The following is a 57,671-nucleotide window of genomic DNA, read 5'->3' as shown; positions in this document are numbered from 1 at the left end:
GGCTACTGGACGAAGCCGGAGCACGGCGCGGACCTAGCGCGCTTCCTCAATGACCACCTCGCCTCCGTGGTGCACGCGCACCCCAAGCGCTTCGTGGGCCTGGGCACGGTGCCGCTCCAGTCCCCGGAGCTGGCGGTGCGCGAGCTGGAGCGCTGCGTGAAGGAGCTGGGGCTGGCGGGTGTGCAGATTGGCTCGCACGTCAACGACTGGAACCTGTCCGACCCGGCGCTGTTCCCCTTCTTCGAGGCCGCCAGCGAGCTGGGCGCGTCCGTCTTCGTCCACCCGTGGGACATGATGGGCGAGGCGAAGATGCAGAAGTACTGGCTGCCGTGGCTGGTGGGCATGCCGGCCGAGGTGTCGCTGGCCATCTGCTCCGTCATCTTCGGCGGCGTGCTGGAGCGGCTGCCCAAGCTGCGCTTCGCCTTCGCGCACGGCGGCGGCGCCTTCCCCCACACGCTCGGCCGGATTCAGCACGGCTTCGATGCCCGGCCAGACCTGGTGGCCGTGGACAACAAGGTGCCGCCCCGGGACTACCTGGGCCGCTTCTGGGTGGACTCGCTGGTCCACGACCCGGAGGCGCTGCGCTACATCGTCCGGCTCTTCGGGCAGGACAAGGTGGCGCTCGGCAGTGACTACCCCTTCCCCCTGGGCGAGGACCGCCCGGGCACGCTCATCGAGTCCCTGACCGAGCTGGAGCCCGCCGCGCGTGAGCGGCTGCTCTGGCGCAACGCCTTCGATTGGCTGGGACGCGCCCCCGAGGACTTCGCACCATGACGACGCCGTCCCCCTTCGAGGACTCCGAGGCCTTCGCGCGGAAGCTGGACGCGGACGACGCGCTGCGCGGCTACCGCGACGCGTTCCACTTCCCGCCCGGCCCGGACGGCAAGCCGGTGGTGTACCTGGCGGGCAACTCGCTGGGCCTCCAGCCGCGCAACGCCGCGCGCTACATCCAGGAGGAGCTGGAGGACTGGGCGCGGCTGGGCGTGGAGGGACACCACCACGGCCGCCACCCGTGGCTGCACTACCACGAGCTCGTCACCGAGCATGCCGCGCGGCTGGTGGGCGCCAAGCCGTTGGAAGTGGTGGTGATGAACACCCTGTCGGTGAACCTGCACCTGATGATGGTGTCGTTCTACCGGCCCACGAAGCAGCGCTTCAAAATCCTGGTGGAGGCCGGCGCCTTCCCGTCGGACCAGTACGCCGTCGCCTCCCAGGTTCGCTTCCACGGCTACGACGCGCGCGAGGCCGTGCTGGAGCTCAAGCCCCGCGCGGGCGAGGAGACGCTGCGCACCGAGGACATCCTCGCCACGCTGGAGCAGCACGGCCACGAGGTGGCGCTGGTGATGCTGGGCAGCGTGAACTACCTCACCGGGCAGGCCTTCGACCTGGCCGCGATTACGAAGGCCGCGCACGCCAAGGGCTGCTTCGTCGGCTTCGACCTGGCGCACGGCGCGGGCAACCTGAAGCTGTCGCTGCACGAAGACGGGCCGGACTTCGCGGTGTGGTGCTCGTACAAGTACCTCAACGCGGGCCCGGGCGCGCTGGGCGGCGTGTTCGTCCACGAGCGGCACGCGAACACCAAGGACCTGCCCCGCTTCGAGGGCTGGTGGGGTCACGACAAGCAGACGCGCTTCCAGATGGGGCCCACCTTCAGCGCGCTGCCGGGCGCGGAGGGTGGCAGCTCTCCAACCCGCCCATCTTCCAGCTCGCGGCGCTGCGCGCGTCCCTGGAGCTGTTCGACCAGGCCGGCATGGCGGCGCTGCGCGCCAAGAGCGAGCGCCTCACCGGCTTCCTGGAGTTCCTGTTGGACAGGCTGCCCGAGGGCTTCGTGCGCATCACCACGCCCCGGGACGTGAAGCAGCGCGGCGCCCAGCTCTCCCTGCGCTTCCGGGGCGAGCCCCAGGGCCTGCTGAAGCGGCTGGGCGACGCGGGCATCATCTGCGACTTTCGCAAGCCGGACATCATCCGCGCCGCACCTGCGCCGCTCTACAACTCCTTCACGGACGTGTACCGCTTCGTGAAGACGCTCGAGGGCCACGCCCGTGAGTGAGGCGCGCAAGGACACCGTCACCGTGGTGGGCGCGGGGCTGGTGGGCTCGCTGCTCTCCATCTACGGCGCGCCGGGGCCATACCGTGGAGCTGCTGGAGCGGCGCCCGGACATGCGGCGCGAGCTGGTCGACGCGGGCCGCTCCATCAACCTGGCCATCTCCACGCGCGGGCTGCACGCGCTGCGGCAGGTGGGCCTGGAAGACGAGGCGCTGAAGCACGCCATCCCTATGCGCGGGCGGATGATTCACCCGCCGCAAGGCGAGCTCGTCTACCAGCCCTACGGCAAGGACGACTCGCAGCACATCAACGCGATGTCGCGCGGGTGGCTGAACGCCTTCCTCATGACGGCGGCGGAGGCCACCGGGAAGGTGCGCATCCGCTTCAAGCAGCGGGTGACGGACGTGGACTTCGGCTCGGGCGCGCTCACGGTGCACGACGACGCCACCGGAGAGGCGCGCCAGGAGCCCGGCCGCGTGGTGTTCGGCACGGACGGCTCCGCCTCCGCCATCCGCCAGGCCTTGGAGAAGCGGCCGGACTTCCAGGGGACGCAGGAGCAGCTCGGCCACGGGTACAAGGAGCTGACGATTCCGGCGGGCCCCGGCGGCGCGTTCCAGATGGAGAAGCACGCGCTCCACATCTGGCCTCGCGGCACGTTCATGTTGATTGCCCTGCCCGACGAGGAAGGCAGCTTCACCTGCACGCTGTTCCTGCCCTGGCAGGGGCCGGTGAGCTTCGCGTCCCTGGACACGCCCGCGAAGCTGGAGGCGTTCTTCGGCGCGCAGTTCCCAGACGCGAAGGCGCTCATCCCGGACCTGGTGGAGACGTTCTTCTCGCGTCCCACGGGCAGCATGGTGACGGTGAAGGGCGCGCCCTGGCACGCGGGTGGGCAGACGCTGCTGCTGGGCGACGCGGCGCACGCCATCGTCCCGTTCTTCGGCCAGGGGATGAACTGCGGCTTCGAGGACTGCGTCGTCCTGGACCAACTGCTGGGACAGGGCGCCGGCTGGGAGCAGGTCTTCACGGACTTCGAACGCCTGCGCAAGGCGAACGCGGACGCCATCGCCGACATGGCGGTGGAGAACTTCGTCGAGATGCGCGACAGCACCGGCGACCCGCGCTTCCAGTTCCGGAAGGCCGTGGAGAAGGTGCTGCTCAACGCCTTCCCGGGCGAGTTCGTCAGCCGCTACTCCCTGGTGAGCTTCAGCCACGTGCCTTACCGGCTGGCCTATCAGCTGGGTGCGCTGACGGACGGCATCGTCTCCGAGCTGAGCGAGGGCCTGCCGCGGGCGGAGGACGTGGACCTGAAGCGCGCGGCGGAGCTCATCCGGAGCCGGCTGACACCATTCATGAAGGAGCACGCTGATGGATTTCGGACTGAAGGGTAGGCGCGCGCTGGTGATGGGCGCGTCCGCGGGGCTGGGCTACGCCATCGCGGAGGCGCTGGTGAAGGAAGGCGCCACGGTGGCCATCTGCTCGCGCGGTGGCGACAAGCTGGAGCAGGCCGCCAAGAAGCTGGGCGCGGCGCTCGCGGTACCGTGTGATTTGACGCAGCCCGGGGCCGCGAAGGCGCTGGTCGAAACCGTCAACGCGAAGCTGGGCGGCGTGGACGTCCTCGTGGTGAACACGGGCGGGCCCCCGGCGGGCGGCTTCGAGTCGCTGACGGCGGAGCAGTGGCAGCTCGGCTTCCAGAGCCTGTGGATGGCCGCGGTGGACGGCATCCAGGCGGTGCTCCCGGGGATGAAGGAGCGCCAGTGGGGCCGCATCGTCCTGGTGACGTCGCTGGCGGCGCGCGAGGCGATGAGCAACCTGACCATCTCCAACGGCCTGCGCGCGGGCCTGCTCGGGCTCGTGAAGACGGTGAGCAACGAGGTGGCGCAGCACGGCGTCACGCTGAACGCGGTGCTACCGGGCTACCACGCCACCGAGCGCATGCAGCAGCTCGGGCTGACGGATGAGAAGGTGGCGCCGCAGATTCCCGCGCGGAGACTGGGCCGCCCGGAGGAGCTGGCCGCGCTCACGGCGTTCCTCTCCTCCGAGCAGGCGTCATACATCACCGGTCAGTCCATCGCGGTGGACGGCGGCGCGCAGCGGGGCTTCTGAGCCAACGGACTCGGAGGCGGGTGCGCCCACCCACACCAGGGAGCGCACGGCCTCCACCACCTTGCCCCACTCCGGAGCCTTGGGGTCGATGACCTCGAAGTGCCCCGCGCCCGGCAACGTGACGCTGCGGACGTCGTCTCCCAGCTCACGGCCGCGCGCGCAGAAGTCCTCGCTCATCAACACGGGCACGGTGTCGTCCTCCGCGCCGTGGACGAGCACCTGGGGCACCCCGAGCGGCTGGAGCGCCGCGGGCGAGGCGGTGCGATAGCGCTCCGGCACCGAGGACGGCGTGCCGCCCAGGAACGTCTCCACGATGCCGTCCCCCAGCCGGTGCGCGAACGCGCGCGGCAGGTCCACGACGCCCGCCAGGGGCACCACGCCATGCAGGGGCAACGGCGCCGCACTGTAAAGCGCATCGCCGGGCCGCAGCCGGTGCCGGGCCCCCAGCCACGCCGCCGGTGCCCTCCCGCCGAGTGGCCGAGCGCCACGACGCGCGAGAGGTCCAGCGCATGGGCCTGTGCGAGCGTGCGCAGGAAGTCCGTGCCGCGCGCCACGTCCTCCAGCGTGCCGGGCCAGCCACCGCCGTCGTGCCCCACGCGCCGGTACTCCAGGCTCCACGTCGCGAAGCCGCGCCGGGTCAGGTCCGCGCACAGGTGCCCGGCATGCTCCAGGTCGTACTTCGCGCGCCAGAAGCCGCCATGGATGACGACCACCACCGGGTGCGGCCCAGGTCCTTCGGGCATTCGCAGGTCCCCGAACTGGTGGGGCTCCCCGCCATACGCCATGCGTGCATCCGCGGTGGGAGCGGGCGTCTCCAGGACCCACATCGAGCTCATGCGGACATCCTACTCCGCGGCATCCGCCCGCCTGCCTGGGGCCAACCGGGAAGCCCGCCCCAGTGCCCACCGGCCATCCAGCCGAGGGCCCCCATGGCAGGCGCGAGTGTCATCCAACGGGCTCCGAAGGTTTCATCGCCAAGATTTTATGCTCCACATCTTCGGATTTGGGCTTGATTTCCACTCGGCAAATGTAAATACCAGGGCCCACGGATTCATCCCGCCGCACCGACGGCGAAGAATCCGGCCTGGGAGGCACAAACAATGGACGCGAAGGGGCTACGGACGTTCCTGGAGATTCCCTACGACGAGCTCGAGGAGCGCAACCTCAAGGTCAAGGAGCAGCGCCTCAAGCACATCGCGCAGGAGAAGCTCCGTGACGAGCGCATCGAGTACCTGACGAAGGAACGCGCCATCAAGGCGGTCACCGTGTGCTTCACCGACCTCGAGGGTCGGCTGCACATGCTGGACTACGACAAGAAGTTCCTCATCAAGAGCGCCGACAACCTCACCTTCGACGGCTCCTCCATCCGGGGCTTCTCCGCGCAGCAGGAGAGCGACCTGCGGCTGAACATCGACTGGAGCGCCTTCTATTGGCTGCCCTCGGACATCTTCGGCCCGGGCAAGGTGCTGGTGTTCAGCGAGGTGCACGAGCGTGACGGCACGCAGTACCAGTCCGACCTGCGTGGCAGGCTGAAGCAGCTCACCGAGTCGATGTACCAGAAAGACGGCACGGTGGTTCACGCGGCGCCTGAAATCGAGGGCTTCCTCTTCAAGGGCCGCGACGCCGAGCACCACTTCCACGAGAAGGGCCACTTCGACTTCATCTCCACCGGCGGCTACTACCACTCGCTGCCCGGTGACGTGCTGCGCACGTTCATCGACAAGGTGGCCGAGGCTCAGCGCGCCATGGGCTTCCAGAACGAGAAGGACCACCCCGAAGTGGCGCCCAGCCAGTTCGAGATAAACTTCTCATACAGCGAGGCCCTCATCGCGGCCGACCAGATTCAGCTCTACAAGCTGCTCAGCCGCCAGGTGGCCGCGCAGCTGGACTGCACCGCCAGCTTCCTCCCGAAGCCGGTGACGGGCGTCAATGGCAACGGCATGCACATGAACCTGTCGCTGTCCAAGGGCGGGAAGAACCTCTTCCACGACCAGAACGGCCCGGACGGCCTCAGCCCCATGGGCTGGGACTTCATCGACCGCATCCTCACCAGCGCGAATGACATCTGCCTCACGCTCAACTCCAGCGTGAACGCGTACCGCCGCCTGGACCCGCACTTCGAGGCCCCCAACCAGATCAAGGCCAGCGCCAACAACCGCGGTGCCATGGTGCGCATCCCCTTCGGCAACGAGCGCAGCGCGCGCATCGAGTGCCGCTCGGTGGCGCCGGACGCCAACCCGTACCTGGTGCTCTACACCCTGCTGCGCACCGGCCTGGAGGGCCCGCAGCCGCAGGAGGACGCGGAGACCAAGCGCAGCCGCACCCGCTTCCTGCCGGACAACATCTTCGACGCCATCCGCATCTTCAAGGGCAGCCAGTTCGTGGCGTCCATCCTGGGTGAGAACGTGCAGAGCAAGTTCGCCGAGCTCAAGACGACCACGGCCGAGCGCAGCCCGAAGCAGCTGGGCACCCGTGTGAAGTACTCAGAGGTCAAGTTCCACCACGAGGTCACCAACCAGTACCTCTGGAACCAGTTCTAGGAACGGACGTCCGCACCGCCGGATTTCAGGAGCCGCCGCCCTCCCGCGACATGGGGAGGCGGCGGCTTCGTCCGTTACAGCGGCTCGCTGCGAAGCGCCGCTGACGGCTCGGGAGCCCGGGGCCGCGACAGCCGCAGCAGCACCACGCCAGCGATGAGGGTGAGGGCCATGGTGACGCCTTCGCGCGGGTTGGCGCCGAAGGCCACCAACGTCAGCCCCAGCCCCAGCGCGGGCACCGCCAGCAAGGCGTGAAGCGGACGCAGCCCCGCTCGCGCCGCCAGGCCAGCGCGGCCAGCGCGGCGGACGTGACGCCGTACTGCATCAGCACCGCGATGCTGGAGAGGGCGAACAGCTCCGACAGGTCGCCCAGGTTGACGAACAGCAGGACCAGCGCCCAGGTGACAGCCAGCGCGCGCACCGGCACGCCTCCGGCGGACATCCCGTCCAGCCCCAGCAGCGTGTGCGCGCCCGACGCCAGCGCGGACAGGTAGCGCGGCGTCGTCACCATCATCCCCAGGCAGATGCCCAGCGCGGACACGCTGGTGCCCGCCTTCACCCACCCTTCGAGCCCGGGTCCGCCCCACACGCCCGCCGCCGCGGCCAACGGCGCGGCCTGTGAGGCCAGCTCCGGCAGCGCGGCCACGCACGCCCACACCAGGCCCACGTACAGCAGCACCGCCACCAGCAGCGAGCCCACCGTGGCCAGCGGCACGGTGCGCGACGACGAGCGCACCTGCCCCGCAATCACCGGGACGATTTCGAAGCCCTGGTAGGCGAACATCACCGTCAACCCCGCCCGCAGCCACGACACGTCCACGGCCGGGCCCGCGGCCACCGCCGCGGCGGGAGGAGGCCCCGACAGCGCCAGGAAGGCCACCAGCAACGCGGCCAGCGGCAGCAGCTTGAAGACGGTGAGCGCCGTCCAGGCCCCCGCCGACACGCGGATGCCGGACGCCACCACGCCCGCCAGCGCCGTGACGAGGACGGAGGCGAGCACCGACTGCCCCAGGGCGCCCTCCAGGCCCAGGGAGGGCGCCACCGCCTGGGAGAGGCCCGCCACCACCGCGGCGGTGCTCAGGAACGCGCTGACGTAGGCCACCCACCCCACCAGGAAGGACGCCCGCTCTCCAAAGGCCGCGCGCGCGAAGAGGACGGGCCCGCCGTCCTCGTCGAAACGCCGGCCCAGCACGGCGAAGGCCAGCGCCACCGGTATCAACGCGAGCCCGGTGAGCGCGAAGGCGGCAATGGCGCTGGCCCCCGGCGCCAGCGCGGCGACCTCCGCCGGCGCGAAGAAGATGCCGACGCCGACGATGCCATTGACGCCGAGCGAGAGGAGCTGGAACGGCCCCACCGGACGCGACGCGGATGCGGAGGAAGGAACCGGCACGGAGTTAGTTCACTACACCTGAGCGCCGGACACCAATGCACCGGGTGGCCCCCCGATATGGTTTTGGGCGCCGAGCGTTTCGGCCCGACATCCAGGCCGTTTGCCTGAAGCACGGCTCTGAGGAGGGTTCGATGCGGCTTCACGGTGCGCTGATGGGACTGACTCTGATGTGCGCTGGCTGCGCGACGCTGAGCCGGGGTTTCGGCGCCACGGCCAACGAGGACACGGGCGAGTACGAAACGCCGGAAGAAGAGCTGGTGTACATCGTCCCCGCCGAGGACGCGATGATGGTGGCGCGCCGCATCCTGGAAGAGCAGCGCTACGACGTCATGGAGAAGGAAGGCGGGCTGGAGATGTTCTCCTCGGCCCATGAGCCCGGAAAGAACATGCCGGGCCTGCGCACCATCGAGCGCTACTACATCAAGGGCGAGCGGCTGGGGCCGCGGCAGACCGTCGTGCGCGTCTTCCGGCTCAGCTACAACGAGATGGATACCCAACTGGAGATTCCGCCACAGGCGGCGGGCAAGCGGGAGGCGGCCATGTTCGCCGCGCTGGATGCCCATCCCTTTGACGCCACGCGGGACGCCTTCACCTACGCGAACGGACCCAGTGGCCCCCGGGCGGTACCCATGGAGGACCCGTTCAAGAACGCGCCGGGCATGGAGCGCATGCGAATGGTGCGCGGCGTGCGCGACCTGGACATCGAGCGGACCTTGCTGCAGCGGCTGGAGATGGTGCCCGCGCTGGAGCTGGTGGGCAGCAACGCGCCCGTGCCCATCCGCTCCGTGACGCCAGAAGGAGGACAGACGGAGCAGGCGCCGCAGGCGCCGGAGTGTGGCACCCCGGTGGACGGCGCCGGCCCGCTGATGGCGCCAGGGCACGTGCTGCTGCTGGCGGACCCCTGGGCACGCGGGAGTTGCCCGCGGCGGCGCTGCGGATGCTCTGTGAAGCCACGGCCCAGGGCCTGCCGGTGACGCTGGCCCTGTCGCTGCCCGCCTCCGAGCAGCCGCTGCTGGAGACCTACCGGCGAGCCCGGGCCAGCACCAGGACCTCCAGACGATGATGAGCGAGAGCCCTTTCTGGCGCCGCACCTATCAGGACGGCCGCAGCAGCAGCGCCATGCTCTGGCTCATCGAACAGGCACGCCGGCTGCGCGCCGCTGGCAAGGACATCTCCGTGGTGGCCTTCGACGCCGCGAAGGCCCAGGGCAACGAGCGCGAGGCGGAGATGGCCCGGCACCTGCTGGCCCACCAGCAGACACGCGCCCAGGCCTGGACGCTGGTGCTCGCGGGTGGCACGCACGTGCGGACGGCGGGCGTGAACTGGGACAGCGACTATGCGCCGCTGGGAGCGCGGTTGGCCCAGGTCCTCCCGTCGGTGCGCGCGCTCGACGTGGGCTTCACGCGAGGCACGCAGTTCTCCTGCCGCTTCAACGTCTGGGACTCGGTGGAATGCAACGTGTTCGCCATCAGTCCCACGAAGGAGGTCCGGCAGAAGCCCGACATCGCCTCCGGGGTGCGGCTCTTCCCGCAGCCGCTCGCGGAGGGCTTTCACGGCCGCCTCTACGTGGGGGCGCTGAGCGCGTCACCTCCGGCGCTCCATCGGCTGGCCCCCACCCCCGCCGCCCAGACACCGCCCGCCACCTCGCCGTAGAAACGGCAAGTCCTGCCGGGGTTGGCAAGCCTTGCCGCACCGGAATGGCGCGGGCGCGGCAACATCTGCTTCACCTGCCATGGATTCCCAGACACGGACGCCATGCAACGGCTGGCATCCGGGTTGCTCTTCCCCTGCTCGCCACGCTCCGCCGGCCCGCATGACGCGGTGCCGCGACGAGGGCGTGCAGCCAGGAAGAGCTCCATGAAGAAGTCGCTTTCGTTCGTGTCGAAGTCCGTTGCCGCGCTCGCGATGCTCAGCACCCTGCCCGCCTTCGCGGGGACCGCGACCTACTCGGGCGCGCTCTGTACGTCGGTCTCGGGCTTCCACAACCCGACCGTCTTCCGCAGTGGCCGCCTCCTCAATTCCAACGCGAACACGCTCGAGGTCGTCTGCCCGATTCAGCGCAACATCGCCGCGCCCTCCTTCTCTGAATCGCTGTCCGTCAGCGTCACCGCGCTGGACCCGCACCTGACGGAGAACGTCTGCTGCACCGCGACGGTGGCCGAGAAGGACGGCTCCTCCCTGGCTTCGTCCTCCGCGTGCTCCAGCTGGGGTGCGGACACGGCCAACCACAACTCCTTCTCCATCAACCTCCCGTCGGTGTTCGCGGGCGTCAACGGCTACGTGAGCCTGCGTTGCGTGCTGCCAGGGCAGTACACCAGCGGCTCCAGCACGTACGCGTCCGTCCTCGCCAGCTTCGTCGTCACGGAGTAGCCACCATGCGACAGGTTCGTTGGGGAATCCTGGGTCTGGCCACGGCCGCCGTTGCCGCCGCCAGTGGGTGGAGCATGTGGGGGGCCACGCCCGAAGCCCCACCGGCGCGCGCGGAAGCCGCCGAGGCCCGGCCCGGGTCCCCAGCGGACCTGACGTCGGAGGTGCGGGCCTTGCGCGCGGAGCTGGAGGCGCTGCGCCGGGGACACGGGCACCTGCTGCAACGCGTGGAGTCCGTGGGGCGCCCCGCGCCGCTGCCCGTGCCCGAGGAGGCGGCAGCGCCCGAATCCCGGGCGGCAGCGCCCACCGCGCAAACCCTGGCCACGCTGGAGGTTGCTCGCGAGGAGCGGCGACAGGAGTTGGAAGCAGAGCTGCAGGCCGCCGCCCATACCGAGCCGCGTGACAGGGAATGGGCGGGACAGACGGAGACGCTCGTCACCCGTGCGTTCAGCGGTCCGGACTTCGCGGGCTCACGTCTGACGCGCGTGGACTGCCGCACCCGGATGTGTGTGCTGGAGGTGGAGCATGACGCGGCCGAGGCACGCGCGGAATTGCTGTCATCCCTGATGAGGGTGAATGGCCTGCAGGGGCAGGCGGTGATGCGGCTCGCGGACGATGGAAGCCGGCTGGCCTCGCGCATCTACCTGTCGCGTGCGGGTGAGTCTCTTCCCATGACGCTGCGGCCATGAGCCAGCCAGCCGTGTGGAATCCGAGCCGGCGCATGCCCGGGCGGGCCCCCGGTTGCCCGGTCCAGTGTGGGCGTGCCAGCATTCCCAGGCCCGACATGGCCCATTCACAGCCCAGTGCCCGCGACACGCGCCCTCTTGGGAGCGCGCCGGAATCATCAGACTCCGGCGCCTCGTATCTCCTGGTGTTGGAGGGAGATTCGACGTCTCGGTTCTCCCTTCCCGCCGAAGGCGTGGTGCTGGTGGGCCGCGACGAACAGGCGGACCTGTGCCTGCGCGACGACAGCGTGTCACGCCGCCATGCGCGTCTGGTGTTGACGGAGGAAGGCGCGCGTCTGGTGGACCTGGGCAGCCACAACGGCACCACCCTCAACGGCCGCCCCGTGGACACCGCGCAGCCCCTGCTGTCCGGTGACGTGGTGTCCTTTGGCGCGGTGGTCGCGGTGGTGCGCACGCGTGCACGCGCCGCTCCCGCGCACGCCCCGCTCCAGGCGGAACGGCTGATGGCGCGGCTGCGAGAGGAAGCTGGACGCGCCTTGCGGTATGGCCGGCCGCTCACCGCGCTGGTGCTCGCGCTGCCGGAGCAGGGCTGCGTGGGACACGAAGCCGCGGAGGCCTTGCTGGCGGCGGAGGCGGGCCCCGCGGAAGCCGCGGGCTGGCTGGACAGCTCTCACCTGCTGTGGATGATGCCCGAGGTCTCCGGAGAGCCGGGCGAGGATGGCCTGGGCGAGCGCGTCGGCGCGCTGCTGGCCGCATGTCCCCAGGGGCGCCTGGGCATCGCGACCTGCCCTTCGGATGGCTGCGACGCGGAGTCCCTGGTGGCGGCGGCGCGCGCAGCGGCCCGGACCGCGGTGTCCGGTGCGTGGGCGCCCGCGGCGGAAGGCATCACCCGCCTGACCTTGGCGGACCGCACCGTGCTGGTCGCGGACCCCGCCATGGCGCAGCTCTACGCGTTGCTGCGCAGGCTGGCGGCCAGCGAGCTGCCCGTGCTGGTGTGCGGTGAAACGGGCGTGGGCAAGGAGAACGCCGCCTTCGCCGTGCACCACTGGTCTCCGCGCTCGGACAAGCCCTTCATCGCCATCAACTGCGCGGCCCTGCCGGAGGGGCTGGTGGAGAGCGAGCTCTTCGGCCATGAGCGCGGCGCCTTCACGGGGGCCAACACCGCCCGCGTGGGCCTGTTGGAGAGCGCCCAGGGCGGCACCGTCTTCCTGGACGAGGTGGGCGAGCTGCCTCCCTCCGCGCAGGCCAAGTTGCTCCGCGCGTTGGAGGTCCGCCGCATCACCCGCGTGGGCGACGCGCGGGAGCGCCCCATCGACCTGCGCGTGGTGGCCGCCACGCACCGGGACCTGGAAGCGGAGGTGGCCGCGGGGCGGTTCCGGGAGGACTTGTACTTCCGGCTCGGCGCGGCGACGGTGCTGCTGCCACCGCTGCGAGAGCGCCCGCGCGAGGTGCCGCTCCTGGCGCGCGACTTCCTGGCCCGGGCGTGCCAGTCGCTGGGCCGTGAGGAGATGGAGCTGTCCGCGGGCACGCTGTATGTCCTGTCCCGCCATGCGTGGCCCGGCAACGTGCGCGAGCTGCGCAACCTGATGGACTACGCGGCGGCCGCCGTGCCGGAGAACGTGGTGGAGCCGCACCACCTTCCCTCGCGCATGCAGCCTCGTGGCGCCAGCGTGCCCGCGCAGGACTTGGGGCCGCCTCCCGCGGTGGCCGAACGGGTGTCGCCCCAGAAGACGCGGGTTCCCCTGGCCCAGGAGATTCGAGACCTGGAGCGCCGCCGCATGCAGGAGGCGCTCGAAGAGGCCGAGGGCGTCCAGACTCGCGCGGCGGCGATGATTGGCATGCCCATCCGGACCTTCTCGTTCAAGCTGAAGCAGCTCGGACTGCAACCTCGCACCTCTCGCAAGGGGTCGCCCATCGGATGAAATCCTCCTCCGGGCGATTGGATCCCCCCGCGGAGTTCGAGGAGTACCGGCTGCTGCGCCCCCTGGGGCACGGCGCCATGGGACAGGTGTTCCTGGCGCAGGACACGCTGTTGGACCGGCAGGTGGCGGTGAAGTTCATCGCCACGGCGCAGGGACGGCTGCCGGACGCGGCGGCGCGCGCGCGCTTCTTCCAGGAGGCGCGCGCCATCGCCCGGCTCCAGCACCCCAACGTGGTGGCCATCCACCGCGTCGGCGAGGTGCGCGGTCAACCCTACCTGGTGTCCGAGCTCATCCGAGGAGAGCCGCTGGACCGGTTGCAGCGGCCGGTGGATGCACAGCGGGCGCTCGCGTTGGGCCTTGGGCTCGCCAGAGGGCTGGCCGCGGCGCACCGGCGCGGCATCCTCCACCGGGACATCAAGCCCGCCAATGCCATCCTGTCCGAGGACGGCGAGGTGAAGCTGCTCGACTTCGGACTCGCGGAGTCCGCGTTCGCGGAGGAGGCGCTTCCTGCCTCGACGGTGGGCGCGGACGTTCCGACTTCGCCGGGGCCGAGCCCCAAAGACACCCGGCCGATGCCTGGGCCACGGCCCGTGGATACCCAGCCCCTGCCCGTGCCGGATGTCACGGATGCTGTGTCCTCGCCGGGCCCTTGTCCCACGGACACCCGGCCGCTCTCCGTCATGCAGGGGCGCGATACCGGCCCGCGTCTCGGCACCGAAGCAAGCGACGCCCCGTCGCCGCACGCCGATGAGGCCCGCCAGGATTTCGTTCCAGGCACGCCGCTCTATCTCGCGCCCGAGCTGTGGCGCGGTGAGCCCGCCAGCCGGGCCAGCGACGTCTATGCGCTGGGCGTCCTCCTCTACGAACTGTGCGCGGGCCACGCCCCCCATGAGGGCATTCCGTTGGAGCAGCTCGGGGCCGCGATACAGGAGCGCCCCCGTCGCCGCTCGCCGAGCGCGCACCCGGAACGTCGCCAGCCTTCGCCGCCATCGTGGACCGATGCGTCGACGCGGACCCGGCCCGGCGCTACGAGTCGGGTGACGCACTTCGGGAAGCACTCGAAGCGCTGAGCACGCCCACGCGCGCCAGTGCCATCCCCGCCGGCAATCCCTACCTGGGACTGCGGGCCTTCGATGCCGCGCACCGGAGCGTCTTCTTCGGCCGCGAACCCGAGCTGCGAGAGGTCCTGGACCGGCTGCGCGGCGACACCTTCGTCCTGCTGGCGGGCGACTCCGGCGTGGGCAAATCCTCGCTGTGCCGGGCAGGCATTCTCCCTGCTGTCAGCCAGAGCGGCCTGGAGGATGGCGGGCCCGCATGGGCAGTCATCTCCGGGACACCCGGGCGCCGTCCGCTGGAGACCTGGGTGGAGCTGCTGGCCCCCGTGGTCGGAGAGAGCGCGGATGCCTTGCGCGCACGCCTCGCCGCCGAGGAGCCCGGCGTCCTGGCCCGAGCCCTGCGCCGCCGGCCCACGAACGCTCTACCCCTGCTCCTCTTCATCGACCAGCTCGAGGAGCTCGTCACCTTCTCGGAGCCCACGCAGGCGGCCCGGCTCGCCGAGGAACTGGCCCTGGTGCTGCGCCGCGCGCCCCGCTTCCGCCTCCTCGCCACCGCTCGCAGCGACTGCCTCACACGGCTGGTGGCGCTCCCGGGTCTGGGTGATGAACTGCCGCGCGCGCTCCACCTGCTGCGCGCCCTCTCCGAACACGGGCTGCGAGAAGCCGTGGCGGGCCCCCTCCGCGTGCTGGGCATGCGCTTCGAAAGCCCCGCCATGGTGGACGCCCTGGTCGCCTCCGCGGCGCGGGCCGAGGGAGGGCTGCCCCTGCTCCAGTTCGCGCTGGAGGCACTCTGGGAGGCACGAGATTCCCAACGCCAGCTCATCCCCGCCGCCGCACTGGAGGCCCTGGGCGGCGTGGAAGGCGCGCTGGCCCGTCACGCGGACGCCGTGGTCGCCCGTCTCCGGCCCGAGCAACGGCCTCGCGCCCGGGCGATGCTCCTGGAGTTGGTGACGCCCGAGGGCACGCGCCTGCGCCGCACCCAGGAGGAGCTGCTGCGGGGCCCCGACGACGACGCCGGACGCGCGGTGCTGGACGGACTGGTGCGCGGCCGGTTGCTCACCGCGGGCGAGGCGGAGGACGGAGACGGCGTGTACACGCTGGCCCACGAGAGCCTCGTCACCGGCTGGGACACCCTGCGCGGGTGGTTGGGGCAGGACGAGCAACGCCGCGCCGTGCGCATGCGCCTGGAGCGCGCCGCCGCGGAGTGGGAGCGGCTGGGCCAGCCGCCCGAGCTGCTCTACGGCGAGCGGCAGCTCATCGAGAGCCGCGCCGCGGGCCTTTCCCATGTCGAGAAACCGCAGGAGCGAGACTTCCTCTCCCGCTCACGAAGGGCCGTGCGTCGACGCCGGGTGACGCGCTGGCTGGCCGTGGCCCTGGTGCCCCTGGTGCTGGGAGGTGTGGTGGGCGTCACTCGCGTGCAGGCCCGGGCGCAACTGGATGCCCGCATCAACCGCCACCTGGACGAGGCCCAGGCGCAGCAGGTCGCGTTGGACATGCACCGCGCCGAGCTGGACCAACTGAGCGCCGAAGCCTTCACCCTGTTCGACACGCCGGGCCCTCAGAACCGCGAAGCGGCCGAAGCCGTGTGGAGCCGCGCCCAACAGACCCGGCAGGCGGTGGAGGAGACCGCGCTGCGCGCCATGTCGGAGCTGGAGGCCGCCTGGGGTCTGGCGCCCGGAAACCCTCGGGTGAGCCCGCTCATGGCCCACTTGTTGGTAACGCGCGTGGAGTTCGCCGAACAGGAACGCCAACCCGAGCAGCGCGCGCAGTGGCTCGCGCGGCTCGGGGCCCATGACCCCATGGGCGAGCTGCGCCGGGGGCTGACGGCACCGGCACGGCTGACGCTCACCAGCGAGCCCGCGGGCGCTCGCGTGCGGCTGCTGGAGCCCACGCCGGAGGGAGCGCCCGTCCCGGGACGCGACCTGGGACAGACGCCCCTGCCTGAGGTGGCACTGCCCGCGGGGTCCCACCTCCTGGTGCTGGAAGCACCGGGCCGGTTTCCGGTGCGCGTCCCCGTGCTCCTCGCATCCGGCGAGCGGCTGGCGCTGGACGTGCCCCTTCCAGCCGCGGAGTCGGTACCCGAGGGCTTCGTGCACATCCCCGCCGGACGCTTCCTCCAGGGCGCGTCGGAGAGCGAATACCTGCGGCGTGCCTTCTTCTTCGCGCCGCCACTGCATCGGGTGGACACGGATGCGTACCTCATCGCGCGGCACGAGGTGACGTTCGCGCAGTACATCGCCTTCCTGGAGACGCTGCCCCCGGAGGAGCGCGCCGCGCGGATGCCGGGCTCGCGCCGCCGTCTCACCGTGGTGGACCGGCCCACGAGCCGGATGGCCGCTGGCGGCTCACCCTGCGCCCCGCGTCCGCCAGCTACAGCGTGAGGGACGGTGAACGACTGCGCTACGGCAAGCGGGACCGCCGACAGGAGCAGGACTGGCTGCGCTTCCCCGTGTCCGCCGTCTCCTTCGACGATGCCCTGGCCTATGTGGCGTGGCTGGACCGCACCGGCCGGTACCGGGCGCGCGCATGTGCACGGAGCGGGAGTGGGAACGGGCCGCGCGAGGCGCGGACGGCCGCCGCTACCCCGCGGGCGACTGGCTGGCGCCGGACGACGCCAACCATGACGCCACCTATGGCCGGGAGCCCTGGGGCTTCGGCCCCGACGAAGTGGGCAGCCACCCGCGCTCGCGGAGCCCCTTCGGCGTGGACGACCTGGTGGGCAACGTGTGGGAGTGGACGCGCTCCGACGTGGACCCGGAGAAGCCGTCCGCCCAGGGCGGCAGCTGGTACCAGAGCGACCTGACGGCCCACACCGCCAACCGGGACCGCGTGGAGCGGACGCAGCGAGAGGCCCTCATCGGCTTTCGCGTCTGCGCCACGCCGCGCCCCTGAACGGGCGTCCCCTGCCGGCAATCCCTGCCAGCCCCCTGGCAATCCTTGCCGTCCATTCCTGCTCGCAACGCATGCCAGGACACGGCTGCCTGCAAGTCCTGCCAGGGACGCCGGCCACCGGGCGGCACGCGCTGAGTGGCATGGCGGATGCTCTGTCACCGCGTACTCCACGATGACCGAGGTGTCTCACGTGACGCTCCGCCTCCGCATGCTCCCGCCCTGTCTCGCCCTCTACCTGCTCGCCGCCTGCGCGCCCCCCGTGGACGAAACGGACACGGCGCTGACCCAGCAAGCCTTCGCGGGTGACGAGGACGACCCCGACTCCCACTCCCAAGGCACCCAGCTCCACGCAACGCCCGTGCGCACCGTGATGTACGACGAAGCGCTCGTGCAGCACGACGGTGCGCTCCGGGTCGCCACCCTGAAACTGATGCGCGGGGAAATCGTGGCCAACATGCCCCTCTCCGTGGATGGCACCACGCCGAGCCTGATGTTTTGCGGCGGGGGGGCGCCCGCGAACGAGACGCGCGGCTGTGGCTTCATCGTGGACGGGCAAGGCGTCTGCTCGCCAGGAAAGGCCGTCGCGCTCATGGGAGGCGACAGCGGCTCCCTTCGAAACCGGTGTACGGGGGCCCCCGTGGTCCGCGTCTGCGCGGGCGAAGCCCCGTGCGAGCACCAGGGGCCGGGCTATCTCGCCTCCGCCAACAGCAGCATCTCCCTCAACAACTGCCCCGCCGTCACGTTCACCTGTCCCTCCAGCGGCGTGTACACCGCGCTCGCGGGGCCGGGCACGCCCAACACCACCTGGGTGATGCAGCTGACGAGCCGGTCGAGCACCTACCCCACGACACGCAAGGTCCTCCGAGGCGAGGAGCTGATTGGCGCGCGGCTCCGTCAGCCGTCCACGGGCCCCGCCCTGGTGGTCGAGGACGTCATCAACGGGAACGCGCTCCCCAACACCGAAGGCTCCGGCATGTGGGAGCCGAGCGGGCACACCTTCCTCTACCAGGTGCGCTACACGACGGCGTCCGTGCCCCTGTGCCCGACTGGGGCGAACTGGGCCGTGCCCGTGAAGGGACTCTTCGACCTGCAGGGCACCCGGTACGAGAGCCCCCGGGGCTTCACGCTGGGCTGCGACGCGGGCGTCATCGCCAAGTGCTACCGCTGGGGCTACCAGCCGTGGCTGGACGGCGCGACGTCCGGGCCCGTCACCGAGGCGCACTGGTCCTGCACCCGCATGGCGCGCGCCGACTACTGTGGCCAGGGAACGTCCTTCACCCTGGACGGCACCCGAATCCGTCCCTGGGACGCCCTGACGCCGGCCATCATCTCCGCGCCCTCGCCGGACTCCAGCTCGAATGACCTGACCTTCGAGGCGGGTTGGAACACTGCGGGCCCCGCGTGCCTCAGCCACCTGCGCTGGAAGCACCTGACCGCGCCCTGCGTGCCGCTCAATCCCCCCATCTATGATGCGAACGGCAACATCGTGAACGACTGCAGGGACCCGAACACGCCCTACGCCCCGGGCAAGTGCGCGGAGATTTGCGACGACGCAGAGCAGGCGGCCCGGTACTACGGCAGCCGCGTCTTCAACCACTCCGCCATCAACACGCCCTGACTCACGCACCCGCGAGGCGGTCCCAGTCCTCCTCACCCTGGAAGACGTGCACCGCCAACCGCTCGCACACGGCCTGGTGCGAGCGCGCGGCGGCGCCGCCCACCCAGATGGGCAGCCCCTGGGCAGCGCCTGCCTCAAACGCGTCAGGGTGTCCTCGAAGGCCTCGGCGCTCCGGCTGGCCACCGTGGACAGCCCCACGAAGTCGGGCCGCAGCGCCAGTACCGCGCGGCCCAGGTCCTCCACGGGAACGCGCTGCCCCAGCAGCGTCACCCGCACGCCCAGGTGCCGCAGCCGCAGCGCCGCTCCCAGCAGGCCCATCTCGTGCTCCTCTTCCGGAAAGCACGCCAGGACGCCATGCCGGTGCCGCCCCAGGGGCGCCGCGTGCAGCAGGCTCACCAGCCGCGCCCGCACCATCTGCGACACCAGGTGCTCCTGCGCCACCGTCAGCGTGCCCGACGCCCAGCGCTCGCCCACGTCGCAGAGCAGGGGCGCCAGCACCTCATCGAAGGCCTTGAGCGGGGGCAGCGCGGCCAGCACCTCGTCGAGCACGTCCGACACGCGCGGCTGGTCATACGCCTGGGCGGCGGCGAGCACGGACTCCCGCCACGTCTCCGCATGAAGCCGCGCATCGGGGCTGGCCCCTCGCCCCGCGGCTGCCGCCTCCAGCCCCTCCATCAACTGAGGCAGCAGCTTCGCAGCCTCGCTGATGGCCACGCCTTCGTCGGTCAACCGCTTGAGCTGCTTGAGCACCGCCACGTCCCGGTCCGTATAGGCGCGGTAGCCCGCGGGGGTGCGGCGCGGCGTGAGCACGCCGTAGCGGCGCTCCCAGGCCCGGATGAGCTCCACCCGGACTCCTGCCAACTCCGCGGCGATGTTGATTCGATAGGTGCGCTCAGCCATGTCGCTACGGCAAGACTACGGGCGATTCTGAGCGTTGCGCACCTGGTTCCAGATGGCCACCAGCTCTTCCGACGACTCCGCGTACTGCGCGCCGAGCGAGAAAATGGCCTTCAGGTGCTCGCGAGCCCCCCGCCCGCCGACGACCACGGGAAAGGGCGCGCAGGCCCGGAGCGCGCCTTCCAGGACGGACGCGAACTCCTCCGGCGCACGGGCGCGCACGAAGGACAGCGCCACCACGTCCGGCCGCACCTGCACGCAAGCCCCTGCAGCGCCGCCGCCGGGGTGTCCGCGCCCAGCATCGTCACCCGCCACCCCTTGCGCTTGAGGTGGATGCCCAGCACCAGCAGGCCGCCTTCATGGTGGTCCCCCGCCGGACAGGCGAGCAGGGCACGGGGGCCGGCAGGCGCGGGGGACAGGGCGTCATACACCTGCCGCAGGCGCTGGCGGATGAGGGCGGAGGCCAGGTGCTCCCGCGCGACGTCCAGCCGCACGCCCATCTCCCGCAGCAGGGGCAGCAGGAAGCCGTCACAGTAGGCCTCCACGTCCATGACGGTCTGCGCGTCATCCAGCACGCGCGTCACCTCGTCCCCATCCAGGGCCCCCACGGAGGACCAGAAGCGCTCGCTCAAGCGCTCGGCTTCGGGCTGCTCACGCGGCGGCTCCGTCTTCACCTGGGCGATGGCCTCGCTCACCGACAGGCCTTCCTCCTGGATGAGCCGGGCCACACGGCGGACGGCCTCCACCTCCTCGCGCGAATAGACGCGGTAGTTGTTGCCTTCGCTGCGCAGCGGACGCGGGAAGCCGTAGCGCCGCTCCCAGGCGCGCAGCGTCGCCTCGCGGATGCCCGTCATGCGCGCGATGGTGCGGATGCGCAACGTCATGACGCCAGCCCCCGGGCCGCGTCCCAGCGCTCCGCCACGCCACGCGCACCGGACACCCTGCGCGTGAAGCCCTCCATGGACGTCACCGCCGCCAGCCGCCGCACCACCGTCTCTAATCCCTCCTGGAAGACGGACATGTCACCGGGGGGATGCGGGGTGCCCACCTCCAGCAGCACGTCTGGACGCTCGTGTTCGAAGAAGCCGTAGCGCACCGCGATGGGCAGGCACTCCACCTTCGACACCCGCGCCAGCAGCTCCACGCCCCGCTCCAGTCGCAGTGGGAGCACGCCGAAGGGGCGGTGCTCGCCCTCCGGAAAGACGAACACCACCGCGCGGGGCTTGCGCAGCAACTCCTTCGCGTAGCGCAGCGACGCCACCGGCGACGTCGCGTCCTTGCGCCGGATGCTGAAGGCGCCAATGCGCGTGAGGAAGCGGTAGCGGCGCAGGTTCTCCTCATCCATGAGGCAGTAGCCGTCCCAACCCGCCGTCTGGCAGAGCTGGTTGAGCACGAAGCCGTCCCACCAGTTGGAGTGGTTCAGGTACACCAGCCGGCCCGGCCCTCCCGGCGGAAGCGCCCCACGCACCCACAATCCCCGGAACGCCGAGCGGAACTTCCATCCGATGTACCGGTCCCACGCCCAGCCCAGCGGGCCGCCTTTCGCCGCGTGAATCACGACGCCCGGGCCTCCCCCAGCAGCGCCACCAACCCGGTGAACAGCGCCAGGCCCAGCGACACCAACACGCTGGTCATCAGGAAGAAGACCACCTCTTCCAGCGGCACCACGCCCAGGTACACGCCCAGGTGCTTGCCTTCACCGAAGTTCCAGATGCCGGTGGAGATGGCCAGGTGGTCCGCGATGGACAGGTACAGCCCCACGATGAAGGCCGGCGGCAGCACCGCCTTGAGCACCGCGCCAGAGCGCTCCTTGTAGTGGCGCACCAGCACCACCAACTGGAAGGCAATGACCGGCAGCGTCCAGCCCAACAGGTGGATGAGGTATGCCCACTTCGTCTCCATCATGGCGCCACCTCCCGAGCCGTCAGCGCACCGTCGCGGCGCTCCCCCGTCTCGGCCGCGGGCCGAGTCGCCTGGGCATCCGGCGCCAGCGCACGCGCCAGCCGGGCCTGGGCCCACAGCCCCACCAGCAGCGTCTGCAGGCCGAAGAAGAGGTACTCCTCCAGAGGCAGGTACCCCAGCTTGATGCCCCAGATGCGCTCGGGGTCGAAGCCCCACAGGCCCCACTTCACCGCCAGGTTGTCCCAGGGCGACGTCGCCGCGTACACGACGATGAGCAGGAGCCCCATGGGCGCCAGGCTCCTGGCCGTGAAGGTGCGGCGGTAGCGCCACGCCAGGAAGAGAATGGGCACCACCACGAACAGCCCGAGGAATCGCGCGTACGTCATCCGGGTCCTCCACTCAGCTCCGGAGCCACCCGTATCATTCGGCCTCCGGGTCGCAACGCATAGGTCTGCCCTCGCCACGTCACCGTTCCCTGCCGCCACAGCGAGCGCAGGAAGGCCGCAAGCAAGAGCGCTTCGCCCAACAACCAGTCCGTCACCGCATAGGCCCGCCCCGCGTCCGCCACCGGCGCGTGGAGCCCGGCCAACCGAAGCGCCAGCAAGGTCCGCACGGCCACCAATCCCACCACCGAGCCCGCCAACACGGGCGACCCCAGCGCCGCGGCCAGCACCGTCAGCGGCAGCGTCGGCGTGAAGAGCAGCGGCACCGTGGGATACAGCGCGGGCCGGTGACTGGCCAGCACCTGCATCCAGCGCGTGAAGCGCGACAGGGGCGCCGCCCAGGGCACCTCGGCGTCCAGGGGCACCACCGCCGGGGCGCGGCTCAGCACCACGTCCAGTCCCTGGGCGTGAAGACGCCCGGCCAGCTCCAGGTCCTCGCCGATGTGGTCCGCGAGCCGCCGCAGCGACTCCACGGCCACGGGAGACAAGCCCAAAGCCTTGCCACACACGGCCTTGGCCCCCGCGCTCATCGCATCCAGGGCCCGGAAGCTGTGGTGGGTGTAACGCAGGAGGCCCGCCATGGCCCGGCTCGCGCCGTCCCGAGGCCCGACTGGCAGCGGCGCCGCGGTGCTCAGCGCGGCGCCCGCGGCCACTGGCACGGCCAGGCCTTCCACCAGCGCGCCCGTCACCGCCACGTCCGCGTCCACCGACAGCACCACCCGGTCGCCCACGGGCAACACGTCCAGCGCATAGAGCAGGTGTCCCACCTTCCGGTTGGGCGTCAGCGGATCGCTGGGAAGCCACCGCACGCCCGGGGCGAGCCGGGGACGGTAGGGCGACACCACCACCTGCTCCAACGGCCCGGCGTAGTCGATGGACTGCGCCAGATTCTCCAGCTCTCGAGGCGTGGGCGCGTCCACCGGGCGCAGCAGCAACACGGGCGGCAGCGCGCCGGGCCGGGGAGCGGCGCCCGCCCGCGCGCGCGACAGACGCACGCACGCCACCGCGCTGAAGCCCGTGGCCACGGCGCACCACGCCAGGGACGCGAGGACGAGCGCGCTCATGCCGCCCGTCCCATGCGCGTGCGGAAGTGCGCCATCCAGCGGATGAAGGGCGAGTGGAAGCGACGGAAGTCCGCCACCTCACCCAGGGAGTCCAGAGGCCCCTGGCGCGCCTCCAGCCGCGCGTAGAAGGGCGACGACTCCAGCAGCTTCGGCTGTCCCACCACCACGTTGCCCGCGTGCAGGCGTGACGGCACGCGCAGACCCCAGCCGGTGAATTTGGTGGGCCGCGCCTCCACCAACGCGGGGCCCCGTTCGCAGCGCACTCCGCGCGCGCCCGCCACCACTCGCAGCGGCGCGACACCTTCAGGCAGGTGGTAGTCCACCACCGTCTCGTCCTCGCGGTGCGTGCGAGCCCAGTGCCACCCCGACAGCCGCGCGCCCAGCAGCTCTCCACCGTGGTTGGTGTCGTGGTAGCCCAGGCCGCGCGCCTCGATGTCCAGCGAGGACACCTCCAGCCGGGCCTGCGAGCGAGGCGCCAGCGCCTGCCAGTAGTGCGGCAGCCCCGGCATGAGCTGCACCACCTCGCCCACGGGCGTCATCGGCTCCAGCGTCAGGCTCGCGCGCACGGGCCGGCCCCACGGCGCCGTCCCGTCGTCCACGGCCATCCGCACCGTGCCGTCCCCCTCATACGACAGCGTGGAGCGACCGATCCGCAGCCGGCCCGGAGCATCCAACTCCGCGCGCGCGTACTCGCTGAGGACCCACAGCCGCCGCACACCCGCGTGGTACAGCGCGAAGTTCACCGCGCTGTGCTCCAGCGGCCGTCCGCCCCGCCGCGCCGCTACCGAGTACCGGGGCGAGAACAGCGAGCCCAGCATGAAGATGCACACCGCGCTGTAGGGCCCCGCGGTGACGTCCGCATAGAACCAGCGGTAGGTGCCCGCCGCATCCGGCAGGGCGGGGAGTTTCGCCAAGCGCATCATGCATCCCTCCGGAGGTGCTGCGAAGCCAGCTCCGCGGCGAAGCGACCGGACAACATCACCAGCGGCACGCCTCCGCCTGGATGCGTGCCGCCGCCCGCGAAGAACAGGCCCGGCGTGTTGCCGCGGATGCGCGGGCGGCGGAAGGGGCCGAACTTCCCGTGCGGCAGGAAGCCGTAGATGGAGCCGCCCGGAGCGCCCTGCGCGGCCAGGTCCACCGGCGAGCGCTGGCCGATGACACGCACGCGCCCCTTGAGCGCCGGATAGTGCCGACACAGGCGCTCCCGCATCTGCGCCTTCACGCGCTCGGCGCCTGCTTCCCAGTCGCGGGTGGCCTGCTCCGCGCCGCGCGCGTCCACGGGCAGCGCGGGCGCGTTCACCATGACGAACAACCCGGTGCGGCCCGGAGGCACCATGCTCTCGTCGGTGGCGGAGGGGTTGCAGAAGTACACCGTCGGGTCGGACGCGAGCTGTCCGCCGAACAGCTCGTCGAACTCGCGCCGATAGTCACCGCCGAAGAGCACCGTGTGGTGCGGTAGAGCCATGCGGCCCTCCACCTCCAACAGCAACACGAAGCCAGACAGCGCCAGCGGCTCCTCCGCGCGAGCGAGCCGCTCCAGCGGGTCCGCGTTCACCACCACGCTGTCGAAGCGCTCCGTGCCCTCCCGCGGGCCCACCGGTAGCCCTCGCGCGTGCGCTCGAAGCGAGCCCGCGTGTCCAGGTGGATGCGCACGCCCAGCCGGCGCACGGCCTGCGCCAGCGCCTCCACCAGCGCGCCGATGCCGCCGCGGACGTGGTGCACGCCATAGGCATGCTCGATGTGGGGAATCAGCGCGAAGGCCGCGCTGGCCTCGTAGGGTGACGCGCCCGTGTACGTGGCGAAGCGGCCCACGTACTGCCGCAGGTGGTCCGTCTTGAAGTGCCGGGCCGCCAGTTCGTGCAACGTGCCCATCTTCATCCCCGCCATGACGGCCCCCACGCCGCGCTTCGCCACGCGCGTCATGAAGCCCGCCAGGCCCTCGAAGGGCGCCTCCAGGTATGGCTCGCCCGCGGCCCGCCAGATGGCCGCGGCCTCCGTGTAGAAGCCGCGGATGCCGTCGCGCTCGCCCGGGCGGACACCCGCCGCGCTCTCCGCCATCCGCTCCACGTCCTTGTAGGCCGTGAAGTCACACCCGTCCTCGAAGCGGTAGGCGCACTGCGGCTCCAGCTCCGTGAAGCGGGGCAGCAGGTCCTCGGCGCCCAGTTGCTGGAAGGTGCCACGCACCGGTGCGGCAGCGTCAGCAACGTGGGCCCCGTGTCCAGGGTGATGCCATTCACGGTGACGGCCTGGGCCTTGCCGCCCAGCGAGGCGCCCCGCTCGAACAGCGTCACCTCATGCCCGTCCTTCGCCAGCAGCCCGGCGGCCGTCAGTCCACCGATGCCGCCGCCCACCACCGCGACGCGGGTGCGCTTCATGCTCCACCTCCCATGCGCCGCCGAAGCTCCGTCTTCATTCCCTCGCCACGCATGACGCCCTCACCCTCCCGCCCCGGTGGGGAGCAGCGGCATGCGCACCTCGCCCTGGGGGCGGGCAGCACCGCGGCGGGCCGCACCATGGCCGCGGAAGCCAGCGCGAGCTTGCGGCGCGTCGTCACGTGGGCCCGGGCGCTGAACACGTCGTAGTCGCGCGCTTCGATGTCGCGCAGGATGTCGCCGTAGATGGCGCCCATCAGCCGCACCATCCGCTGACTGCCGAAGCCCGTCAGGTAGCGCACCCCGGCCGCCGCCCGCGCGTAGTACGCCCGCGAGCGCTCCACCTGGAAGCGCATGAAGGACCGCCAGCGCGCGTCCACCTGTCCGCGCCGCAAGTCGTCCTCCGACAATCCGAAGGCGGCCAGCTCCTCGGCGGGCAGGTACACCCGGCCGCGCTCCCAATCTTCGCGCACGTCGCGGAGGATGTTGGTGAGCTGCATGGCCCGGCCCAGGTCGGCCGCGGGCTCCACCGCCGCCGCGTCCGAGCACCCCAGCACCGGCGTCAACATCAGCCCCACCACACCCGCCACGCGGTAGCAGTAGAGGTCCAGCTCCGCCCAGGTGGCGTAGCGGTGCTTCGTCAGGTCCATCTCCATGCCGGAGATGAGGTCCTGGAAGGGCTGCTCCGGAATCCGGAAGTGGCGCACCGCGTGCTCGAGCGCGGCGAACTCCCGCGCATCCCACGGCGTCGCGGCCTCGCTGCCCTTCACCCGGTCCGCGGGCGGCCCCAGCTCGCGCGAGGCCAGCTCCGGCATGGGCAGGTACAGCTCCGCCACGCGCTGCCGCGCCCGCGCCAGCCGCACCGGCAACGCATCGGCCGCGCTCGCCGCGTCGTCCCCGTCCACCATGTCGTCCAGGCGCCGGCAGAAGGCGTAGAGCGCGAACGCCGCCTTCCGGCGCAGGCCGAAGAGCAGGTACGAGGCGAAGAAGAAGCTCTTGGCGTGATGGCGCGTCACCTGCTTCGCCAGCACATAGCCGCGCTCCACCAGCGCCTTGTCGACAGACGGGCTCACGCGGCCACCCCTTCCAGCGGCGTGGCGGCGGCCGTCCGAGGCGACAGCGAAACGCCCTGCGCGTGGGCCCACGTCATCAGCCGCTCCGTCACCAGCCGCGCGGAGATGAGCACCGTGGGCAGCCCCGTCCCCGGCTGCGTGGAAGCACCGACGAAGAAGAGGTTCTTCACCCGCGCGTCCTGGTTGGACGGACGGAAGGGGCCAATCTGCGTGAAGTTCTGGGACAGGCCGAAGGCGCTGCCACGCGCCAGGTTGAAGGTGCCGGCCCAGTCATCCGGGGTGAAGACGCGCTCCACCTCGATGTCCGACTCCAGCGACGGGAAGCCCAGCTCCGCCATGCGCGCGAAGAACTTCGCACGCACCTGGGGCCCCTCCACCTTCCAGTCCAGGTCCGGGTGCTGGTGCGGCACGGGCACCAGCACATAGAGCGCGTCCTTGCCCTCGGGCGCCAGGGACGCGTCGGTGCGCGTGGGCGCGTTGACGTAGAAACTGGGGTCCTCCGGCACGCGGAAGCGCTCGAAGATGTCGTCGAAGGAACCCTTGTAGTCCCGGCCGAACACCACGTTGTGGTGCAAGAGCTCCGGGTAGCGCCGCTTCATGCCCAGGTAGAGCATGTAGCCGCTGGACGTGTAGCGCAGCTTCTCCCTGCGCTTGAGCGTCGTCGCCTTCGGGTCCAGCAGCTTCTCGTACGCGTAAGGCAGGTCCGCGTTGCACAGCACCGCGTCCGCCTCCACCACCTCGCCGCCCTCCAACCGCACGCCTCGAGTCCGGACGCCATCGGTGAGGATGCGCTCCACGGGCGCGCCGTAGCGGAAGCGCACACCCTCCTCGCGCGCCAGCCGCTCCAGGGCCTGGGGAATGGCATACAGGCCACCCTTGGGGAACCAGATGCCCATCCCCAGCTCGGTGAAGGGCAGCAGGCCGTACACCGCGGGCGACGCGTAGGGCGACACGCCCAGGTACATCGTCTGGAAGGTCATCGCCGCGCGCAGCCGCTCGTCCTGGAAGAAGCGGCTGACGTCCCCGTACATGCGGCGGTGGGCGCGGACCTGGAAGATGCGCGCGAGCACGCGCGGCGAGAGGTAGTCGCGCAGGCCCGCGTAGTTGCGCCCCACCAGGTGGTCCAGGCTCGTTCGGTACTGGACGCGGCCCTGGGCCAGGAAGGCGAGGTAGCGCGCGTAGCTGCCGGGCTCCACGCGCTCCAGCTCGCGGCCCATGGCGCACAGCTCTGACGTGAAGGTGACATCCGAACCGTCCCGGAAGTGGACCCGATAGTTCGGGTCGCACTTGAGCAGCGTCAGGTAGTCCTCGATGCGGCGGCCCACCGCGCGGAAGGTCTCCTCGAACACCTCCGGCATCAGCACGATGGTGGGGCCCAGGTCCCACGTGAAGCCATCCACCTGCAATCGGTTGCAGCGCCCACCCGGCCCCTGCGTCTTCTCGAAGACCTGGACGTCGAAGCCCTGGTGCGCCAGCCGGGCAGCGGCGGCCAGCCCGCCCACGCCCGCGCCCACCACCACGATGCGCCTGCCCTGTATCGATGCACTCATGGCGTCCTCAGGCGGCGCGGTGGGCCAGCCGGGCGATGAGCGCGTCGAGCAGCTCTCTCACGCCGTTGGGATTGGGCAGCGACTGCAACGAGCGGCGGGCGGCCCGGGAGGCGCGCACCACCATGCGCTCACACGCGGCCCGGCCTCCGCAGGACTCCACCAGCGCGCGGGCCCGCGCCAGCGCGGCGGCGTCCTTCTGCTCCACCGGCAGCGCCCACAGCGCCTCCAGCTCCGTGCGCTCGGCCTCGGTGGCGCGCGCGAAGGCGGCCAGTACTGGAAAGGTTCGCTTGCCTTGGAGGAAGTCGCCGTCAGCGGCCTTGCCAGCGACGTTGGAATCACCAAAAAGGCCCAGCAAATCGTCCCGAAGCTGGTAGGCAAGACCGACGTGACGGCCCACGCGCTCCAACCCCTCCACCAAGCCGCTGCTGGCACCGCCGAGCATGGCCCCGCACACCAGCGGGGCGCAGAAGCCGTAGCGCGCCGTCTTGAGATGCGCCACGCGCAGCGTCTGGAAGAGCGTCACCTCCGCCAACGGCGCGCGGCCCAGGTCCAGGTCCAGGTACTGCCCGGCCGCCGTGTGACGGCACACGCCCAGGTAGTACTGCACCACGCCCGCGACGCCCGTCAGCCCCGAGCCCAGCATGGCCTCCAGGGCGCGCGCGAAGAGGTGGTCTCCCACCACCACGGCCAGTCCTCCCCCGCGCGTCCAGGCGCCAGCATCCGGTGCAGGGACGCGGCGCCCCGCCGCAGCTCCGCCTGGTCCGCCACGTCGTCGTGGATGAGGAGGAAGGTGTGCAGCAGCTCCAACCCCGCGGCGAAGCGCCACAACCCGGAGGGCACCACCGCGCTCCCACGCGCCAGGCAGTGTCCGGCCATCACCAGCGCGGGGCGCAGCCGCTTGGCGGGCCGCAAGGCATAGGCCCGGGCCTGCGTCAGCGCCTGTGTCCAACGAACGTCCAGGCCGGCCTCGTCGGGAAGTTCGAACAACTCCGCCAGCGAGGTCTCCACCTCCGCCTGGACCAGTTGCAGCCAGGCCTGCTCCAGAGGAAGCAGGCCCGTCGGCGACTGCGCATCGGGAAGCGTGAGTGCCATGCTTCTTTCCTCCGAAGAACCCGTTCCTTTGCTTCCTAGAGGTAGCGTTTGCGTCCAGAGCTTGTCAAGGGTATGTCTAAGGTTTGCGATAACCTTGTACACAGAGGTCCCCTCATGAAGGCGTGGATCGCAGGTGCGCTCTCCATCTCCCTGGCAGCGGGAAGCGCCCTGGGCGCGGCGCCGGCCCCGGAGCCGGTGGACGCGACGTTACGCACCTCCGCGGGAAAGGAGGTCCGGCTCTCCAAGTGGCGCGGAAAACCGGTCATCTTGTTCTACGAGGACAAGGACTCGACCAAGCTCAACTCGACCCTGAAGAAGGAGCTGTTCGCCCGGGGACAGGAGCGCGGAATCCTGGATGCGGCCTGGGTGCTGGCGGTCGCAAACCTTCAGAATTTCGACTTTTTTCCGGCCCGGCAGATTGCCCTCTCCTTCGTCCGGGACGAGGAGAAGAAGGTGGGCGTGCCTATCCTGGTGGACATGGATGGAGCACTGGGAAAGGCGCCGTGGAAGCTGCCGCTGAAAACGTCCAACATCGTGCTGCTGGACGCCGAAGGGGCCCTGGTCTACCGGCACTCCGGCCGGATGAAGCCGGATGAGCTGACGACCTTCTTCGCCGTCCTGAGCCGCCTGGTGGGCGTGGACCTGAACAACCCGGCGCCCTCGGAGCCCTCCCCATGAAGGTGGCCGTCACCGGCGCGAGCGGCTTCCTGGGTCCAGGGCTTGTCCAGGGTTTGTTGGAGCGTGGACACCAGGTCCACGTCCTGGCCCGGAACGTTGAACAGGCCCTGGCCCGCCTGCCCGCCGGCGTGACGGGGGCGCCCTTTACCGCCGGCTCGCCCCTGCCCCCGGAGGCGCTGGCGGACGCGGAGGCCGTCGTGCACCTGGCGGGCGAGCCGGTGGCCCAGCGCTGGACGCACGAAGGCAAGCACCGCATCCACGACAGCCGGGTGCTCGGCACGCGCGCGGTGGTGGCGGCGATGCGGGGCGCGGGGACGGTGCGGCGCTTCGTGTCGGTGTCCGCCATTGGCTATTACGGCGGCACGCGCGGCGCGGAGCCGCTGACGGAGGAGAGCCCTCCGGGTGACGACTTCCTGGCCCGCGTGTGCGTGGACTGGGAGGCGGAGGCGATGCAGGCGCGCGAGTCCAGCATCCCCACGGCGGTGGTGCGCATGGGCGTGGTGCTGCACCCGGAGGGGGCGCCCTCCACAAGATGCTGCCCCCTTCCGCGTGGGCGCGGGCGGCCCGGTGGGCAGCGGCGAGCAGTTCGTGAGCTGGGTGCACCGCGACGACGCCAGGGATTTGCTCCTCTTCCTGCTGGCCCATCCCCAGGTGGAGGGCGTGGTGAACGCCACCGCGCCCACGCCGGTGACGAACGCCTTCTTCGCGCACACGCTGGGCCACGTGCTGGGCCGGCCGTCCCTGGTGCGGATGCCCGCGTTCATGCTCAAGGCGGCGCTGGGAGAGATGGCGAAGGTGGTGCTGGAGGGCCAGCGCGTGCTGCCCCAGCGCGCCCATGAGGCGGGCTTCGTGTTCCGGTACCCGGAGTTGGAGGGCGCGCTGCGCGACCTGCTGGCCTAGGGTGCGCGGATGGACGCGAAGACACTGGAGGCGCGGGCCCGCGCCGAGGGAACGCCCGTCATCGAATCGGACACCGCCACCTTCGTGTGGCGAGGCCGGGGCCCCATCTGCCTCCAAGGTGACTTCCAGGACTGGCGCGGCAAGCCGCTGCCCTTCAAGCGCGTGGCGCCCGGACTGTGGGCTCGCACGCTGACGCTGCCCGCGGATGCCTACGTCGAATACGCGCTGGAGGACCCGCGCGGCCAGCGCGTGGAGGACCCGCTCAACCGCCACCCTTCCGACAACGGCTTTGGCGGCATCAACCACTCGTTCCACATGCCCCAGGCCCGCTCGTCCCTGCCCGCCCGGCACCCGCGCGGCGCGCCTCGGGGCCGCGTCACCCGGCATGTGGTGGACACAGGAGACGTGGACCTGCCGGGCCAGCGCCGGGTGTACCTGTACGCGCCGCCCACGGACGCGCCGGTGCCCTTGGTGGTGGTGTACGACGGCGAGGACTACCTGCGCCGCGTCCGCCTTCCGGAGCTCGTGGACACCCTGGTGGCCGAAGGCCGCATGCGCCCGGTGGCCCTGGCGCTGGTGTGCCATGGCGGCGAGACACGCAGCATGGAGTACGCCTGCAGCGAGTACACGGTGGGGCTGTTGAAGTGGAAGGTGCTGCCGCTGGCGCGCCAGAAGCTGTCGCTGGTGGACGAGCGGCGCAGCCCCGGTGCCCACGCGGTGCTGGGGGCCTCGCTGGGCGGGTTGATGGCGCTCTACACCGGCCTGCGCATGCCGGACGTCTTCGGCCGGGTGCTGTCGCAGTCCGGGGCCTTCACGGTGGAGGGCCATGACTTCGTCGTCTTCGACCTGGCGCGGCCCCCACCCCGCCGCCCGCTGGACGTCTGGCTGGACTGCGGCCGTTTCGAGGGCTTGTTGGAGGGCAACCGCCGCATCGCTCCCGTGCTCTCAGAAGCTGGGCATCAGGTGGAACTCCGGGAGTACAGCGGTGGGCACAACTACCCTGCGTGGCGTGAGGACCTGGTCCACGGGCTGGAGCGCCACTTCCCTCCCCTGCCCGCCAAACGCCGGGAGTCATTGCGTTTTTCCGGGCGATGACGCGGGCGCGCCCGCCGTGCGGGGACACTCCGGCGGACGCACGTTAGAGGTGGGACGCAACTGGAGCCACACCGCGCCCGATAACCTACATGGGAATTCCCGGAGCTCTGTCCGCACCGGGCCCCATCCCTGGAGCCCCCATGTCTCGCATCGATGGTGGTAACCGTCCGTCCTCGCCCAAGGGCCCGGCGCATGAGCGCGCCAGCGCTCCGGAGCAGCGGCCGGCCTCCGGCACCGCCACCCAGGGGACGAAGGGTGTCCAGACGCACCGCACGGTGCAGACGTTCCAGGGCCGCAGCGACTTCGAGCCCGACCGGCGCCCCGCCCAGCGCGGCGTGACGGCGCCGCCTCCGGACGCCACCGCCATCGCGGGCGCTGACGCGGAGCTGGAGCTGCTCTCCGAGTTTCCCGACCAGGCGGATGCCCAGGGCGGGCTCGCCTCCGCCATGCTGCACGCGCACGCGAACGAGCCCGCCTCGCAGGCCCGCATCGTCGAGCGCCTGAAGCAGGACGGCCGCCTGGAGTCGCTCTTCGGCGAGGTGTTCCGCGAGGGCAATCCCTACGTCGAGCAGCCGCACCGCAACGCCGTCGTGCGCGCGCTGGGGACCGCCATGGCACGGGGCACGGTGACGTCTGACGACCTGCGCGCCTTCGTTCGCGGCGCCTACGCGCAGGAGTGGCGGCAGATCGGCACCGAGCTGACGACGCCCCGCCCGCTCACGGAGAAGCCGTAGCGCACACGCCGGATGCACCCATGAAAGCTCTTCGTCGACGCACCCCCGGCGCGGGTCGCAGGAAAGCCATCAGCCGACGCTCCCGCTCGGCCCGGCGCGCGCATGGCACGTACCGGGCCCGGCTCAGGACGCGCCCGCCCAAGAAGTACCGGGTGCGGATGCGGACCGCCCGCCGCACCCTCTGAACAGGCCCTGATGCCCGGCTCAGGGCAGCGCCACCTGCCCGGGTGACGAGCGGTGCCCCGTGGCGCCCAGGCCCAACGAGCCGTAGAGGCTGGAGCCCCAGCTCAGCACCGTGCCGTCGCGCTTCATGGCCAGGGAGAAATCCGCCCCGCCCGACACCACGGTGACGTCCGACAGCTCCCGCACGCGCTGGGGCTCCGTCCGGTTCGTGTTGTCCCCCAGCCCCAGTTGGCCGTGCGAGTTGCGTCCCCACGTCCACACCGTGCCCTTGAGCGCCACGGCGAACGTGTGGCGAGCCCCCGCGCCCACGGCGGACACCGAGGACAGGCTCGGCACCGGCCGGGGCACCAGGCGCATCCGCGTGCCGCTGGCGCCGTCCCCCAGCTGACCGAACGTGTTGTCGCCCCACGTCCACACGGTGCCGTCGCCCCGCAGCGCCACCGTGTGCGTCGCGCCCGCGCGCACGTCCACCACGCCGTCCACGCCCTTCACCACCACGCGCGAATAGCGGGTGGTGCCGGTGCCGTCTCCCAACTGGCCCGACGCGTTGTTGCCCCACGCGGACAGGGTGCCGTCCGAGTGCAGCGCCAGCGAGTAGTGGTCTCCGCCCGCCACGGCCACCACGCCCTCCAGCCCCTCCACCTGGATGGGCAGAGAGCGCGACTCCGCGGTGCCGTCACCCAGCTGGCCGAACGCGTTGTAACCCCACGTCCACACGGTGCCGTCCGAGCGCACCGCCAGCGCGTGGTAGCCCCCGAGCCAATGGCCACCACATCCCCCAGCCCGGCCACCTGCACCGGCCTGGTGCGCGGAGTGGACGTGCCATCCCCGAGCTGACCGAAGCCATTGGCGCCCCAGGCCCAGACGGTGCCGTCACTGCGCAGCGCCAGCGAGTGCCAGGCGCCCGAGGACACAGCCACCACGCTCGCCAATCCATGCACCGCCAAGGGCACCGCGCGTCGCGTGGTGGTGCCGTCTCCCAGCTGGCCGAACGTGTTGTCGCCCCAGGTCTGCACGGTGCCGTCCGACATCTGCACCACCGCGTGCTGGCCCCAGGCGCGCACGGTGCGCACGGGCGGGCGGATTTTCGGCCCATCGATTTTCACCGCCATCGGCGTCAGCTGCGGGCCCGTCTTCCCATCACCGAGCTGGCCGTACTCGTTGCTGCCCCAGGCGCGGGCGGTACCGTCCAGCAGCACTGCCACGGTGAACTGCTCTCCCGCGGCCACCGCCTCCACGCCTCGCAACTCCGGCACCTGCCGGGGCCACATCCCCGTCGGCGAGGACGAGCCATCCCCCAGTTGCCCCAGCGTGTTGTCGCCCCACGTCCACACCGTGCCGTCGGCGCTCAGCGCCACCACGTGGTGGGCCCCCGCGGACATGGCGCGGATGCCCTTCAAGGTGGTCACCTGATTTGGCACGCTCCGCGCCTGGTTGGTGCCATCGCCCAGCTGGCCGGACGGGTTCGTGCCCCAGGCCCACGCGGTGCCGTCGTCGCGCACCGCCACCGAGAAGGCACGTCCGGCCGCCACGGACGCCACGCGCTCCAGCCCCTTCACGCGCACCGGCGTCAGGCTCCGCTCGGTGCCACCATCTCCCAGCTGGCCCGAGCCATTCGCGCCCCAGGCCCACAGCGCGCCGTCCTCGCCCACCGCCAGGGCGTGCGTTTCGCCCAGGGCCACGGCCACCACGTTGGAGAGGGACTTGAGGTGTGTCGGCAGGGGGCGGTCCGTGAGGGTGCCGTCACCCAGCTGGCCATTGGCGTTGCCGCCCCAGCTCCACACGGAGCCATCCGCGCGCAGTGCCACCGACGTGTCTCCACCCGCCGCCAGCGCCACCACGCCCCGAAGCCCCTCCACCAGCCCCGGCGTCACGCGCGGGGTGGTGGTGCCATCTCCCAACTGCCCCCGCCCGTTCGCGCCCCAGGCCCAGACGGCGCCGTCACACGCCAGCGCCAGCGTGTGCTGCAAGCCACTGGCGACAGAGCGGACACAGGGCACGCCGCGCACGGACACCGGACTCGCGCGGTGGGTGGAGGTGCCGTCGCCCAGCTGGCCCGAACCATTCTCGCCCCAAGCCATCACCGTGCCATCGGCGCGCACCATCAGCGTGTGCGCGCGGCCGACGGACAACCGGTCCACGCGGCCAATGCCTCGCACCTGCACTGGCAGGGCGCTCCAACCCGCGGCGCCCAGCCCCAGCTGACCGAAGCGGTTGTAACCCCACCCGCGCAACGTCCCATCCGCGTGCAGCGCGAGCACGTGCAGGTGGCTGGGGTGGAGCGCCTGGATGCCAGTCAGGCCGGGGATGAGGGCGGGCCGCACGCGCGAGGTGAGCGTTCCGTCTCCGAGCTGGCCGTAACCGTTGTAGCCCCACGCTCGCACCGTGCCATCGCCTTGCAACGCCATGGAGTGGGAGCGGCCACCGCTGACGGCAGTAATGCCCTGCAGCCCCGGCACCTGCACCGGACGGAAGCGGTCCGCCCAGGAGCCGTCCCCGAGCTGCCCTTCCCCATTGTCGCCCCACGCCCACACCGTGCCGTCGCCGCGAACGGCCAGCGCATGCGCGGAGCCCGCCGCCACGCGGGTGACGTTCGCCAGTCCCTCCACGCGCACCGGACTCAGTCGCTGCACGCCAGCGCCGTCCCCCAGCTGTCCCTCGAAGCCCTCGCCCCACGTCCACACCGTGCCGTCGGACTGCAGGGCCATGGAGAAGTACGAACCGGCGGCCACCGCCACCACCGCACCGAGCCCCGACACTCGCACCGGCGTCAACCGGTCCACCGTCGTGCCGTCCCCCAGCTGCCCCAGCGCGTTGTAGCCCCAGGCCCACACGCTGCCGTCGCTGCGCAGCGCCAGGACGTGACTGCCGCCCGCGGCCACCGCCGTCACCGACGTCAGGCCCGACACCGCGACGGGCAGGGCGCGGTCCGTGGTGGTGCCGTCCCCCAGCTGTCCGGCGGCGTTGCGCCCCCATGCCCAGACCGTCCCATCCATGCCCACGGCAAGCGAATGGTGGGCGGCCGAGGCGACGCTGCGAACGCCGCCGAGCCCTCCACGCGCACCGCGGCGTGGCGCTCGGCGGTGCTGCCATCACCCAGTTGCCCATAGGTGTTGCGGCCCCAGGCCCAGACGGAGCCATCCCCCAGCGCGGCCAGGGAGTGGAAGCTGCCCGTCGCCATCGACGTCACGCCCGCCAGGCGCATCACCGGAGCAGGCACTACGTGGCGCTCGGAGCCACCGTGGCCCAGCTGGCCCGACATGCCTCCGCCCCAGGCCCAGAGCGTGCCGTCTTTTCGCAGGGCCAGCGCGTGCTGCGCGCCGCCCACCACCGAGGCCACCGCATTCAGCCCCGGCACCGGTCCCGGCGTGGCGCGGTCGGCGGTGTCTCCATCGCCCAGTTGGCCGGAGCCATTGGCCCCCCACGCGAACACGGCGCCCGTGTCGAGCAGCGCCAGCGAATCCGAGTCCATGGAAGCCACGGCCTTCACCCGCTCGAGTCCCGGCACCTGCATGGGTACGGCGCGGTCATTCCACGTGCCATCACCGAGCTGTCCGGAGGCATTGCTGCCCCACGTCCACACGCCGCCGTCCTTGCCCAGTGCCAGCGCGTGGTAGGTGCCCGCCTTCACCTCGGTGATGCCGCTGAGCTCGGAGACCTTCACGGGAGACAGGCGCTGGGTGAAGGTACCGTCGCCCAGTTGGCCGGAGCCGTTGGAGCCCCACGCGCGCACCGTGCCGTCCTCGAGCACGGCCAGGGTGAAGTCGAAGCCCGCGGCGAGCGCGACCACGCCCTCCAACCCGGGAACCCGCTCGGGCGTGAGCCCCGGCTGCGTGTGTCCCCGGCCGAGCTGTCCGTGGAAGTTCGTCCCCCACGCCCACACCGTGCCGTCCTCGCGCAGCGCCAACGAGTGGAAGTCTCCGGCGGCCACCGCCACCACGCCGTCCAGGCCGGCAACCCGCATCGGCGTCGCGCGATCAGTGGTGGTGCCATCACCGAGCTGCCCGGAGCTGTTGCCGCCCCATGTCCACACCGAGCCATCCGCGCCCAGCGCGAGCGAATGGGCGTCTCCGGACACCACCGACACGATGTCCGCCAGCGCCGCCAGCCGCACCGGCGCCAGTCCCTGGAGGGACGTCTCCGCCCCGCCAAGCTGGCCGGAGCCATTGCCGCCCCAGGCCCACACGTCGCCTCCGGGTGACAGATACAGCGAGTGCTGGGCACCCGCGGCGATGCGCATCGGCGGAGCCGTGACGACCACTCGCTGGGTGCGCGTGGCGTGTGGAGTCTCCGGCATGGCGAGCTCCCCCGAGGGCTCGCAGCCAACCATCAGCAAGGCGCTCAACAGGCACGTCAACAGGCGGCGCGTTCCCGCCATCATGTCAGGGGGCATGGGGGTCTCCTCGAGGAGGTGGTGCATGCGCGTCAGCCAGGCGGTTCGCCGTTACACACGCGGCAACCCTTCAGTGGCTTTCGGGCAGGCCGGTGTATACGGCCAACGCGCTGTCACTTGTATCGCGAGAACGGCGCAGGCGCTCTCTTGGCTGCATGCTGCAATCGCATGCGACGTGGGTTCGGGTCGCGATTGCCCCAGCTGCGAACACCCCACGCGGATTGATGCGATGTCCGTGTACGAGGTGTTCACATTTCTTCACGCGGATTGCATTGCAGCGCGTCGCGCACGGGTCAGGATGGCGCACTGCATGGACACCGCGCGCTTCATCCTCTTCGCCCTCGTCACCGGCATCGCCACGGTCGCCGTCCACGTCTACCTGTACCGGCGCCTCTTCACGGCCACGTCGGAGCACCGCGCATGGCGGCGCGTGGGCATGGGCGTCATGACGGTGCTGGGCACACTGCTGGTGCTGTCATGGTCCGTGACGCGCTTCCTTCCCATGGACTCCACCTTCGCCGTGGCCACGGCGGTGTGGACGTGGATGGGCATGGCCATCTACCTGTTGCTCGCGCTCGGAGTGTTGGGCGCGGTGCGCAAGGTGGCGGCGCGAATGCAGCGCTCACGCGGCAAGCCGGCGGTGGTGGAGCTGCGCGGTGGCGAGACGGCCTCTGTGTCCTATGCGCATGCGGTGGGTGCCTCGGTGCGGGCGGGAGGCACGCTGGCGGCGACTGGCACGAAGTCCGTGTCATTGACTCCGGAAGCCCTGGCGACAAGTGGACACGGCGAGGCGGCGACGCACGCCGAGGCTACTCCGGTGGCGATGGCGGAAAGGCCCGGCGGCGCCAAGTCCGAGGCTCCAGCACCAGTGGATGTGGAACGCCGACGCTTCCTTGCTCGGGCGACAGCCGGCGGAGCAGTGCTGGCCGCAGGCGGCGTGACGGGCTTCGGGATGTGGAGCGCCTTCCATCCGCCCGTGGTGAACGAAGTGGCGGTGAAGCTGCCGGGGCTGCCCAAGGCGCTGGATGGCTTCAGCATCGTCCACTTGAGTGACATCCACGTGGGGCCGGTCATCCGGCGCCGGTTCATGGACGAACTGGTGCGCCGCTGTAACGCGTTGCGCCCCGACCTGGTGTGCATCACTGGCGACCTGGTGGACGGACACGTCGCGTCGCTGGCCCCAGCGGTCTCGGCGCTGTCCGAGCTGAAGTCACGCCACGGCACCTACTTCGTCACGGGAAACCACGAGTACTACTGGAGCGACGCGGCCTGGGCTGAGGCGCTGGAGCGTATGGATGTGCATGTTCTGCGCAACCGTCACGTGCGCATTGGCGACACGGCCGCGTCATTCGACCTGGTGGGTGTGGACGACTGGTCGGCGGGCAAGATGGGGTTCTCGCAAGGCTATGACCTGGCGGCGGCGACTGCGGGCCGGGATTCCGAGCGGGCCTCGGTGCTGCTCGCGCATCAGCCGTCGAACTGGAAGGTGGCGGCGCGGGAGGGAATGGGCTTGCAGCTCTCCGGACACACGCATGGGGGACAGTTCTTCCCCTTCACGCTGGCGGTCTCCGCCATCTGGGAGCACGACGCGGGCTTGTTTCACGAAGGAGACCGGCGCCTGTATGTCAGCCGGGGAACAGGTTTCTGGGGTCCGCCGCTCCGCGTCGGAGCGCCGCCGGAGATCGTCCGGGTGACACTCCTGGCGTGATGCATAGATTCGGCGGGTATGGCCAGGGAACCCGCCCAACGTGAGCTGAAACAAGAGCGTGCCGCGCGCACGCGCATGGACATTCTGGAAGCGGCCATCCACCTCTTCGCGAGGCGAGGCTTCCTCGCGACGACGATGGCGGACCTCTCCCGCGCCATCCGGATGACGCCCGGAGCGCTGTACTGGCACTTCCCCACCAAGGAAGACCTGCTGCTGGCTGCGATTGAAGAGTTGCACCAGCGCTGTCTGAGAGCCTTTCAGCTGCCTGGAGACGACCGCGAGCTTCCGGCGCGGGAGCAATTCCAATCCATCTGCGAGCGGACGCACCTCCTCCTTCGCGAGCACCGCGAATACGGAATCTTCTTCGCGATGCTCGCGGCCGAGGCGGCGGATTCCAATGACCAGGTAGCGGAGGCCATCCGAGACAAGCTGGCCCTCTACGTGACGACGCTGGAGCGCCTCATCCGTCACGGGCAGCAGATGGGAGAGTTCCGGCAGGACGTGGACGCACTCGCCGCCGCGCACAGCCTCCTGGGCGGGCTCCTGGGCATGCTCGTGCACCAGAACCTCTTCCGCGCCTCCGTGGATTACGACCCGCTGTACCGCGCCGTCATGCTGATACACCAAGCGGGACTCGTGCAGGCCACAGGCTTCGACTGCGTCAATGCCAGCCAGTCCTGACATCCCTGACGTGGCAACGCCAGCCAGCGCCCGGATACATGCCCAGCTCAAAATGAAACGGGCGGAACCCCATGTCAGGGTTCCGCCCGCTTGAAACCTTACGGAGACAGGGCCGGCACTTCAGCCCTGTCCCCTTGATGCCTGGCGGCTACGGCGTCTTCGTGATGACGTTCGCCGCGCCAGGGGTGACGGTCGTGGTGAAGGAGAAGTCCTCCGCGTTCACGTCCGTGTCGGTCGAGTCCGCGTCCCGGCACAGCGAGCCCTGAGCGGTGTTGCTGTCCGCCAGGGTCTTCGTGTCCGCGTCCCCCTCACGCATGTCGAACTTCGTGTCCGTTCCAGCGATGGTGGCGTTCACCACGTGCCCCTCGTAGGAGAGGGAGTCAATCAACGCATCCGTGGCCTCGTCGTACAGGGCCACCGCGTCCGGCTCACCGTTCTGGATGAAGTCGGTGGTCCCCCGCTGCAGCGTGTGCACACCGGCACGCCCCGCGAGCGGATCGACGACGGTGGCAGCGCCCACGACCAGATACTCCCGAGGCCCCAGGACCCCGCCGTTGACTTCCGCCAGGGCAATCTTCTGGTAGCTCGACATGTTGCTGCCATTGACGAACACCAGGAACACGCTGCTCAGCGACGCGGGCATCGAGGAGTTGTTGTAGATCTCCACGAACTCCTGCGAGTCACCCGCGCCGGGCATATCGTAGTCCACCTCGTTGATGACCAGTCCGCCTTCCGCGGCCAGGATGACGGACACCTGCGCGGTCCGGTCCACCCCGCCGAAGCTCGCCGTGAGCAGCGCCTGCGCGGGGCTCGAGACCTCGTCCGCCGTGAAGGTGAAGGTCGCCGTCGTCGCATCCCGGGCCACCCGGACCGAGGCCGGAATGGACCCGACGCCCGTCGCCGGCTCCAGCGTCAGCGCCACGTCCGTCTCGTCCGTCTGCGCCGGACGGTCCAGCGTCACCGTGAAGGTGAACGTCCGGCCCGTCAGCACCGCTGCGGTGGACGGAGACAGCGCGCTGAGCGCGGGCGGAGGCGGAAGCACCGTGAGCGCGGTGGTCTGGGTGATGCCGTACAGCGAGGCGTACACCGTGCCCGTGCCCTCGCCCTGCGCGTCCGCCGTGAAGGTGAAGGTCACCTCCGTGGCACCCGCCGGAATCGTGGCCGAGGCCGGCACCGTGCCGTAGTTCTGCACGCCCGCCCCCGGCACCACCGCCAGCTCAACAACCGTGTCCTGCGCCGCCGGACGGTCCACCGTCAGGGTGAACGTCTGCGTCCCGCCCGCCGGAATCGTCACCGCCGAGGACGGCGACAGGGCCGTCAGCCGCGGCGCATTCTGGTCCAGCGTCACGGTGGCGCTCGCGCTGGTCGCCCCGATGCTCGCCGTCACCGTGCCGGGCTCGGTGGCCGTGGCCGCCGCGTCCGTGATGAAGGAGAACACGGCCTCCGTGGCGTTCTCCGTCACGGTTAGCGTGCCGTTCGCCGGAACGAAGGTGCCGAAGCCCGTCGCCGGATTCACGCTCAGCGCCACGGTGGCGTTGGCGGGCGCCGGACGGTCCAGCTGCACGGTGAAGACCACCTCGCCGCCGGGCACCATCGTCACGTTCCCCGGGGTGACGCCTACCACCTCGGGCTGCTCGTCGGCACCCAGCACCCGGATGGTGGCCGTCTGCGTGGAGCCGCCCAGCGTGGCCGTCAGCGTCACGCTCTGCGCGGGCGCCACCGCGTTCACCTGCACCGTCGCGGACGTCTGACCCGCGGGGATGGTGATGCGGCCGTCCTGCACGCTCAGCGCACTCTCGTTGGAGGAGGTGATGACGACGTCGAGCGCCTCCGCGTAGGCGGACGACAGCGTCAGCGTCAGCGCCTGCGGGAAGGTGTTCACCGGGCCCGTGCCCCCCACGCGCGCGTAGCCGTTCGGACCGAAGCCCGTCAGCGACGGCGGCGGCAGCGGCATGTCCGCCAGGAAGCGCGGCACCAGCTTGGAGTCATTGAAGTTGTACGTCAGCACGCCGCGCAGCGCGCCGAAGCGCGTGCCAATGGACGGGACCTGGAAGGCATAGGCCTGGTCGTCAATCATCAGACCCGGCTGACCGGCGTCACCCGCCTCGTTCACCAGGAACTGGCCGAACTCGTCCACCCCCGTGTTGACCGCCACGTCGCGGACCTCCACGAGCACGCCTTCCAGCGCGGCGGCACGCGGGCCCCCGGTGCGGATGTCGGCCGTCGTCACCACCACCGGCGCGGGAACCTCGTTGCCGGAGCTGCGCTTGACGTACTTGACCTCGGTCAGCTCGGGCAGGCCGAAGTAGACGGTCAGCACGCCCGTGGTGATGTCGATGCGATCACCCGCGGCGAGGTCGCCCTTGGGCGAGTACACATAGAGACCGGAGTTATCCACGCTCGTGCCCGAAGGCAGCGGATACGTCTGCACCCAGTAGCCCTGGGAGCTCGCGCCGCCCTTCACCACACCGGTGACGACGACATCCATGATGGAAACCGGCTTGCCCACCAGCGGCAGGCTGCCGCCCACGGGCGTCTTCAGCTCGTGAATGGTGGCGGGGCAGCCCAGGTCGCCCGGGTTCGGAACGCTGGAGCACGCGTCACACGCATCACCCTTGCCGTCGCCGTCCGCGTCCGTCTGGTCCGGGTTGGCAACGAACGGGCAGTTGTCCTGCCACGTCACGATGCCGTCGTGGTCATCGTCGCCCACGGTGAACGACGTGCAGGCGTCACCCGCCTCCAGCGGGCAGGGGTCGCACGCGTCGCCAATCCCGTCGCCATCCGAGTCCGCCTGCTTGCCATTGTCCATGGGGCGGATGGGGTTGAAGATGGCAGGGCAGTTGTCGACGGAGTCCACCAGCCCGTCCCCGTCCTTGTCCGCGGCGCGAACCTCACCGGTGTAGCTGGTGGAGCTGTTCACGACGGCCGGCCAGCGCGAGTCCAGCGAGGCACGGCGGGGCGAGCACGTCGGCTCGTTCTCCGGCGTACCGCACGCGAACAGCGGGTACTTCGCCGTGGCGCCCGACGTCAGCGCCGCCAGGTTCTTGCCAATCTCGGACTGGAGGCAGACTTCCTTCGAGGCGCCGCACACGTCCAGCGTGTCGCAGGTGTCCGCGCCGCGGAGCCCGGCCATCAGCGCCTGGTCACCGTAGAGCGCCTTGCCACCCCGCATCGTGAGCACCACGTGCTCGGGGTTCGAGGTGATGACCGCGCGGTGCGGCGAGCGGGTGAAGGTGCGCAGCTGGAAGATGGCCAGGTCGGCCACCTTGCCCTCGGCGATGCGGCCCGTCTTCTCGAACGTGTCCACCAGGTCCGACGCGTTCGACGTCACCATGCGCCAGAGGTCCTGGTCGCTGAAGGTCCGCGCGTAATGCGAGGTGTTGAGGTAGTCCGCGCACTGCAGCTCGCGCAGCAGGTTCATGGAGCCGGAGCGCAGCCAGTCGGTGCCCAGCGCGATGGTGACACCCTGGTTCTTGTAGGCCGACACCATGGCCGTGTCGCCGTACAGCGAGATGTTCGAGCGGGGCGACCAGATGAGGCCGGTGCCGTTCTCCGCCATGACGCGAATCTCCTTCGCCGTCAGGCCGATGCCGTGGATGACGGCGGTGCGCGGCTGCATCACGTTGTTCGGGCCCGTGGACAGGCAGAGGAACTCGTTGAGCGCCGCGGTGGAGATGCCCTCGGAGACGTGCGGCAGGTACGCGGCCGAGCGCGGCAGCGAGTTCGTCGTCGGCATCGAGCCGTAACCACAGCCCGACGCAATCATGTTGCCGCTGGTGTCACCCAGCGGGAAGGTGTCGGAGTTCACCACACCCTCGCCCAGACCCTCCTGGAGCGCGGTGTTGTTCACGTCCACGTTGCGCAGCAGACCGGCCTGGCCACCCGCGCCCGCCATGGAGGTGGCGCCCGCCATCATCTGCCGCAGCTCGCCCCAGCGAACGTTGTCCGCGGCGCTGGCCGCGGGGCTGTTGATGCGCGTGTGGCCGTTGCGGCCCGTGCGCCACTCGTGGCGGTGCTCGTAGCGCTCCTCGGTGCCGACGTACGGCTCCATCGGATACGTGATGTGCTCGTGCGGATTCACGAGGCCCGGGGAGATGACACCACCGGGGCAGGACACCTGCGTGGCCTCGGCGGCGCCCGCCGCGGCGGAGCAGTCACAGGCGGCGCACTGGATGATGCCCTGCGCGTCCACCAGCACCTGCCCACCCACCAGCGTCTCGCCGTCCTTCAGCACCACGCCCGTGAAGAGGCGCGCGGCGGAGCCCTGCTGCGTCACCGCGCAGGTGGCGCCGTCGGGAAGCGCGGGCGCGTTGGCCGCGGGGCATTGGGTCAGCGTCAGCGAGCAGTCCGCCTGACAGCCATCGCCGTCCGCCGTGTTGCCGTCGTCACAGACCTCTTCGCCTTCCAGCTTGCCGTTGCCACATACCGCGGCCGGCGCGGGCGTCCGCGTACAGTCGGACTCACAGCCGTCGCCGTCCACCTTGTTGCCGTCGTCGCACTGCTCGCCCTGCTCCACGGTGTTGTTGCCGCAGACCGCTTGCGGGTTGCAGCTCGCACCCTCACAGCCAGGCTCGTCGCCGCATCCGGCGTGGAAGAGGAGGACCGCGCCTAGCGCGGCGAGTAATAAACGTGGGGACATTCGCATCTCGTGGGTCTCCCGGCGGAGCCGGCCAGAGGGAAGGTGGCAGGTCCTTGGCACGCGAAGAGCGTACCCCTTGAAACATTTCAGCGACACCTGACCGCACAGGTCCAGTTCCCAAGCGTCCGCGCACGCGAATGTGCCGTGGAGTACGCCGCTCACCTCACCTCAAGTACGGGGTGTTCAACGCCTACCTGTCGGACTGGCCCGCACCCTGTTCTTGACGCGCCGCGAGAGCCCTGCGCGCAGGTGCCACACGCGCTACAAGCCGCCGCACGTTTCAACACCGGGAGCCCACGTCATGGACGTCGCCGTCCTCACCTTCGAAGGCTTGCCTCAACTCGATGCCTTTGACGCATCGCTGCTGCCCGCGCTCGCGGCCCTGGGCGTGGAGGCCCGGCCCGTCGTCTGGGATGACCCGGCCATGGACTGGAAGACGGTGCGGCTGGCCCTGGTGCGCAACACGTGGGACAGCCACCTGCGCCGCGACGCCTTCGTCGCCTGGGCGGACAAGGTGGGCCGCCTCACGCAACTCCACAATCCCGCGCCCGTGCTGCGCTGGAACACGCACAAGCACTACCTGCGCGAACTGGAGGAGAAGGGCGTGTTGGTGACGCCCACCACCTGGGTGCGGAGGGGCGACACGCTCGATGTGGGCGAGCTGGCGCTCAGGCACGGCTGGGACGCGGTGGTGCTCAAGCCCGCCGTGTCCGCGGGAGCGCTCAAGACGCACGTCTTCCCGCGCGCGGAGGCCCACGCCGCCACCGCCCGGCTGGCCGAGCTGACCCGCGAGGGCGACGTCATGGTGCAGCCCTACCTCACCGCCTTCGAAACGGAGGGCGAGCGCAGCTACGTCTTCTTCGACGGCGTCCTCAGCCACGCGGTGCGCCGGCCCCCACGCTGCTGGACGCGCCGCGCGGCTTCTCCGAGCCCACCGCCTTCACGCCCGAGGACGCAGCCGAGCTGCGGCTGGCGGAGTCCGTGCTGGAAGCGGTGGGACGTCCCCTGCTCTACGCCCGCGTGGACGTGGCCACCGACAACGCGGGCCAGTCGCGGCTGCAAGAGCTGGAGGCCACCGAGCCGCGCCTGTTCCTGTCGCTCGACGCGGGGGCCGCGGACCGGCTGGCCCGCGCCATCGTCGCGAAGCTGTGAGGCCGGACTACAGGCCGCACACCGCTGGGGCCGCGTTGCGGAAGTGGCACAGCAGCTTCGGCAAGCGCCGCTTCCAGAAGGCCCAGTCGTGCTCGGCGCCGGGCTCGTTCCAGTGGGCCACGGCGTAGCCGCGGCCGCGCAGCGCCTCCACGAACTGCAGGTTGGACTGGCAGTCGTCCCCACCCTCCTCGCCGTCCCGCGTGCAGCCCGCCACGGGCGAGCCGTGGTCCACGTAGAAGCGCACCGGCACCACCGGCTCCTGGCTCGCGCGGACAATCATCGCGTTGCCGTCGTCGCGGTCCACCACGCCGTCATGGGGCCAGAACAGCGTGCCGGACTGGGAGCCCACGAAGCCGAACTTCTCCGGCATCTGGAAGCCCGCGTACACGGAGATGAGGCCGCCCAGCGACGCGCCGGCGATGCCCGTCTCCTGAGGGCCCGTCTTCACGCGGTAGGACGCCTCCACGCGCGGCATCAGGTCGTCGCGGATGAAGGCCGGTAGTCATCCCCGCGCGGCGTGGGCCAGCCCGGCGCACGCGCGGGCGGGAAGGTGTACTGCGCCAGGCGCACGGACTGGTCCGGCAGCGCCACGAAGACGAGCACCGCCGAGTCCTCCGGGCGCGCCGCGTAGTGCGTGTCCGCCGCTTCGGCGAAGGACTCGCGCGTCAGGCTCTCGTTGCCGTCGTGGAGGTACATCACCGGCAGGGCCGGGCACTCCGGTCCGTCATACGCCGCCGGCGTGTAGACGAAGACGTCGCGCGCATCCCCCAACACCGTGGCGGGCACGCCGTACCACGCGGTGAGCCGGCCCTTCGCGGCGTCCTGGAGCTCCGGGTAGATGAGCGAGTTGAACTGCCCCACGTCGTACCGGTTGAAGTCGTCCCACGCGACGTGGCGCGCGCCTGGGTCCGCGATGAAGTCGCCGTCCTTCACCAGCTTGTACGGCTGCGGGCCGGTGCGCGGCACCTCCACCTCCGCCACGTACAGGTCGGTGTCCCGCACCTGCACCAGCGGCGTGGCCGTGGCGGACCAGCCGTTGAAGTCGCCGGCGACGAAGGTGTCCCGGCCGGCCTCGCCTCGCACGAAGAAGGCCACGCGAGGACGACCCGCCTTGACGTCACTCACCAGGGGCCGGCCGCCCTGCTCCTCCACCTCCGCCACGAAGCGGTCGATGGCCTCCGTGCGCTGCGCGGAGGACGTGGCGCGGCTCATCTCCAGTTGCAGCCGGGTGAGCAGCCGCACGGGCGCGTTGTGCACCGTCGTGCTCCGCTGGCAGGCCCAGGGCTCCTGGGTGCCCGCATCCGGGCGCGTGCCGGCGTCCGGGTACGTCTCCGTGGAGGGAGGCGGCGGCGTGGGAGGCGATGGGGATTCGTCTTCACAAGCCGCCAGCACGACGGCGGCGCAGAACACGGCGGCGAGCAGGCGACGCATCGAATCTTCCAGGAGGCGGGGATGCCTTGTCCGGGGGACAGGAGGCGGTCGCGGGTGTACTACAGGGGTCGGCCCGGGCGCGAGTGGGGCATCCCACCCGCATCTGGCCATTCGTTGACATCCCATGGCCCCCACGCGCACCTTCTCGGGCCGCGACGGGGGAGGAAGGTTATTCAACCCGCATGGCTCGCGCACTGCTGCTCTCGCTGCTCGTGAGGCAGCACATGGCTCTCAAGGAGAAGTTTCGCGCCAAGTACCCACACCCGTGGCTGGTGTGGGAGGCGGGCGCTTGGAATGTCCCCGAAGTGGTGGAGGGCAACGTGGCCGCCACGCGGCTGCCGCTGACGGACCTGCGGGACTGCCTGCCCGCTGGAGACGCCCTGTGCTTCGAACTGGTGGGCCAGACGGATGGCAGCCCGCTGCGGCTGGGCCGGGCCTCGAACAACGCGCTGGTCGTCAATGACGCCACCGTGTCGCGCGAGCAGCTCCACCTGTCCCCCACCCTGGAAGGACGCTGGACGGTGACGCGCGTGGCCGCTTCCCGGACGGTGACGCTGGGCGGCTCGGCCCTGGAGCCGGAGCAGCCCGCCGTGCTCCAGCCCGGCGTGCAGCTTCACGTGGGTGATGTGCGCCTCACCTTCCACGAGGCGGAGGACTTCGACGAGCGCATTGGCCGCATCGCGGCCCAGGTGCTCGCCCAGACGGCGACGCCCCGCTGAGCGGGCTCAGGCCCCGCCTCCCAGGGCGGGGCCACCGCGACACCTATTTCGCGACAGGGCGCTCGCGGCTCTTCTTGCCTGTGTCGCGCTGCGTCCCGGCCGCGGGCTTCTGCCGAGGCGAAGGCAGCGCCTTCACCAGCGGCACCTCCAGCTCGGCGTGCGTGTCCAGATCCACCATCCGCTCCAGCGGGGCATAGCCGGCCAGCTCCACGCGCAGGCGCAGCGGCGCGGACTCACCGGACACCTGCTTCACCAGCGGCGTCACGCCCAGCAGCTCGCCCGTGTCCAGGCGCAGCACCTGCGCGCCCTCCGGGAAGGAGCGCACCGTGAGCGTGACGGGCGGAAGCAGTTGGGGCGCGGCGGCGGGCCCACTCACGACGTCGGCCACCTGGGCCACTGGAGCCTCGGCGGGGGCGGGCTCCGGCTGCATGCCAGACCAGGTGACCACCGCGGCCACCACCACCAACGCCGCGGTCCCCACCGTCACCACCGCCCGGCGGTGCCAGCGCCCCGTCACCGCCACCCGCACCTTGTGCGTGGGCCGCTCGGAGGCCTCCAGCGCCAGCTCGGCGGGCGCGGGCGCCAGCGCCGGGGCGGACGCGGGCAACAGGAGAAGCGCCGTCGTCACCTCCGCCAGGCTCTGCGGCCGGGCCTCGGGCTCCTTCGACAGGCAGCGCATCACCAGCTCCGCCAGTTGCGGCGGAACAGGCTCGCCAGACGGCAGGTGCGAGGGCAACGGCGGCGGCGGCTGGGTGATGATCTGCACCACCAGATGGCCGAAGGCCGGCGCCTGGAAGGGCGGCTTGCCGGAGATGAGCTCGTAGAGGATGTTGCCCACCGCGTAGATGTCGGAGCGCGCATCCACCGGAAGGCCCGCGGCCTGCTCCGGCGCCATGTACGCGGGCGTCCCGATGATGGTGCCGTCCACCGTCCCGGTGGTGCCCCCCTCGGCGGAGAGCAGCTTCGCCACACCGAAGTCCAACACCTTCACGAAGTCCGGCTGGCCCGCGCGGTGGATGACGAAGAGGTTGTCCGGCTTCACGTCCCGGTGCACCACGCCCACCTGGTGGGCCGCGCCGAGCGCCGCGCACACCTGCACCACGAAGCGCTGGATGCGCGCCAGCGTCAGCGGCTCCGCCTGCGCCAGCGAGCTCAGGCTCTGCCCGCGCAGCAGTTCCATCACGCAGTAGACGTGCCCGCCCGTCGCGCTCTCGTCGACGAAGTCGAAAATCTCCACGATGTGCTCGTGGTTGATTTGATTGACGGTGCGGGCCTCCTGGAAGAAGCGCCGCACGAAGCCGCCATCCCGCGCGTGCTCCGGCCGCAGGACCTTGAGCGCCACCTGGCGCCCCAGCCGCGTGTGCCGCGCCTGGAACACCCGGCCCATGGACCCTTCGCCCAGGAGCTGCTCCAGCTGGTAGTTCCCCAGCGTGGAGCCCTCCTGGAGCTCGTCACTGGCTCGGGGCTCCGCGTTACTCACGGGGGCCTCGGCACTGGACTGCATGGTCTGCATGAAGGCGTCATCGGAGCCCATGATGAGAAGAAATTTCCATGTCCGAGGCAAACAGCAACCCTGGATCTGCACTCTGTCTTCCCAGGGACGCCACCCACCCTCGGTGAGTGCGGGATGGCGGACATTGACGCACGGGAGCCGACTTCATCACAGACAGACTCCGTTCACCTGGCAGCGCGGATAATCGTTTTCGTCATCCGACCTGAGAGGCCCGCACTGCGTATTCGTGGGGCAGTCCGCGCGGTCCGCGCAGTCCACGAAGCCGTCCCCGTCATCATCCTGGCCATCAGTCCAGCTCCTGACGGCGCACGCACTCGCCATTCACGCAGTCCTGGAGGAAGGAACAGTCATTGTTGCAGGCGCCGCAGTGGCCCGGGTCCGTCTTCAGGTCGAAGTCCTCGTCCGCTGTCCCGTCGCAGTCGTCATCCAGGCCATTGCAGATTTCAGTGCCGGGCAGCACCTGTCCCACGCACGCGATGCTCGCCTCCCGGGTGCAGATGGACTCACCGGCGTGACAGAGACCCACGTCGAGTGTGCCTTCCGGTCCCGTATAGCAGGCGGTCTCCAGGTTATCGACCAGGCCGTCGCAGTCGTCGTCCAGGCCGTTGCAGACCTCCGTGGGGTCCGGCAGGCAGCAGTACCGCGGCCCGTTGTCCGGCAGGGACGTGCAGACGTAGCCGTCACCGCCGCAGTCAGCGGTCTCCGTGCACGTGTAGGGCACGTCGTCCGGAAAATTCACCGTACAGCCCACCGCGCCCGCGACGAGCAACAGGCCACACCACGCGCGCAGCTGGGATTCGAAGGTCTTCATAGGCTCTAGAAACTCCCGCCGACCATGACGTGCAGGGACGTGGAGGCGCCACCGCCGCTTCCGGGCGCCACGGACGTCGATGCGGGCGCGCTGCGCGCGGGCACCAGCACCAGCCACGCCACGCTGCCCGCCGTCACCGCGCCGCCGCCCACCAGCAGTGCCGTGGCCAGATTGGCCTGGGTCTGCGCGTCCAGCCGCTCCTTGCGAGTGACGTCGAACATGCCGTCCCCATCCGCGTCGCCCCCGCGCTTCTCCACGTCCTTGGCGGCCATGCCCATCACCACACCCGCCCCCACCGCGGCCAGTCCCACCAACGCGGTGTAGAGCGCGGGCCGCTTGAAGAGGGACTTGCGAGGCGCCTTCTGGGAAGACGCCACGCCGACCACGGAATCATCCGGAGGTCCATCCGGCGCCGGACCGGAAATCTCCAGCATGACGTCCACTGTCTCGCGCGCGCCGGGCGCGAGGTCCAGGGTGCGCGTCTGGGTGCCATACTCGTCCGCGGACACCTCCACCGCCACCGCGCCGGGTGCCTGGCGCACCTCCACGCTGCCCACGCCCACGATGCGCTCGCCGACCTTCACCACCGCCTGCGGCACGTTGACGTTCACCGTCAGCATCGCGCGCGGCTGGGCCAACGCCGTCAGGCGCTTGGACAGCATCGCGACGGCTTCGTTCACGAAGTCCTCGTCGCGCGGGTTGCGCCCCGTCACGAAGTCCTCGTGCACCACGCGGCGGTCCCTGTCGTAGGTCCACGTCCGCAGCGTCCAGCCCGCGTCCTCCAAAGACAGACGCGCGGTGGTCAGCAGGTCCGCGTCCAGCAACTCCGCGGGCTCGGCGAAGCACGCGGCCTCCGCGCAGCGCACCGCCGCGTCGTGGCTCTCCGCCAGCCGCTCACGCGTCTCCACCAGGTCCGACGCCTGCGCCACCATGGCGGAGGACAGCGCCCCGCGCGCCAGGGCCTCCAACCAGCTCGACGCCTGCTGCGCACCCGCGCGCTCCGTCGCGTACAGCCCCACCAACGCGAAGCGAGGCAGGAGGTCCGCGTTGGGATTGCTGGGACGCAGGTCCAACCCCATGTCCATTCCCTGCTGCTCGGCGGGGGCGTCCGAGGTGAGGTCCAGGCCCAGCCCACCCTCTTCCTGAGCCCACGAGGGAGCAGCCAGCAGCGCGAGCGCCAGCAGGGCAGTGACGGGAGCAACGGAAATACGCATGGCTCCCTCTTGTATCGCGACGCTCCGCGCAACGGAATGCGGCGCCCGGGGCGCCCCCAGTCCCCGCAAAACCCGTCAACGATGCGCGGCCTGGCTGCCTGCCCTGCGCTCGGCGTGCGTGCGGCTCGTCTGGGGAAGCTTGCCTTGGCCCGGAGGGGTCCGCATCTCCCACTCTATAGCGCAAGGAGACGCACGACATGGCGAATGGGACGCTCTGGATTCTGGTGGGAAACGCAAGCCGGGCCCGCCTCTTCGCGACGGACGCGAAGGCGGAAGAGGACTGGCGGCTGGTGGAGGAGTTCCACCACGACGAGAGTCGGGCCCGTCAGGCAGAGCTGATTGAGCAGGCGGACAACCCCAATGCCGGCACCCTGCACGGCCCGCCGGCGGAGAACGAGCCCAATGGACGAAGGGAGCTGGAGCACGACCGCTTCGCCCGCGAGCTGTCCGTGTTCCTGGACAAGGCACATGACCGGCACGACTTCGACAAGCTGGTCATCGCGGCGCCGCCGGGATTCCTGGGGAGGATTCGCCGCTTGCTGAGCGCCCGGGTCCGGCAGCGCGTCCTCCTGGACGTGGACTCGGACTACTCCAACGTCCCGGCGAAGGAGCTGCCCAACCGGGTGCCTGTCATCTGAGCAGGCAGGCGCGGGGGTGCCCTGGAGACGCGGGGCTCTGGTATAGGACGAGGGCCGACCTTTCTGGGAGGCCCCCGCACGCTGCCCGCCGCGCCACATGGCCCTTTCTCTTCCTGGAACCCAGTCCCTTCGTGGACGCCTCACGCTCTACGCGACGCTGCTGTCGGTCGTCCCGCTGCTGACGCTGACCTGGCTCCATGCCCGCAGCGCGCGGCAGGTGATGGAAGAGCAGATTCACGCGTCGCTGCTGAGCGAGGCCGAAGGCGTGAAGGACCTGCTGGAGTCGACGCTGGCCGAACGGGAGGCGAGCGCCCGCGGCTGGGCCGAGGACCCCGCGGTCCGTGCCGCGCTGCGAGGTGACGTGTCGCCCGCCGACGCCATGCTCGGCGTGCTCCAGAGCCGCTACCTCACCCTCAACGGCATCGTCATCTTCGACGACACCGGCCGCGCCATCTCCGCCAATACTCCGGCCCTGCGCGACGAATACCTGCGCCGGCAGGACGAGGTGCGGCGCAGCCCCTGGTTCACGGAGGCCCAGCAGGGGCGCACCAGCAGCGAGGGCATCACCGAGGAGCACCCCATCTTCACCGGCCACGTGCTGTCGCTGGCCTTCCCGGTGCTGGACCCGGTCTCCAAGCACCGGATGGGCGTGCTGCTGGCCGCCTTCGACTGGGCCCACGTGGACCAGTTGGTGCAGCCGGCGCTGGCCCGTGCCCATCAGCGCGCCCTGAAGAGCTTCGCGATGACCCTCCAGCGGCCGGACGGCACGCCGCTGTACGACTCTCGCGGCGCGAACGCCCAGGGCAATGACGCGCTGCTGGCCGTCACGGCCATCAACGGCACGGACGTGCGCGACGTGGCCGACGGCTGGCACTTCGTGGCGCGCGTGGACCCGGCGGAGGCCTACGCCCCGGTGGTGCGCGTGAACCGGGTGGCGCTGCTGATGGCGGTGGGCTTCATCGTGCTGGCCGTCGTGGGCGCGTGGCTGCTGTCGCACCGCATCTCCGGTCCCGTGCTGGCCCTGCGCGCGGCGGTGACGCGGCTGGTGAGCGAGGGCGACCTCACGCAGACGCTGGACGTGAAGGCCGGCAACGACGAGGTGGGCGAGCTGGCCGGCGCCTTCGGCCTGCTGGTGTTCCAGCTGCGGGAGACGGCGCAGAGCCTGCACACCGGCACGCGCGTGCTCAGTGAGACGGTGGCGGAGCTGCAGACGGCGTCGACGCAGCAGGAGCGCAACGTGGCCCGTCAGGCCGCGGCCCTCCAGCAGACGCAGGTGACGGCGCAGGAAATCAAGCAGACGTCGATGCTGGCCTCGGAGAAGGCGGAGGACGTGCTCAAGCGCGCCTCCGTGGCCGAAGAGGTGGGACGCGCGGGCGAAGGGGCCATCAGGGACAGCCTGGGCGGCTTCTCCGAAATCCTGTCCCAGGCCGAGCAGATGACGGAGCGCATCGCCCAGCTCAACGAGCGCACGCAGCAGATTGGCGGAATCACCCAGACCGTGAAGGACCTGGCGGACCAGTCCAACATGCTGGCGCTCAACGCCGCCATCGAGTCCGTCCGCTCCGGCGAGCACGGCAAGGGCTTTGGCGTGGTGGCGCGCGAGATTCGCAGCCTGGCGGACCAGTCCATCCAGGCCACGGACCGGGTGCGCGAAATCCTGGGCGATTTGAGCAGCGCCATCCTCTCCACCGCGAAGATGACGGAGCAGGGCTACACGCATATGGAGAGCGGCCTGGAGCAGGTGCGCGGCACCGGAGAGCGGATGAAGGAGCTGGCCGCCATCATCCAGGACAACGCCGCCGCGGTGCGGCAGATTGCCGGCGCGGTGAGTCAGCAGAACGCGGGCATCGCCCAGATTTTCAGCGCGGTCACGGACCTGTCCTCCATGATGAACGACACCCAGGAGAGCCTGGCGGCCACCACCCGGGCGGCGAAGCTGCTCCAGGATGTGTCCGAGCAGATGCAGGACGTGGCCCGCGCTTATCGCATTTGAAGGAGCATGCATGGCGCAGGTGAAGGCAGTGCTGCTGGACCTGGGCAACGTCCTCGTCTTCCACGACAACACCCTGCTCTTCTCCCGGCTGGGCGCCCGCGCGGGCCTGGAGGCCGCGGAGGTGGCCCGGCGGCTGACGGGAGCGGGGTGGACGGACGCCAACCGGGGCGTGCTGGGCGCGGAGGGCATCCGCCAGGACGTGTGTCGCGCGCTGGACGTGGACCTGCCCATGGCGGAGTTCGCCCCGCTGTGGAGCAGCCACTTCACGCTGCATGACGCCGTGCTGCCACGCATCGAATCGCTGGTCGGCCGGGTGCGCCTGGGGCTGGTGTCCAACACCAACGCGCTGCACGTCGCCTACCTGCGTCCGCTGCTGCCGGTGCTCCAGCGCTTCGACAGCGTGGTGATGAGCTGCGAGGTAGGCCACGTGAAGCCGGAGCCGGACATCTTCCGGCTCGCGCTGGCAGGCGTGGGCTGCGCCCCGGAGGAGGCCGTCTTCTTCGACGACCTGGCCGAGTTCGTCCAGGCCGCCGAGGCCGTGGGGATTCAAGGCCGGCTCTTCACCACCGCCGACGCCTTCGACGCGCAGCTCAAGGCCCTGGGTCTATGAAGCTGGGCGGCTACGTCCTCCACCGGAACAACCGGGACACGTTGGAGCCGTGCCTGCGCGGGCTGCTGGCGCTCTGCGATGACGTGGTGGCGCTGGACTCCGGGGCCACGGATGGCTCGGCGGAGCTGGTGCGTTCGCTGGGCGCGCGCTCCGTGCCCCATGCGTGGCGAGGCTACGGCGCCGCGCGCGAGGCCGCGGTGAACGCCCTGGCGCCCTGTGACTACGTCTTCTTCCTCGACTCGGACGAGCTGCTGGGCCCCGAGGCGGTGGAGACACTGCGCGCGTGGAAGACCTCATCGCCCACGGAGGCCGTGTACCGGCTGCCCCGCCGCGACTGGGCCGAGCTGGGGACGCACCGCTTCCGCTACCGCACGCAGTGGCGGGCGCGGCTGGTGCGCCGGGACAAGGCCGTGTGGCGGCCGGAGCAGATTGTCCACGAGGCCCTGCCGAAGCTGGCGGGCGGACGCGTCCGCGCCTTCATCGAGCACCGCTTCGCCACATCGGTGGAGTACCGCGCGCAGAAGGAGGACCGCTATGCCTTGCTGTGGGCCCTGCGCGCCCATGCCGAGCACCGCGGCCTCAAGCCCGTGGGCGTGCAGCGCCTGGCGTCCTGGACGCGCGACTGTCTGCTGAAGGGCGCGCTGTGGCGCGGCGGCGCGGAGGCCTCCCGCCTGGCATGGGCGGTGGCGGGCTACCACGCCACGAAGTACGCGTACCTGCGCGAGCTGCGCCAGGGCCGCTACCCGGAGCTGGTGCAACTCTACGCGGAAGGCCGCTATGACGCGTTGTTCGTGCGCGTGCGCGACGGCGCGTTGAGCTGACGTCCATGACCAAAGCGTGACGAAATGACCGCACCGCCATGGCCCTGGCGGTGTGCGGGCTCCCTACGGTGGCGTCCTCTCCTCGACGTTCTCCGAAAGGTCTGCTCGTGATGTCCCCTTCCCGTCTCCCCCGGCTGTCGATGTGGGCGGCTTGCTGCGCCCTGGGTCTGTTCGGCGCGTGCACCAGCGTGAACACCGCCCCCGCTGCCGCGTCGCTGTCCGTGCGGGAGCTGAACATCGTCGACGAGCACGGACAGGCGCGCATCCGTATCGCGGCGCCCATGCCCGACCCCAAGGGCCTCAAGCGCGCGGTGAAGGCCTACGGCCTCCAGTTCATGAACGCGTCCGGACAGGAAGTCGGCGGGCTCGCGATGCTCGACGGCGTCGGCATCAACGGCCTCTGCTTCGACAGCGAGGAAGGCTACGAGGCGATGTGCATGGGGCTCATCCAGGGCAAGCCCAACATCACCTTCCGGCACGACTGGAAGGAGCGCATCGTCATCGGCGTGGAGGAGGGCGTGGCGAGCATCGTCCTGCATGATGCGAAGGGCACGCCCCACCTGAAGCTCGCGGTGGACAAGGACGGCGCCACCCGGGTCGAAGAGGTGACGCCGGCCCCCGCGGGCAAGTAGCGCGCTGGGAGGAAGGCTCAGTCGTACTTCGGGATGCCGGGCTCGCTCCGCCCTTCCTCGGTCCACTTCTGGAGCGCGGGCAGCGCGAGCACCGCGTCGCGGTAGGCCGCGCTCACCGCGTCCAGCGCCACGTCGTAGGTGACGAAGCGGGTGACGACGGGCGCGTAGAAGGCGTCCGCGATGGAGAAGCGGCCGAAGAGGAAGGGCCCTCCCTGGCCGAAGCGCCCGCGACAGTCATTCCAGAGGGCCTGGACGCGGGCGATGTCCTCCGCCACGCCGGGCGCATGGCCCTTGCCCGGGCTGCGCGCGCGCAGGTTCATGTTCATGTGCTGCCGGAGCGCGCCGAAGCCGGAGTGCATCTCCGCGGTGACGGCGCGGGCCACCGCGCGAGCCGCCATGTCCTGGGGCCACAGCTGGGCCTGGGGGAAGGCCTCCGCCAGGTACTCACAGATGGCCAGCGAGTCCCAGATGGTCAGGTCGCCGTGCTGGAGCACCGGCACGCGCTTGCTGGGGGAGTACCGGGCAATCCGGTCCTCTGTGTCCGGAACAGCCAGCGGAATCACCACCTCCTGGAAGGGCTGTCCCGTGTGGGCCAGCGCGAGGTAGGGCCGCAGGGACCAGGATGAGTAGTTCTTCGAACCGACGACGAGTGTGAGCTGGGGCATGGGGCGGCCTCTATAACGCCGCTCGCCCAGGCCCGCCCGCGCTTGTGCGCGTCAGTTCGCCGCGCTCCGGCGCCCCCAGAAGGAGCGCATGCGCGACAGCAGCGGCATCCGGCGGCGGTGCTCGGGCGGGTCGATGCGGTAGACGGCCACGGGCAACCGGATGTTCTTCATCTCGCCACGGCCCAGGCGAACCGGCGGTGAAGCCAGGCGGCCTTCCAACTGGCGCGCCACCGTCTCGCTGACATAGAGCGTGCCGGGACGGGCCAGCGCCTCGATGCGCGCGGCCAGGTTGACGCCTTCTCCAAACACGTCACCGTCGCGGTGCACCACCATGCCCAGGTGGACCCCCACGCGCAAGATGACCCGGCGCTCGGCGGATACGTCTCCGTTGCGGGCGTCCAGGACGCGCTGCAATTCCAGGCCGAAGTCCACCGCCGAGGGGCCGCCCTCGAACTCCAGGAGGAAGCCATCCTCCAGTCGCTTCACCTCGCGCCCTCCATGGCGCGGCAACAACTCACGGACGAGCAGCGCATGCTCATCCCGCATGTCGTTCTGGAGCGATTCGTCACGCCATGAGAGCCCATCAGGGCCTTCAATGCCCGTGAAGAGAATCGCCGATAGTTTCCCGGGTTCTGGAGCCTCCACCACCATCGCGCATCTCCCCTTTCCCCCCGGCACTGTCAGCGATGCTACATCACACAGGGCCCCCGGTCCCAGCCGAGCCCCCCCTCTCGGCTGGAACCGGGCCCTGGACGGCCGTCCGCCCCGGGGGGACGCGGCCGCACACGGTGGGTCCACCGGCGATGACAGGCTCCCCCCGAGGGCCCCTTGCCCTCCCTGTGCCCGCATACGCTCGGTGTTGGACATGACATGAACCGACGTGTCAGTCCTCATCAGGATACGTATTCCCTGACGCGCCGCACCAACGCCCTGTTGCGTCCTGTCCGGGCGTGTCGGGCCTCGAACTCAGCAGGTCGGGTTCGGTCCGAGTCCTGACAGGGCACGGCCCCGCGGTCCGGGCGGGCGGCGCAGCGGCTCGAATCAGGCGCCCTATCCGAGAGAAGAGACGAGCGTCCCCTCCCCCGCGGAGGCATACAGCGCCTCCACATCGAGCACCTCGTCCAGCGAAATGCTCACATCCTCGTCCTCATCCGACAGGTCGATGTCGTGAAAGACGGCGGCCGGCAGCAGCGCCTTCAAACTCGAGACCTGTGACGCCGTGACCTCGTTCTCCACCACGAGTCCGTCCGTGAACTTCGCGTCGAGCGTGCGTCCAAGCTGATGGAGCGTCAGCGGCGCCCGCAGGCCGGCCCTCGCCACGAGCGGCTCCGGGTCGTTGTTCGCGAAGACAAGCTGGGCCGCATCGAGCACCCCGCCCACGCGAAGCACGCCCTGGACATTGGCGAGCCGGCACTGGAGTGAACCGGCGACGACGGCCGCGCAGCCTACGT

At 70.8% G+C, this 57,671-nt stretch carries 40 protein-coding genes and 10 pseudogenes (2 of these 50 running past the window's edge); 26 read left to right on the top strand and 24 right to left on the bottom strand.

Annotation, left to right across the window (positions count from 1 at the left end; all coding sequences use genetic code 11):
- From QEG98_RS05195 to QEG98_RS05180, 4 genes and pseudogenes are all read left to right on the top strand, one after another.
- Positions 1-774, top strand: the 3' portion of a protein-coding gene (locus tag QEG98_RS05195) for an amidohydrolase family protein (protein ID WP_316565962.1). 243 nt of this gene lie to the left of the window's left edge; the window shows 774 of its 1,017 coding nt (coding positions 244-1,017); its start codon lies off the left edge, out of view; it ends in the stop codon at positions 772-774.
- Positions 771-2,050, top strand: a pseudogene (gene kynU, locus QEG98_RS05190) (kynureninase). The gene QEG98_RS05195 and the pseudogene kynU overlap by 4 nt, the downstream one beginning before the upstream one ends.
- A pseudogene (locus QEG98_RS05185) lies at positions 2,043-3,435 on the top strand (FAD-dependent oxidoreductase). The pseudogenes kynU and QEG98_RS05185 overlap by 8 nt, the downstream one beginning before the upstream one ends.
- Positions 3,413-4,150, top strand: coding sequence for an SDR family oxidoreductase (locus QEG98_RS05180; RefSeq protein WP_090485419.1), 738 nt, complete (start codon positions 3,413-3,415; stop codon positions 4,148-4,150). Before QEG98_RS05185 ends, QEG98_RS05180 begins: the two are co-directional and overlap by 23 nt.
- Here the strand turns inward: QEG98_RS05180 and QEG98_RS05175 are convergent.
- Positions 4,094-4,986: pseudogene (locus tag QEG98_RS05175) on the bottom strand (alpha/beta hydrolase family protein). The gene QEG98_RS05180 and the pseudogene QEG98_RS05175 overlap by 57 nt on opposite strands.
- A gap of 264 nt (positions 4,987-5,250) precedes the next feature.
- Between QEG98_RS05175 and QEG98_RS05170 the strand changes: the two are divergent.
- Entirely contained in the window at positions 5,251-6,690 is a 1,440-nt protein-coding gene (locus QEG98_RS05170; protein WP_316565961.1) for a glutamine synthetase family protein, read from the top strand.
- Positions 6,691-6,764: 74 nt separating this feature from the next.
- Here QEG98_RS05170 and QEG98_RS05165 read toward each other — a convergent pair whose 3' ends face one another.
- Both QEG98_RS05165 and QEG98_RS05160 read right to left on the bottom strand, forming a co-directional pair.
- Positions 6,765-6,935 (bottom strand): hypothetical protein, encoded by a 171-nt coding sequence (locus QEG98_RS05165; protein ID WP_316565960.1) that lies wholly within the window; start codon positions 6,933-6,935, stop codon positions 6,765-6,767.
- Complete coding sequence (locus QEG98_RS05160; protein WP_316565959.1) at positions 6,902-8,077, bottom strand: APC family permease; 1,176 nt, start codon at positions 8,075-8,077, stop codon at positions 6,902-6,904. The genes QEG98_RS05165 and QEG98_RS05160 overlap by 34 nt, the downstream gene beginning before the upstream one ends.
- A gap of 131 nt (positions 8,078-8,208) precedes the next feature.
- Here QEG98_RS05160 and QEG98_RS05155 point away from each other — a divergent pair.
- The 8 genes and pseudogenes from QEG98_RS05155 (at position 8,209) to QEG98_RS05130 (ending at position 18,617) form a co-directional block, all read left to right on the top strand.
- Positions 8,209-9,730 (top strand): annotated as a pseudogene (locus QEG98_RS05155) (hypothetical protein).
- 204 nt (positions 9,731-9,934) lie between these two features.
- Positions 9,935-10,447: a hypothetical protein gene (locus QEG98_RS05150; protein ID WP_090485431.1), complete on the top strand. Its 513-nt coding sequence runs from the start codon at positions 9,935-9,937 to the stop codon at positions 10,445-10,447.
- Positions 10,448-10,452: 5 nt separating this feature from the next.
- Entirely contained in the window at positions 10,453-11,133 is a 681-nt protein-coding gene (locus QEG98_RS05145) for a hypothetical protein (protein WP_316565958.1), read from the top strand.
- A 182-nt stretch (positions 11,134-11,315) separates the two neighbouring features.
- A complete protein-coding gene (locus tag QEG98_RS05140) occupies positions 11,316-13,052 on the top strand; it encodes a sigma 54-interacting transcriptional regulator (RefSeq protein WP_316567829.1) in 1,737 nt (578 codons plus the stop codon).
- The gene (locus QEG98_RS41675; protein ID WP_410477959.1) at positions 13,049-14,122 is read left to right on the top strand and encodes a protein kinase domain-containing protein; all 1,074 of its coding nucleotides are present in this window, start codon (positions 13,049-13,051) and stop codon (positions 14,120-14,122) included. Before QEG98_RS05140 ends, QEG98_RS41675 begins: the two co-directional genes overlap by 4 nt.
- On the top strand, positions 14,044-16,488 hold the full coding sequence (locus QEG98_RS41670) for an AAA family ATPase (RefSeq protein ID WP_410477958.1): 2,445 nt from the start codon (positions 14,044-14,046) through the stop codon (positions 16,486-16,488). The genes QEG98_RS41675 and QEG98_RS41670 overlap by 79 nt, the downstream gene beginning before the upstream one ends.
- 109 nt (positions 16,489-16,597) lie before the next feature.
- Positions 16,598-16,999, top strand: coding sequence for a formylglycine-generating enzyme family protein (locus QEG98_RS41665; RefSeq protein ID WP_410477957.1), 402 nt, complete (start codon positions 16,598-16,600; stop codon positions 16,997-16,999).
- A 208-nt stretch (positions 17,000-17,207) separates the two neighbouring features.
- Entirely contained in the window at positions 17,208-18,617 is a 1,410-nt protein-coding gene (locus tag QEG98_RS05130; protein WP_316565957.1) for an ADYC domain-containing protein, read from the top strand.
- Position 18,618: 1 nt separating this feature from the next.
- Here the strand turns inward: QEG98_RS05130 and QEG98_RS05125 are convergent.
- From QEG98_RS05125 to QEG98_RS05075, 11 genes and pseudogenes are all read right to left on the bottom strand, one after another.
- A pseudogene (locus tag QEG98_RS05125) lies at positions 18,619-19,517 on the bottom strand (MerR family transcriptional regulator).
- Between the two features lie 110 nt (positions 19,518-19,627).
- Positions 19,628-20,398: a MerR family transcriptional regulator gene (locus QEG98_RS05120; RefSeq protein WP_316565956.1), complete on the bottom strand. Its 771-nt coding sequence runs from the start codon at positions 20,396-20,398 to the stop codon at positions 19,628-19,630.
- Positions 20,395-21,072, bottom strand: coding sequence for a lysophospholipid acyltransferase family protein (locus tag QEG98_RS05115; protein WP_011551023.1), 678 nt, complete (start codon positions 21,070-21,072; stop codon positions 20,395-20,397). Before QEG98_RS05115 ends, QEG98_RS05120 begins: the two co-directional genes overlap by 4 nt.
- The gene (locus QEG98_RS05110; protein WP_316565955.1) at positions 21,069-21,419 is read right to left on the bottom strand and encodes a lycopene cyclase domain-containing protein; all 351 of its coding nucleotides are present in this window, start codon (positions 21,417-21,419) and stop codon (positions 21,069-21,071) included. Before QEG98_RS05110 ends, QEG98_RS05115 begins: the two co-directional genes overlap by 4 nt.
- Positions 21,416-21,802: a lycopene cyclase domain-containing protein gene (locus QEG98_RS05105; protein ID WP_316565954.1), complete on the bottom strand. Its 387-nt coding sequence runs from the start codon at positions 21,800-21,802 to the stop codon at positions 21,416-21,418. The genes QEG98_RS05110 and QEG98_RS05105 overlap by 4 nt, the downstream gene beginning before the upstream one ends.
- On the bottom strand, positions 21,799-22,923 hold the full coding sequence (locus QEG98_RS05100) for a glycosyltransferase (RefSeq protein ID WP_316565953.1): 1,125 nt from the start codon (positions 22,921-22,923) through the stop codon (positions 21,799-21,801). The genes QEG98_RS05105 and QEG98_RS05100 overlap by 4 nt, the downstream gene beginning before the upstream one ends.
- Positions 22,920-23,846 (bottom strand): carotenoid 1,2-hydratase, encoded by a 927-nt coding sequence (locus tag QEG98_RS05095; RefSeq protein ID WP_316565952.1) that lies wholly within the window; start codon positions 23,844-23,846, stop codon positions 22,920-22,922. The genes QEG98_RS05100 and QEG98_RS05095 overlap by 4 nt, the downstream gene beginning before the upstream one ends.
- Positions 23,843-25,298: pseudogene (locus QEG98_RS05090) on the bottom strand (phytoene desaturase family protein). The gene QEG98_RS05095 and the pseudogene QEG98_RS05090 overlap by 4 nt, the downstream one beginning before the upstream one ends.
- Positions 25,295-26,368, bottom strand: a complete 1,074-nt coding sequence (locus QEG98_RS05085; protein ID WP_410477956.1) for a phytoene/squalene synthase family protein — start codon at positions 26,366-26,368, stop codon at positions 25,295-25,297. The pseudogene QEG98_RS05090 and the gene QEG98_RS05085 overlap by 4 nt, the downstream one beginning before the upstream one ends.
- Positions 26,365-27,918 (bottom strand): phytoene desaturase family protein, encoded by a 1,554-nt coding sequence (locus QEG98_RS05080; RefSeq protein WP_316565951.1) that lies wholly within the window; start codon positions 27,916-27,918, stop codon positions 26,365-26,367. The genes QEG98_RS05085 and QEG98_RS05080 overlap by 4 nt, the downstream gene beginning before the upstream one ends.
- A 7-nt stretch (positions 27,919-27,925) precedes the next feature.
- Positions 27,926-29,010: pseudogene (locus tag QEG98_RS05075) on the bottom strand (polyprenyl synthetase family protein).
- A gap of 114 nt (positions 29,011-29,124) precedes the next feature.
- On the opposite strand from QEG98_RS05075, the gene QEG98_RS05070 reads away from it, so the two are divergent.
- The 4 genes and pseudogenes from QEG98_RS05070 to QEG98_RS05050 all read left to right on the top strand — a co-directional run bounded on the left by QEG98_RS05070 (position 29,125) and on the right by QEG98_RS05050 (position 32,417).
- Positions 29,125-29,688 (top strand): hypothetical protein, encoded by a 564-nt coding sequence (locus QEG98_RS05070; protein WP_316565950.1) that lies wholly within the window; start codon positions 29,125-29,127, stop codon positions 29,686-29,688.
- Positions 29,685-30,588: pseudogene (locus QEG98_RS41660) on the top strand (TIGR01777 family oxidoreductase). Before QEG98_RS05070 ends, QEG98_RS41660 begins: the two are co-directional and overlap by 4 nt.
- Positions 30,589-30,597: 9 nt before the next feature.
- The gene (locus QEG98_RS05055; protein ID WP_316565948.1) at positions 30,598-31,683 is read left to right on the top strand and encodes an alpha/beta hydrolase-fold protein; all 1,086 of its coding nucleotides are present in this window, start codon (positions 30,598-30,600) and stop codon (positions 31,681-31,683) included.
- Between the two features lie 140 nt (positions 31,684-31,823).
- Positions 31,824-32,417, top strand: a complete 594-nt coding sequence (locus QEG98_RS05050; protein ID WP_316565947.1) for a hypothetical protein — start codon at positions 31,824-31,826, stop codon at positions 32,415-32,417.
- A gap of 204 nt (positions 32,418-32,621) precedes the next feature.
- On the opposite strand, the pseudogene QEG98_RS41655 reads toward QEG98_RS05050, so the two are convergent.
- Positions 32,622-37,020: pseudogene (locus tag QEG98_RS41655) on the bottom strand (RCC1 domain-containing protein).
- A gap of 283 nt (positions 37,021-37,303) precedes the next feature.
- On the opposite strand from QEG98_RS41655, the gene QEG98_RS05025 reads away from it, so the two are divergent.
- Positions 37,304-38,701 (top strand): metallophosphoesterase, encoded by a 1,398-nt coding sequence (locus QEG98_RS05025; protein ID WP_316565945.1) that lies wholly within the window; start codon positions 37,304-37,306, stop codon positions 38,699-38,701.
- 75 nt (positions 38,702-38,776) lie between these two features.
- On the top strand, positions 38,777-39,382 hold the full coding sequence (locus QEG98_RS05020) for a TetR/AcrR family transcriptional regulator (protein ID WP_316565944.1): 606 nt from the start codon (positions 38,777-38,779) through the stop codon (positions 39,380-39,382).
- Between the two features lie 148 nt (positions 39,383-39,530).
- Here QEG98_RS05020 and QEG98_RS05015 read toward each other — a convergent pair whose 3' ends face one another.
- Positions 39,531-44,027 carry a lamin tail domain-containing protein gene (locus tag QEG98_RS05015; protein ID WP_410477955.1) on the bottom strand — a complete coding sequence of 1,499 codons (4,497 nt, stop codon included), beginning with the start codon at positions 44,025-44,027 and terminating at the stop codon, positions 39,531-39,533.
- Between the two features lie 295 nt (positions 44,028-44,322).
- Here QEG98_RS05015 and QEG98_RS05010 point away from each other — a divergent pair.
- Positions 44,323-45,173, top strand: a pseudogene (locus QEG98_RS05010) (RimK family alpha-L-glutamate ligase).
- A 7-nt stretch (positions 45,174-45,180) separates the two neighbouring features.
- Here the strand turns inward: QEG98_RS05010 and QEG98_RS05005 are convergent.
- Both QEG98_RS05005 and QEG98_RS05000 read right to left on the bottom strand, forming a co-directional pair.
- Positions 45,181-45,648, bottom strand: a complete 468-nt coding sequence (locus QEG98_RS05005; RefSeq protein ID WP_316565942.1) for an alpha/beta hydrolase — start codon at positions 45,646-45,648, stop codon at positions 45,181-45,183.
- Complete coding sequence (locus QEG98_RS05000) at positions 45,648-46,604, bottom strand: glycogen-binding domain-containing protein (RefSeq protein ID WP_316565941.1); 957 nt, start codon at positions 46,602-46,604, stop codon at positions 45,648-45,650. The genes QEG98_RS05005 and QEG98_RS05000 overlap by 1 nt, the downstream gene beginning before the upstream one ends.
- A 182-nt stretch (positions 46,605-46,786) precedes the next feature.
- Between QEG98_RS05000 and QEG98_RS04995 the strand changes: the two genes are divergently transcribed.
- On the top strand, positions 46,787-47,323 hold the full coding sequence (locus QEG98_RS04995) for an FHA domain-containing protein (RefSeq protein WP_090485505.1): 537 nt from the start codon (positions 46,787-46,789) through the stop codon (positions 47,321-47,323).
- A 43-nt stretch (positions 47,324-47,366) separates the two neighbouring features.
- Here the strand turns inward: QEG98_RS04995 and QEG98_RS04990 are convergent, their stop codons facing one another.
- The 3 genes from QEG98_RS04990 to QEG98_RS04980 form a co-directional block, all read right to left on the bottom strand.
- Positions 47,367-48,857 (bottom strand): serine/threonine-protein kinase, encoded by a 1,491-nt coding sequence (locus QEG98_RS04990; protein ID WP_316565940.1) that lies wholly within the window; start codon positions 48,855-48,857, stop codon positions 47,367-47,369.
- Positions 48,858-49,122: 265 nt separating this feature from the next.
- Positions 49,123-49,647 (bottom strand): MopE-related protein, encoded by a 525-nt coding sequence (locus QEG98_RS04985; RefSeq protein ID WP_316565939.1) that lies wholly within the window; start codon positions 49,645-49,647, stop codon positions 49,123-49,125.
- A 5-nt stretch (positions 49,648-49,652) separates the two neighbouring features.
- Positions 49,653-50,861 (bottom strand): hypothetical protein, encoded by a 1,209-nt coding sequence (locus tag QEG98_RS04980; protein WP_410477954.1) that lies wholly within the window; start codon positions 50,859-50,861, stop codon positions 49,653-49,655.
- Positions 50,862-51,058: 197 nt separating this feature from the next.
- Here QEG98_RS04980 and QEG98_RS04975 point away from each other — a divergent pair, with 197 nt between their 5' ends.
- The 5 genes from QEG98_RS04975 (at position 51,059) to QEG98_RS04955 (ending at position 55,555) form a co-directional block, all read left to right on the top strand.
- Positions 51,059-51,499, top strand: a complete 441-nt coding sequence (locus QEG98_RS04975; RefSeq protein ID WP_140860638.1) for a host attachment protein — start codon at positions 51,059-51,061, stop codon at positions 51,497-51,499.
- Between the two features lie 97 nt (positions 51,500-51,596).
- Positions 51,597-53,492, top strand: coding sequence for a methyl-accepting chemotaxis protein (locus QEG98_RS04970; RefSeq protein WP_316565937.1), 1,896 nt, complete (start codon positions 51,597-51,599; stop codon positions 53,490-53,492).
- A 10-nt stretch (positions 53,493-53,502) separates the two neighbouring features.
- Complete coding sequence (locus QEG98_RS04965; RefSeq protein WP_090485523.1) at positions 53,503-54,102, top strand: HAD family hydrolase; 600 nt, start codon at positions 53,503-53,505, stop codon at positions 54,100-54,102.
- Positions 54,099-54,923 (top strand): glycosyltransferase family 2 protein, encoded by an 825-nt coding sequence (locus QEG98_RS04960; protein WP_316565936.1) that lies wholly within the window; start codon positions 54,099-54,101, stop codon positions 54,921-54,923. Before QEG98_RS04965 ends, QEG98_RS04960 begins: the two co-directional genes overlap by 4 nt.
- A gap of 38 nt (positions 54,924-54,961) precedes the next feature.
- Positions 54,962-55,555, top strand: a complete 594-nt coding sequence (locus QEG98_RS04955) for a hypothetical protein (protein ID WP_316565935.1) — start codon at positions 54,962-54,964, stop codon at positions 55,553-55,555.
- A 17-nt stretch (positions 55,556-55,572) separates the two neighbouring features.
- Here QEG98_RS04955 and QEG98_RS04950 read toward each other — a convergent pair whose 3' ends face one another.
- From QEG98_RS04950 to QEG98_RS04940, 3 genes are all read right to left on the bottom strand, one after another.
- Complete coding sequence (locus QEG98_RS04950; protein WP_316565934.1) at positions 55,573-56,220, bottom strand: glutathione S-transferase family protein; 648 nt, start codon at positions 56,218-56,220, stop codon at positions 55,573-55,575.
- Between the two features lie 51 nt (positions 56,221-56,271).
- Entirely contained in the window at positions 56,272-56,871 is a 600-nt protein-coding gene (locus QEG98_RS04945) for an adenylate/guanylate cyclase domain-containing protein (RefSeq protein ID WP_316565933.1), read from the bottom strand.
- Positions 56,872-57,270: 399 nt separating this feature from the next.
- Positions 57,271-57,671, bottom strand: the 3' portion of a protein-coding gene (locus tag QEG98_RS04940) for a hypothetical protein (RefSeq protein WP_316565932.1). The gene runs 361 nt beyond the window's last position; only the last 401 of its 762 coding nucleotides appear in the window; the start codon falls outside the window, past its right edge; it ends in the stop codon at positions 57,271-57,273.

This window comes from Myxococcus sp. MxC21-1 (assembly GCF_032612255.1).
Lineage (GTDB): Bacteria > Myxococcota > Myxococcia > Myxococcales > Myxococcaceae > Myxococcus > Myxococcus virescens.
Note: the sequence above shows the minus strand (reverse complement) of the source record. Positions and strands in the feature narration are given on the sequence as shown.

Coding starts and splice junctions, on each gene's coding strand:
- QEG98_RS05180 (WP_090485419.1), top strand. CDS start 3,413: ATGGATTTCGGACTGAAGGGTAGGCGCGCGCTGGTGATGGGCGCGTCC.
- QEG98_RS05170 (WP_316565961.1), top strand. CDS start 5,251: ATGGACGCGAAGGGGCTACGGACGTTCCTGGAGATTCCCTACGACGAG.
- QEG98_RS05150 (WP_090485431.1), top strand. CDS start 9,935: ATGAAGAAGTCGCTTTCGTTCGTGTCGAAGTCCGTTGCCGCGCTCGCG.
- QEG98_RS05145 (WP_316565958.1), top strand. CDS start 10,453: ATGCGACAGGTTCGTTGGGGAATCCTGGGTCTGGCCACGGCCGCCGTT.
- QEG98_RS41675 (WP_410477959.1), top strand. CDS start 13,049: ATGAAATCCTCCTCCGGGCGATTGGATCCCCCCGCGGAGTTCGAGGAG.
- QEG98_RS05130 (WP_316565957.1), top strand. CDS start 17,208: ATGCTCCCGCCCTGTCTCGCCCTCTACCTGCTCGCCGCCTGCGCGCCC.
- QEG98_RS05120 (WP_316565956.1), bottom strand. CDS start 20,398: ATGACGTTGCGCATCCGCACCATCGCGCGCATGACGGGCATCCGCGAG.
- QEG98_RS05110 (WP_316565955.1), bottom strand. CDS start 21,419: ATGATGGAGACGAAGTGGGCATACCTCATCCACCTGTTGGGCTGGACG.
- QEG98_RS05105 (WP_316565954.1), bottom strand. CDS start 21,802: ATGACGTACGCGCGATTCCTCGGGCTGTTCGTGGTGGTGCCCATTCTC.
- QEG98_RS05100 (WP_316565953.1), bottom strand. CDS start 22,923: ATGAGCGCGCTCGTCCTCGCGTCCCTGGCGTGGTGCGCCGTGGCCACG.
- QEG98_RS05095 (WP_316565952.1), bottom strand. CDS start 23,846: ATGATGCGCTTGGCGAAACTCCCCGCCCTGCCGGATGCGGCGGGCACC.
- QEG98_RS05080 (WP_316565951.1), bottom strand. CDS start 27,918: ATGAGTGCATCGATACAGGGCAGGCGCATCGTGGTGGTGGGCGCGGGC.
- QEG98_RS05070 (WP_316565950.1), top strand. CDS start 29,125: ATGAAGGCGTGGATCGCAGGTGCGCTCTCCATCTCCCTGGCAGCGGGA.
- QEG98_RS05055 (WP_316565948.1), top strand. CDS start 30,598: ATGGACGCGAAGACACTGGAGGCGCGGGCCCGCGCCGAGGGAACGCCC.
- QEG98_RS05050 (WP_316565947.1), top strand. CDS start 31,824: ATGTCTCGCATCGATGGTGGTAACCGTCCGTCCTCGCCCAAGGGCCCG.
- QEG98_RS05025 (WP_316565945.1), top strand. CDS start 37,304: ATGGACACCGCGCGCTTCATCCTCTTCGCCCTCGTCACCGGCATCGCC.
- QEG98_RS05020 (WP_316565944.1), top strand. CDS start 38,777: ATGGACATTCTGGAAGCGGCCATCCACCTCTTCGCGAGGCGAGGCTTC.
- QEG98_RS05015 (WP_410477955.1), bottom strand. CDS start 44,027: ATGCGAATGTCCCCACGTTTATTACTCGCCGCGCTAGGCGCGGTCCTC.
- QEG98_RS05005 (WP_316565942.1), bottom strand. CDS start 45,648: ATGCCGCGCGTGGAGGCGTCCTACCGCGTGAAGACGGGCCCTCAGGAG.
- QEG98_RS05000 (WP_316565941.1), bottom strand. CDS start 46,604: ATGCGTCGCCTGCTCGCCGCCGTGTTCTGCGCCGCCGTCGTGCTGGCG.
- QEG98_RS04995 (WP_090485505.1), top strand. CDS start 46,787: ATGGCTCGCGCACTGCTGCTCTCGCTGCTCGTGAGGCAGCACATGGCT.
- QEG98_RS04990 (WP_316565940.1), bottom strand. CDS start 48,857: ATGGGCTCCGATGACGCCTTCATGCAGACCATGCAGTCCAGTGCCGAG.
- QEG98_RS04985 (WP_316565939.1), bottom strand. CDS start 49,647: ATGAAGACCTTCGAATCCCAGCTGCGCGCGTGGTGTGGCCTGTTGCTC.
- QEG98_RS04980 (WP_410477954.1), bottom strand. CDS start 50,861: ATGCGTATTTCCGTTGCTCCCGTCACTGCCCTGCTGGCGCTCGCGCTG.
- QEG98_RS04975 (WP_140860638.1), top strand. CDS start 51,059: ATGGCGAATGGGACGCTCTGGATTCTGGTGGGAAACGCAAGCCGGGCC.
- QEG98_RS04970 (WP_316565937.1), top strand. CDS start 51,597: ATGGCCCTTTCTCTTCCTGGAACCCAGTCCCTTCGTGGACGCCTCACG.
- QEG98_RS04965 (WP_090485523.1), top strand. CDS start 53,503: ATGGCGCAGGTGAAGGCAGTGCTGCTGGACCTGGGCAACGTCCTCGTC.
- QEG98_RS04960 (WP_316565936.1), top strand. CDS start 54,099: ATGAAGCTGGGCGGCTACGTCCTCCACCGGAACAACCGGGACACGTTG.
- QEG98_RS04955 (WP_316565935.1), top strand. CDS start 54,962: ATGGCCCTGGCGGTGTGCGGGCTCCCTACGGTGGCGTCCTCTCCTCGA.
- QEG98_RS04950 (WP_316565934.1), bottom strand. CDS start 56,220: ATGCCCCAGCTCACACTCGTCGTCGGTTCGAAGAACTACTCATCCTGG.
- QEG98_RS04945 (WP_316565933.1), bottom strand. CDS start 56,871: ATGGTGGTGGAGGCTCCAGAACCCGGGAAACTATCGGCGATTCTCTTC.